Source organism: Halorussus salinisoli, from assembly GCA_005239435.1.
Taxonomy (GTDB): Archaea; Halobacteriota; Halobacteria; order Halobacteriales; family Haladaptataceae; genus Halorussus; species Halorussus salinisoli.
On the sequence record ML241305.1, the window covers coordinates 395289 to 449966 of the forward strand.

Below are 54678 nucleotides of genomic sequence, written 5' to 3' on the forward strand. Positions count from 1 at the left end.
CCCTTTTGTTTTACATTCCCTTTCCGTTTTGGCGGCCCCCCGGGGGGGGGGGGGGCCCCGCGCCCCCACGACCGCACTTTCGGGGCCACCGGTCGGTTCCGACCAGCGCGAAGGTTTACGAACGAAGGCGGGACCAACTCGGGGTATGCCACCGACCGAACCTCCCGGCCCGACTGCCGCGCCCTCGCGGAGTCCCGCACGGACCACCGATTTTTGTCCCCGCCGTCCGTAGCCTCCACCGATGCCGCCAGCGCCGCAGTACCCGTCGTTCGCCGCCGTCACCATGTTCGTCCTCGGACTGCTCATCGTCCTCGCGCGGGCCTCCCAGGCGATGTTCGAGGATTCCGAGGAGAGCGACGAGCGGGCCGACGCCGAGTCGGAGTCCCGGGTCCCCGCGACCGGCGCGGCCCGAATCGAGCGACACGCCGAGACCGGCCGGACGCGGGCCGAGCGAATCGAACGCGAGATACTCGACGGCGACGAGGCCGACGCCGACCCGTGGAGCGACGAGGCCGGCGACTCGTCGCCGTGGGGCGACGACGAGGCCGAGACCGACGCCCGGCGAGCGCGCGAGCGAGCGAGCGACGAGAGCGGGCGGGCGACGGACGAACGCGGGCGCGAGCAGGAGCAGGTAGCGGAAGGGCGTGACCGACCGACGGGTGAGCGCGAGCAGCCGACCCGCGAGCAGAACCTCGACTTCTCGACCGGGGCCTTGCTGACGAACGTCGCGCTGAGTCAGGGCGTCTTCGGCGCGGTCATCGTGGCCGCGGCGTGGCTCGCAGCGGTGCCGCTCGGCGCGCTCGGCGTCGAAGTCGGCAATCCGTGGAACGTCGGCCTCCCCGCGGTCGGAGTCGGGGTCGGCGTCGGCGTCGCGCTCTATCTCGCCAACGAACTCTCCGCGAAAGCCGCCGACACCGCGGACGTCGATTACTCCGAGGACCTCCGGGAGGCGCTCGCTCCCGACACGCTCCGAGGGTGGGCGATTTTGCTCGCGGTCGTCCTTCCCGTCATCGCCGGGTTCGAGGAGTTGCTGTTCCGGGCGGCGCTCGTCGGCGCGTTCTCGGCGGGGTTCGGTCTCTCACCGTGGCTGCTCGCGGTCTTCTCGACCGTCGCGTTCGCCATCGGCCACGGCGCACAGGGGCCCGGCGGAGTCGCCGTCACCGGTCTCCTCGGGTTCGCGCTGGCGGTCGCGTTCGTCCTCTCGGGGAGTCTGCTGGTCGTGGTGGTCGCCCACTACGTCGTCAACGCGCTGGAGTTCGTGGTCCACGAGGGGTTGGACATCGAGTGGGTCTGAAAAGAGAGCGTTTTTATTCTTTATATGTAACGACAGCTATAGATACTATGGCCGAGAACTCGACCGAGGGCGAGGAAACCGACGCCCTCTTTGGGTTCGTCGTGGGCCTGTACGCGGCCGCACTCGTGGCTCCCGCAATCGCCATCGCTGTCGCGCTCGGCGCGACGACCGACCACGGCGTGCTGTTCTTCACCTGCTCGGGACCACCGTCGTCGTGACCGGCGGCGTCGGTTGGGTCGCTCGTTGGGAGAGGCTGGCGGTCCGCCTCGGGAGTTCGCGGTGGGTATGGGCCGCCATGGGTCTCCCGTTTCTCTACTTCGCGGGCCTGTTCGGCGCTGGCGTCGTTCGCGGCGAAGACCCACCGGGCGTGGTCGCTGGTCTCGCAATCGTCGGGGCGCTCGCCGGATTTCTCACGAGCATCGGTTTCGTCGCCGCGTCCCACAACCGACACACGAAGGCGATGACAGCAGACGCCGAGGAACTCGTTCGCTTCACCGCCCCAGCACCGAACCGCGACCGGCGGGTCGTCGAGAGAGTCGTAGCCGGACTGTTCGTCGCAGGAGCTCTCGGATTCGCCGTGGGGGCCGCCATCGGTTTCGACCCGCTCCGGTGGCTGTTCCAGATGCTCGTCCCGATGGCCCCGGGCCTGTGGGGTTCGACTACCGACCGAAACGTCGTGGTTAGCGATGCCGGAGTAGTCACGGGCAATCCCGCCTACAAGCGATTCAGGCCGTGGTCGGCCTTCGAGAGCTACGACGTGACCGACGACGCCATCGTGGTGCGACGTGCGGGGTGGTCGGCGTGGGGCTTGCGGGACCTTCGCCGGGACCCCGAGGCGGTCGACGATTCGGAGGAGGTGGCCGCGGCGCTCGGGAAGTTCTTCCCGCTGCGAGCGTAGTCGCCGGACCGTGCGACGAGGAAGCAAATTACTTGTCGCACCCCCGCAACGTTTGCCACACGGAGCACACCATGGATACACTCGAAGACGTAGACGAGGTCGTCCACGAACCCAGCGACGAGTTCGTGGAGTCGACCAACGTCTACCAGTTCATGCAGGAGTACGACATCGAGGACTACGACGAACTCGTCGAGCGAACTACCTCGGAGGTGCCGGGAGTCGAGGCGTCCGGCGTCGACTGGTTCTGGGACGAGATGGTCGACTACCTCGGCATCGACTTCTACGAGGACTACGACACGGTCCGCGACGACACCGAGGGGCCGCAGTTCTCGGAGTGGTACGCGGGCGGCGAACTCAACATCGCCCACAACGTGGTGGACCGCCACGCCGCGCCCGACAACGAGACCCGCAACAAGGTCGCCTGCATCTGGGAAGGCGAAGACGGCGAGGTCCGAGAGATAACCTACCACGAACTCGCCCGCCAGTCGAACAGGGTCGCCAACGCCCTCGAAGAGCGCGGCGTCGAGGCGGGTGATTCCGTGGGACTCTACATGCCGATGGTGCCGGAGGTCATCTCCATACTCTACGGCGCGTTCAAGGTCGGCGCCATCGCCGTCCCCATCTTCTCCGGGTTCGGCGTCGACGCCACCGCGACCCGCATCGAGGACCCCGAGTGCGAGGTGCTGTTCACGGCGGACGGCTTCTACCGACGGGGAAGCGAGGTGACGCTGAAGGGCACCGCCGACGAGGCGATCGAGCAGGCGGGCCACGTCGAGCACACCATCGTCTACGACCGATTCGGAAGTAGCGAGGGTGACGGCGACATCGAGATTCCGTGGCACGACGAGCGTGACGAGTGGTGGTCCGAGGCGGTCGAGACCCAGTCGGACGACTACGACACCGAATCGATGGACTCGAACGACGAGTCGATGCTGCTGTACTCGTCGGGGACCACCGGCAAGCCCAAGGGCATCGTCCACACCCACGCCGGCGCGCTGATGCAGGCCGCCAAGGAGATCTACTTCGGCTTCGACCACAAGCCCGAAGACCGGTTCTTCTGGGTCAGCGACATCGGGTGGATGATGGGTCCGTGGACGCTCATCGGCAACCACGCGCTCGGTGGCACCGTCTTCATGTACGAGGGCGCGCCCGACCACCCCGAACCCGACCGCTTCTGGGAGATGATAGACCGCCACGGCATCTCGACGTTCGGCATCTCGCCGACCGCGATTCGCGCCCTTCGCAAGTACGGCGACGAGTGGCTGGAAGGCCACGACCTCTCGACGCTCCGCCTGCTCGGTTCGACCGGCGAACCGTGGGACCCCGAATCGTGGATGTGGTTCTACGAGAACGTCGGCGGGAGTGAGGCACCGATCATCAACATCTCCGGCGGCACCGAAATCATGGGCTGTTTCCTGATGCCGATGCCTATCCAGTCGCTCAAGCCCTGTACCCTCGGCGGGCCGGGCCTCGGCATGGACATCGACATCGTGAACTCGCAGGGCGAGTCCATCGCCGACACCCACGAACGCGGCTTCCTCGTGGCCCGCGACTCGTGTCCCTCGATGACCAAGAGCCTCTGGTCGGGCGACGAGCGCTACCTCGACGAGTACTGGTCGTCATTCGAGGACCCGCCGCTGTGGGACCACGGCGACTGGGCCCAGAAGGACGAAGACGGCTTCTGGTTCCTCCACGGCCGGGCCGACGACGCCATCAACGTGGCGGGCCGGAAAGTCGGTCCCGCCGAGGTCGAGGGCGCGCTCATCGACCACGAGGCGGTGAATCAGGCCGCCGCGGTCGGCGTCCCGGACGATACCACTGGGCAGGCCGTCGTCACCTACGTCATCCTCGAAGACGGCTTCGACGCGAGCGACGACCTCCGCGAGGACCTCCGCGAGCAGGTCGGCGACGAACTCGGCAAACCGTTCCGCCCCCGCGAGGTCCTGTTCGTCTCGGAGTTCCCCAAGACCCAGAGCGGGAAGATCATCCGACGGGCCATCGAGGCGACCTACACCGGCGAGGACCTGGGCGACATGTCCTCCATCGAGAACCCCGAGGCGCTGGACGAACTCGAAGACGCCCGGTAGCACGCAGACCGCCTCAGGCACATCCCGTTCCCACTTCGATCGTCGCGCTCGACTCGACCCGAACCTCCGTCGTACACAGGTCGTCCGGTCCCTCTATATCGAACGACTCCGACTCCCGGCCGTCCACCGCGACGAGGAGTCGGTACTCCCTGTCGTAGGCCGTCGTTCCGTCGAACGAGACCCGTTCACCGGGGGAGAGGGTGACGGTCCCCTCGAAGGTCGTCGCCGAGTCGTTCGCGGCGACGACCTCGACCCGGACGGTGTGGTTCGCGTCGTCGTGGTTCGAGACGTGGAGGTCGTCCATCGGCGGCGGGGCCCGACCGAGACCGAGGAATCCGAACGCCACGACCGCCCCGACGACCGCGAGGATTGCGAAGACCGAGAGCCAGACCGCCAGTCCCTTCCGGAACGTCGAGTCGGTCATTTCGTTCGGGTCGTCGGTCGGACAGGGTAAGTGTTCCGTCGAATCACTCGAACAGTTTCTTCTCGCGGTCTATCGACTCGATTGCGGTCACGTCCTCGGCGTCGAGTTCGAGTTCCAGCGCGGCGAGATTCTCCCGGAGGTGGTCGTCGCTGGTCGACCGCGGGATCGGGACGACGTTCTCCTTCCCCGCGAGCCACGCCAGACTGACCTGTGCGGGCGTCGCGTCGTGCTTCTCGGCGACCGTCCGTATCTCGGGGAGGTCGAACACCTCGCCCTGCGCGAGCGGGGAGTACGCCACGAGCGCGTAGTCGTGACGCCGGGCGTCCGCGAGGAGGTCGTCCTGCTGGTAGAGCGGGTGCATCTCCACCTGGTTCGCCACGAGCGGCGCGTCGAGGATCTCGCGGGTCTCGGCGACCTGTTCGGCGTCGAAGTTGCTCACGCCCACGGCGCGGACTCGACCCTCGTCGCGGAGTCGGTCGAACGCGGCCAGGGTCTCCTCGGGGTCGTAGGTGTCGATGGGTCGGTGGACGTAAAGCAAATCGACGTATCCGACGCCGAGTCGGTCGAGGCTCTCGCGCGTACTGGCGAGTACGTCGTCGTGCGCGAGGCTGTCGGCCCACACTTTCGTCGCCAGCGAGAGGTCCGCGCGTTCGACGGACGCGCGCTCGACTCCGCGCCCTACGACCGCCTCGTTCTCGTATATCTGGGCGGTGTCGAGGTGTCGATACCCCGCTTCGATGGCCGACGCGACGGTCTCGGCGTCGTCGATGCCCATCGTTCCGAGCCCGATTTTCGGCTCCAGTCGTCGCAGTTCGTCGCTCATACCGTCTCGTTCGCGCCGGGGCAGTTAGTCTAACCGAACGTCGGTCGGTCGCAGGACCCTCCGTTCCGGCGCGTCACCCGTCGCGACCGCGAAGTCGCCGGTCGAGTCGTCGTCGGGGAGCAGAACCGCCGCACCCGCCAGCAGCGGCGCGACCACGCCCGCGACGACAGTGCCCGGGTCCGCGAGCGAGGCCCGGACCGCCACCTCGTCGCCGGGTTCGAGACCCCACTCGTCTGCCGCCTCGCGCGCCGCCGCGAGGAGGTCGGCGTGCGAGAACTCGCGCCGGTCGTCGGACCCCGCGACCAGCGCGACGGTTTCGGGGTCGAGTGGCGTCTCGGGAAACGCCGGGTTCTCGCTCCACACGTCGCGCTCGAAGTGCGCGACTGCGGGGTCGTCGGGCGGACCACCGTAACCGACTCGCTGGGTCCCCGGCGAAACCTCGTAGTCGCCGATTTCGTCGTGGGGAGCGACCACGACCTGCGCCGAGGAGTGCGTCGACGAGCCGGTGGTGAGGCCGAACCGAGTGGTGGCCCCGAGCAGGACCGCCCCGAAAAAGGAGAAGACGGCTTCGGGTTCGGGGTCGTCGGCGACTGCGACCGTGGTCTCGTCGTGAACTCCCAACCGCCGCCAGAAGTTGCCGGTCTTCCACGCCGTGTTGCAGAATCGGCGGTAGTCGTAGCTCCGGTTCTCGCTCGGCGCGACGAGGGCGGGGTCGTCGCTTCGCCTGTCGCGTGTCACGAGGTCGCCGAGTACGTCCATGGTCGCGGATTCGGTGCGCGTCGGAAAAGTCGCGTCGGTTCGCCGGTTAGAGGCGTATTTTCGATGGTCACGACAACATCTACGATTGTTAAATGACTATTTCGTTGTCTGTAGTCGAGAGCGAAAATCGGTCGAGACGGTCGATTCGAGACACCTGCAAGTGTTCTACGCGGGAAGTGGCCGAACTATCGACGAGAAGGAAGTCGCGTTCCGCAACCAGGACCGACGACGAGAAGACTGACCGCGACGCTTACTCCGCCGGAACTTCGTCCTCGAACTCGATTTCGGCGCCGTCGGTCCCGCTCGACAGCCACGTACTCACGGCCACCGACCCGCCGGTCAGCAGACCGATTTTCGTCCCCTTTCCGCCGACCGCGCGGACGGCTAGCGTTGCGACCACGAACGCGACGACACCGCTCAGGAGGCTCTTTTTGAGTCCCATGTCTACGAGCACGATAGGTCGATTGAAATAGGTGTCTATCGTTTTCGGTCGTCGGGAACGCGACTCTCGAATCGAGAGCGGAAAGAAAACGGTCCGAGTTACTGCGGACTCGGACTGCCGGTGCCCGACCGGCCGACCTGCCGTTCGAGCGCCGACCCGGTGATGTTCTTCAGACGGTCCACGAGGCTGTCCTTCTCGGCTTCGCCTTCGAGGGCGACTTCCAGCACTTCGCTGATGTGGGAGACGGGGATGATTTCGATCTGCTCCTCGTACTCCGCTTCGATCATCACGTCGTCCTCGTTGGCGGCCGGGATGATGACGCGGTCCAGTCCCGCCTTCGCAGCGGCCTCTATCTTGTGGGTGACGCCGCCGACCGGCAGCACGTCGCCGCGGACCGACAGCGAACCGGTCATGGCGAGGTCCTGCGCGACCGGGATGTCTTCGAGGGCCGAGATGACGGCGGTGGCGACCGTGATGGACGCCGAATCGCCGTCTACACCCTGCTGGCCGGCCTGCACGAACTGGATGTGAACGTCTCGCTCGGTGATGTCCTCGTCGCTGAACTTCTTGATGATGGCCGAGACGTTCTGGACCGCCTCCATGGCCATCTCCTTGAGTTGGCCGGTGGCGATGACTTCGCCCGGCCCCTGCGAGGGCGTCACTTCGGCCATCACGGGCAGGACGATACCGGAGTCCTCGCCCATGACCGCCAGGCCGTTGACGCGGCCGACGACCTCGCCCTGATTGACGGTGAGTTCGTAGTCCTTGCGGCGCTCGATGTAGTCGTCGGCGACCTGCTGTTCGATGGAGCGACTCCGGCGCTTGGCCTGAAGCACGTCCTCGCGCTCGGTCTGGTCCTTGTTCGCGGCGCGAGCGATGTCGCCCGCCACGCGAACGAGTCCGCCGAGGTCACGAAGCTTGAGCGTCAGGTGGTCCTTGCGACCCGACCGACGCTGGGCTTCGAGGATAATCTCTTCGACCGCCTCCTCGTTGAAGTGGGGCAGGCGACCGTCTTTCTCGACCTCCTGGGCGATGAACCGAGTGTACTTCCGGCGCATCTCCGGGGTGTCGTCGATGGTGTCGTCCATGTACACCTCGTACCCGTACCCCTTGATGCGCGAGCGCAGGGCGGGGTGCATGTTCTCCATCGCGTCCATGTTCCCCGCGGCGATCATGATGAAGTCGCAGGGGACGGGTTCGGTCTGGACCATCGCGCCCGAAGAGCGCTCGGACTGGCCCGTGATGGAGAACTCGCCCTCCTGAATCGCGGTCATCAGCTTCTGCTGGGACCGGATGTCGAGGGTGTTTATCTCGTCCACGAACAGTACGCCCTTGTTGGCCTTGTGGATGGCCCCCGGTTCCACGCGGTCGTGGCTCGGGGTCTCCATCCCACCCGACTGGAAGGGGTCGTGGCGAACGTCGCCCAGCAGGGCACCGGCGTGGGCACCGGTGGCGTCCTCGAAGGGCGCGGTGGTCTGGTCGGCGTGGTTGACCAGCAGGTTCGGAATCATCGCGTCGTTGCCCCGCGACCCGTAGCGGAAGGCGAGGTAGATGACGCCAGCCGCGAGGATACCGAGTAGCGGCCGAGTAGCGATGAGAAGCGAATACCCCACCACGATAGCGATGATGACCCACATCAGGAACGACCGCATCTGGTTTCGCTTGCGGGCCTCCTCCTTGTGGGCCTCGATTATCTGCTCGCCCTTCCCCGCGGGGACGGTCCGAACCTTGGGTTCGTTACCGTCGTCGGGGTTGTGGTAGACGAGTACGTCCTGTAGGTCCTCTTTCGGCAGGAGTTCGCTCATCGCCTTCGCCAGCATCGACTTGCCCGTCCCGGGCGTGCCGATCATCATGACGTGGCGGCGCTGCTTGGCCGCCTTCTGGACGACGTCGCGGGCGTGGTCCTGACCGATGACCTGGTCCACCAGCCGGTCGGGAATCTCGATCTCGTCGGTGGTCTCGATCTCCAGTCCGCCGAGCAGATCAGATTCGACTGCCTCGTCGTCCTCGACGTCGGGTTCGACGTCGCTGCCGAGGTCCTCGAATCCCGAGCTATCTTGCTCGGTCGTCTGCTCCGGCGGCGGAGCGTCGTTATCGGTGTCCTTACTCATAGAACTGTCCTGTACGTACCTGAATTGAGGGCTGGAGAATTGATATACTTTCTCCCTCGATTCGCCAGCAGTGGCTACGTCGAACTAGGCCGGAGAGCGGTCGAAATCGGCGTTCGGGCCGAAAGCGACGTCTCGCCACCCTTATAAAACCTCACGTCACAACAGTAGGTATGACTCGCGGGTTCTACATCGGTCGGTTCCAACCCTATCATAACGGCCACCACAACGTGGTCCAGAGCATCGCCGAGGAGGTAGACGAGTTGGTCCTCGGCATCGGGAGTGCGGGCGACTCTCACACTCAGCACGACCCCTTCACGGCGGGCGAGCGCATCATGATGATAACCAAGTCGCTGGTCGATTCGGACCTCGTGACTTACGCGGTCCCCATCGAGGACCTGGACCGCAACTCGGTCTGGGTGAGCCACGTCCAGAGCATGAGTCCGGACTTCGACGTGGCCTACTCGAACAACCCCCTCGTCATCCAACTCTTCAGCGAGGCGGGCGTCGAGGTGCGCCAGTCCCCGATGTACAACCGCGAAGTGCTGGAGGGAACCGAGGTCCGCGACCGCATGATCGAGGGCGACGACTGGGAGAAACTGGTCCCCGACGCGGTCGTCGAAGTCGTCGAGGAGACCGGCGGTTTGGAGCGGATTCAGCGCGTGAGCGACTCGGACAGCAACGGCGAGTGAGTCCCGGACGCGTTCGATACCCGAGAGTGACGCTCAGTCTCGCTTACGCCACTCTCGACGGAGGAGTCCGTACTGGACCATGTCGCGGTGTTCGCCGTCGATAAACATGAACTTGCGGCGGCGTCCCTCCTCGGCGAATCCGAGCGATTCGAGCAAGCCGCGGGAAGCGTCGTTGAAATCGTAAGCCTCCGCACCCACGGCGGGAGTGTCGTACGCCCGGAAGGCGTAATCGACGACCATGGAGATGGCCTCTCTGCCGTAGCCTCGACCGTGGACCTCCGGAACGAGCCAGTAGGTGATTTCTGGTCGTTTCCAGTCGGCGTCCTCCACCGCCGCGGCACCAATTCGTCTCACGTCGCCTTCGTCCGGTTGGCCGGGACCGGCCTCGTCCTCGTCGAGACAGACGAGGAACCGGTCCGACGTATCGCCTTCGAGGTGTTCCTCACACTGTTCTCGGCTCATCAGCGGATTGCCCACCGGATAGCGGAGTTCGGGGTTCGCGCCCGCGCGTTGGACGAACGGCACGTCCTCCGATTCGACCGTCCGTAGCGTGACTCGCTCACCACTCTGTATGCGTGCTCCAGGCACGAGTTCAGTGTCGGCGAGACACCCAATATGCTTTCTGTAACCGGCCGGAACGAGAGTGGAAACGGCGTGCAGAGGAGGGTGTACCGTCGTCGTTCGAAGGCCCGTCACGGTCGACTCGAAAGTGCCGACCTTTTAGAACTCGCCGACCAACGTTCGACGATGATAACACTCGCCTCGGACTTCGGCACACCCTACCCGGCCGCGATGAAGGGCGTCGTGCTACAGCGAACCGACGCCAGACTGGAGGACGTGGCCCACGACTTCCCCCGGCAGGACGTGCGAACTGCGGCGTTCTGGCTCCGAGAGGTCCTGCCGTACTTCCCGCCCGCGGTCCACCTCGTCGTCGTGGACCCCGGCGTCGGCACCGACCGGGCCGCCCTCGCGGTCCGGGCGGGCGACCACGCGCTCGTGGGGCCGGACAACGGCGTCTTGCTTCCGGCGGCCCGCGAGTTGGCGGCCCGAGGCGACGCGACCGAAATCGAGGTCTTCGAGGTCGAGTACGCCGACCCCGCGAGTTCCACGTTCCACGGCCGGGACGTGTTCGCGCCCGCCGCGGCCGAAATCCACGAGGAAGGCGTGGAGGACTTCCACGAGCGCGACGACGTGACCCCCGTCGAGGAGTTCGAGGACCTCCGATTCCCCGAGCCGAAACTCGAAGACGACGTTGCGGTCGGCGAAATTCTCGTGGTGGACGGGTTCGGCAACGCCGTGACCAACCTGCCCGGCGAACTGCTCGATGGCCGCGAGACGGTCAGCGTCGGCGGCGAATCTGCACCGGTCGCGCGGGCCTACGCCGAGGTCGGACCGGGCGAGCGACTCGTCACGGTCGGGAGCCACGGCAACGTGGAGTTGGCGGTCAACCGCGGCCGCGGTGACGAGGCCTTCGGCGTCTCGGTCGGCGACGAGATTCGAATCGAGTGAGAGAACTCGGCGGTCGGTCGCCTCTCGCGCTGGTCTCGTCGGGTCCGGGCGTGCTCGGCCGTTCAGAGTTCCGTCTCCACGACGTGCCCCCATCGCTCCATCCCCTCGGTCTCGTAGAAGCCGAGCGCGTCGTCGTTGCCCTCACGAACCGCCAGCGCGACGTACTCGCAGTCGCGGTCCGCTGCCCACGACTCCACGAATTCGAGCAGTTCCGCGCCGAACCCCTCGCCGCGGTGGTCCTCGTCGACGACGAAGTCGTGAATCCACGCGTGGCGGGCGTGGTGGAGGACGCGCTGGACCGAGATTCCGGCGACGGCGACCAGTTGCCCGTCAGCGAGCAGTCCGAATAGCCGATACCCGTCTTCGTCGGCCCACGAGCGGACGAACTCCTCGTCGGCGTCGGTCCAGAGCTGGCGTAGAATCGGCAGCGCGGCGGTCCACTCGGCCTCCGTCTCCAGTTCCTCGACGCGGCTCTCGGGCATACTGGAGGTCTCGGAAAGCGGCCGGAAGGATTTTTCGCCGACGAGGCCGTCCAGCGACTACGCTCGTTCGCCGGCGTCGTCGTACCGGGACGCGACGCTGACGAGACCGAAGAGGAGCGCCAGCACGCCCGCGGTCACGACCATCCCGAACGCCGCCATCGAGACCGGCGTCATCTGGAAGGAGACGACCCCGAGCAGGTCCATCGCTACCGCTCGCTCCTGTCCGGACGCACCCACGACGGCACCGAGACCGCCCGCCACGAGGACGACTATCACGGCGACGGCGGCGAAGATGGGTCGGCTGGATATGGTCGCGTCAGTGGTCACGGCCGACGGTTAGCGCTCGTTTCGATTAGGACTATCGATACCGATTCAGTCGTTCTTTCAGGTCGCGGGCGGCCGAGGCGGCCGCCTCGTCGAAGGGTTCGTCGGCGTCCTCTCCCGCGAAGATGATGCCGCGGGTAGAGTTGACCAGTCCCGCGCCGTTCTCGGCGGTGGCGTAGGTCGCGGCGGCCTCGGCGTCGCCGCCCTGCGCGCCCACGCCGGGGACGAGGAACGGGAGGTCGGGCACGCGCTCGCGGACCGTCCGGAGTTCGTCGGGCGTGGTCGCGCCCACGACCAGACCGACGTTTTCGTTTCCGGTCGCGCTCCACTCGCTGGCGAGGTCGGCCACGCGCTCGTAGACGAGGTCGCCGTCGGCGAGTTCGAGTTCCTGCACGTCCGCGCCGCCGGGGTTCGAGGTCCGACAGAGGAGGAAACACCCCGCGTCCTCGCGGTCGAGGAACGGCGCGAGCGAGTCCCGGCCGAGGAACGGGTTGAGCGTGATGGCGTCAACCGAGTCGAGGACCGCCGCGTACTGGCGGGAGGTGTTGCCGATGTCGGCGCGCTTGGCGTCGAGCAGGACGGGGACGCCAGCGTCGCGGGCGTGTTCGACCGTCTTCTCCAGCGCGCGCCAACCGTCGGGGTCCTCGTAGAACGCGGCGTTGGGCTTGAAGACGGCGGCGTGTTCGCGGGTCGCGTCGATGATTCGGCGGTTGAACTCCCAGCGCGGCAGGTCGGCGTCCCGGACCTCGGCGGGCAGGCGGTCGGTGTCGGGGTCGAGTCCGACCGAGACGATGCTGTCTATCTCGTCGATTCGGTCGGCGAGTCGCTCGAAGAACGTCGTCATTGGTCCGGGGTTCCGGGGGCGTGGATACAAAGGCGTCGAATCTCACGCGACTCCGCGATAGAAACATAACTATACAATCTTTAAAGAAATATCTAAACGTGTTTGGGGCGTCTAAATGTGTCTACTATGTCCGAATACGTCTATTACGTCTACGTGCGTCTATTACGCCCACTTGCGGTGGGCGCGCGCGAGCAACGTGCGCGAGTGAGGGAGGAGGCGGGGGAGGCGTGAGGCCCGCGGTTGCCGTGCTGTGCGGTCGCGGTGCAGTTGCGGTACTCGTCGGCTCAGGTGGTAGCTAGCGAACTCCGTCCGTCCGGCCTATGGCGAACTCCACGTCACAACTCGACTCTACCGACCCGACGCGAACCCTCCTCGTTCGACGGTAAGAGTTCGACCGGTCGTCCCGAGGGTTCAAAAGGGATTCCGCCCAACCCCCGGTCATGAGAGCCTTCGCTCCGGGGAGCGTCACCGCCGTCTTCGCGCCGGGCGAGACGTCCGACCAATCGAAGGGCGCGAGCGTGGCCATCGCCGACGGCGTGATTGCGGACGTAACGCCCGCCGACGGCCGAGACGCCGACGAACCGGCCGTAACCGTCGAGGGCGACCCCACCGACTTCGAACCCGTGGAACTGGCCCTCCGGAAGTTGGACGTGACCGCCCGCGCGGACCTCACCGCCGAGGTTCCCATCGGGCGCGGGTTCGGCGCGAGCGGGGCCGCGACCCTCGCCACCGCCATCGCCGCGAACGCGGAGTTCGGTCTCGGCCACTCGCGCGAGGAACTCGTGGCGGTCGCCCACCGCGCGGAGGTGGAAGCCGGAACTGGTCTCGGCGACGTGTTCGTCCAGAATCGCGGCGGTCTGGTCGTCGGCGACGGGGGTGAACCCCGGTCGTTCGAGCGCGACGCGCCGATAGAGTACGTCAGTTTCGGCCCCATCGCCACCGAGGAGGCGCTGGCCGACGACGACCTGATGGCCACCATCGCGCGGGAGGGGACGGCCGCCCTCGACGCGCTCCCCGACGACCCCTCGCTGGCCGACCTGACCGGCGAAGCGTGGGCGTTCGCCGAGGCTATCGACCTGCCGACCGACGAGGTACGAGAGGCGGTCGAGGCGGTCGAATCGGCTGGGGGGACCGCCAGCATGGCGATGGTCGGCGAGACCGTGTTCGCGGTCGGCGTCGAGGGCGTCCTTCCGAATCGGACCGAGGTGTGTCCGGACGGCGCGGAACTCCGGTGAGCGATGGCGATGCGATTTCGCCGATAGGTAGCCACCGAGATTAAGGCCGTCGTCGCTCTCGTATGAATCCGTAGTACGTAATCGGGGGAGAACGTACGATGGACCAGACAACGTTCACTACCAGTTCGGTAGTACGGTCGCAACCGAACCGCTCGTCAGGCACCGACTCACCCGCTCGAATCGAGGACGGCAGGACATGAACGCGGACCTGAAACCCCTCGAGGAGCAGGTGGTAGTCATCACGGGCGCGTCGTCCGGCATCGGACTGGCGACGGCGCGGATGGCCACCGAACGCGGGGCGCGAGTGGTACTCGCGGCCCGGAGCGAGGACGCGTTACGGGAGTTGACCGAGGAGATAACGCAGTCCGGTGGGGAGGCGACGTACGTCGTCGCCGACGTGAGCGACCGCGACGACGTGCGGGAAATCGCGCGGACGGCACGGGACGCCTACGGGGGCTTCGACACGTGGGTCAACAACGCGGGTGCGTTCCTCTACGGCAAACTGGAGGACACCCCGATAGAGGACATGCGCGAGCAGTTCGACACCAACGTCTGGGGGTTGCTGTACGGGTCGCTGGAAGCCACCGACTACCTGAAAGACCACGGCGGTGCGATAATCAACGTCGGTAGCCTCGCGTCCGACCGCGCCGTTCCACTCCAGGGTAGTTACTCGGCCTCGAAGCACGCCGTGAAGGGCTTCACCGACACCCTGCGCATGGAACTGGACCGAGAGGGCGCGCCCGTGTCCGTGACGCTCGTCAAACCGGCGTCCATCGACACGCCGTATCCGAAACACGCGAAGAATCACATGGACGAGGAGGCGACGCTCCCACCGCCCATCTACTCGCCGGAGACGGTGGCGAGAGCCATCCTGCACGCCGCGGAACACCCCCAGCGCGACGTGTTCGTCGGCGGTGGTGCAAAGGGAATGTCCGCGCTCGGTTACTACGCGTCGAGCCTCGCGGACACAATCATGGAGAAGGCGTTCGTCCCGATGCAAAAGAAGGACCGTCCGCGCTCGAACGGGCAGAACAACATCGACGGGCCGACCGGAGACCTCGAAGAGCGCGGTGACTTCGACCGACACGTCTCCGAGACGAGCGCCTACACCGAGGCCTCGCAACGCCGGTCGCTGACCAGTGTCGCAGTCGCCGGTCTCGGGATGCTCGGCCTGGCGCTGTATGCTCGTTACAGGACGAGACGCGGCGAAGACGAAGCGGACGAGCGAGAGTCCGAGCGGAGGCGGACCGTTAGTTCGGTTCCGCCGTCGTCCCGATAGGAACCGCCGCCAAAGAAGAGCGGAACTCGAAAGCTACTCCGCCGCGATAACGTCGTCGATGCGGACGATCATCGTCGCGGCCTCGGTCGCGGACTCGACCGCCTCGCGCTTGACAGCGGTGGGGTCGAGGATGCCCGCTTCCACGGGGTCGCCGACTTCGCCGTCTTCGCCCTCGGCGATGATTCCGGCGCGGCCCTCGTTCGCCTCGTTTTCGGCGCGGAGATCTACCAGACCGTCTATCGGGTCCATCCCGGTGTTCTCCGCGAGCGTCCGGGGAAGCACGTCCATCGCGTCGGCGAAGGCTTCGACCGCGAGTTGCTGGCGGCCCTCGACGCCCGCGGCCTCCTCACGGACGTGGTCGGCGACGACGATTTCGGTCGCGCCTGCCCCGGCCACCACGCCGCCGGTGTCGAGCGCCGCCGTAACCACGTCGAGCGCGTCCGAGAGCGCGCGTTCGAGTTCGTCCACGACGTGTTCGGTGCCGCCGCGGACGAGCATCGTGACCGCTTCGGCGGCCGCTCCGCCCTCCACGAACGCGAGGTCCTCGTCGCCGAAGGACCGGACCCGCACCGTCTCGGCGTTCCCGAGGTCGGCGTCCTCGACGTCGGCGACCTTCGAGGTGCGACTCGCACCGGTCGCGGAGGCGATGGCGCGGGCCTCGTCGTCGTCCACGCTCTCGAACGCGAGGATGCCCGCGTTGGCGAGGTAGGCCGCAACTCTGTCCTCGATGGAGTCGGTCGAGAAGACGGCATCGACGCCCGCAGACGAGAGCGCGTCGGCGTACTCCCGGAGTTCGCGGTCCTCGGCGTCCATCGCCGCGGTCAACTGGTCGACGCTCTCGACGCTGTACTCGGCGTCGACTTCGGCCGAGCGCACGCCGAACTCCTCGTCCACGACCGCGATGGTGGCGTCTTCGATTTCTCGCGGCATGTTGGTGTGGACCGCTTCGGCGTCGCTGATGACGCCCGCCACGAGTTCGGTCGCCGACGAGGACCCACCGGTCTGGGTGTGGACCCGCACGTTGTCCCGGACGACGCCCTCCTCGCCTTCGACGTGGCGGACCGCCCGGACCACATTGTCGGCCAGCGTCTCGGTCGTGACGTCGCCTGTCCCCTTGCCGGTCATGCTGGACTCGGCGACGTGCTTCAGGAGGTCGTCGTCGAGTTCCTCGTCGAGGACGAGCGAGTCGATGGCTTCGAGGGCGATGTCGCGCGCTCGTCCGTAGCCTTCCACGATGGTCGTCGGATGCACGTCGTCGTCCAGCAGATTCTCGGCCTTCGAGAGCAGTTCGCCCGCGAGCACCGCCGCCGTGGTCGTGCCGTCGCCCACTTCGTCCTCCTGGGCCTCGGCGACCTCGACTATCATCTGGGCCGCGGGGTGTTCGATGTCCATCGTTTCGAGGATGGTCGCGCCGTCGTTGGTGATGGTCACGTCACCCGTGTCCGTCACCAGCATCTTGTCCATCCCGCGAGGCCCGAGCGTCGTGCGTACGGCCTCGCTGACCGCCTTCCCGGCCGAGATGTTCGACCGTTGGGCGTCTTCGCCGTGCGTTCGCTCCGTGTCCTCCGCGAGGATGAACATCGGTCGGCCTCCCATGCGTCGCTGTCCGGATGCTGATTCTGCCATGGTTACTCCCCATACAAAAGATGTTTAAACTTCTATATAAACTTTACCCGCGTTTCGTGCCAAGTGTTGTCGAGGATACAGGCTGCGAAAGTGTAAGACGCCATTGGTGGCACTACCTCCGGGCGAATTTCCACTTCCACAAAAAATATTGCTCTTTTAGAAAACTAAGGCCGTCTAATACCACCTACTTTTTTGTAATAGCGGTTCCCGTCTCCGAACGAGTGAGCTAAACGAATGTCAGAATATAATCGCAATCACGGCGTGGACGATATGCAGAACGACGATAGCTTGGAGGGTACTCGATAATGAGAGGTTCTAACAAAGACTGGTGGCCGAATCAACTGAGCTTGGATATCCTCGACCAGAACGCTCGCGAAGTCGGTCCGATGGGCGAGGAGTTCGACTACGCCGAGGAGTTCGAGAAACTCGACCTCGAAGAGGTGAAAGCGGACATCGAAGAGGTCATGACCACGTCGCAGGACTGGTGGCCCGCCGACTACGGCCACTACGGGCCGCTCTTCATCCGGATGGCGTGGCACAGCGCAGGCACGTACCGCACCAGCGACGGCCGCGGCGGCGCGTCCGAGGGTACGCAACGCTTCGCGCCGCTCAACAGTTGGCCCGACAACGCGAACCTCGACAAAGCGCGCCGACTGCTCTGGCCGGTCAAGCAGAAGTACGGCCGCAAGCTCTCGTGGGCGGACCTGATGATTCTGGCCGGGAACGTCGCTATAGAGTCGATGGGAGCCAAGACGTTCGGCTTCGCTGGCGGGCGCGAGGACGCCTTCGAACCCGACGAGTCCGCCTACTGGGGGCCCGAGGACGAGATGGAAGCGTCCGAGCGCTTCGACGACGACGGGAAACTCCACGAGGGGCTCGGTGCCACCGTGATGGGCCTCATCTACGTGAATCCGGAAGGCCCGGACGGGAACCCGGACCCGCTCGCGTCGGCGGAGAACATCCGAGAGTCGTTCGGCCGCATGGCGATGAACGACGAGGAGACGGTCGCGCTCATCGCCGGGGGACACACCTTCGGGAAGGTCCACGGTGCTGACTCCGGTGACAACCTCGGCCCCGAGCCCGAAGCGGCCCCCATCGAGCAGCAGGGTCTCGGCTGGGAGAACGAATACGGCTCCGGCAAGGGCTCCGACACCATCACCAGTGGCATAGAAGGCCCCTGGACCCAGGCGCCTACCCAGTGGGACACGGGCTACATCGACAACCTGCTCGACTACGAGTGGGCGGCCCAGAAGGGACCCGGCGGCGCTTGGCAGTGGACGCCGGTCGGCGAGGAGCTACACGACACCGTCCCGGACGCCCACGACCCGTCTGAGAAGCAGACCCCGATGATGCTCACGACGGACATCGCCCTGAAGCGCGACCCCGACTACCGGGAGATCGTCGAGCGGTTCCAGGACAACCCGATGGAGTTCGGGATCAACTTCGCGAAGGCCTGGTACAAGCTGACCCACCGCGACATGGGACCGCCGGAGCGGTTCCTCGGGCCGGAGGTCCCCGACGAGGAGATGCTGTGGCAGGACCCGCTCCCCGACGCCGACTACGACCCGATCGGGGACGAAGAGGCCGCCGAACTCAAAGAGGAGATTCTCGATTCGGACCTCTCCGTCTCCCAACTCGTCAAGACCGCCTGGGCGGCGGCATCGACGTACCGCGACAGCGACAAGCGCGGTGGCGTGAACGGGGCCCGTGTTCGCCTCGAACCGCAGAAGAACTGGGAAGTGAACGAGCCAGAGCAACTGGCGACCGTGCTGGAGACCCTGGAAGGGATTCAGGCGGACTTCAACGGCTCGCAGTCCGACGGGACGAAGGTCTCGCTCGCCGACCTGATCGTCCTGGGCGGTAACGCGGCCGTCGAGCAGGCGGCGGCGGACGCCGGGTACGACGTGGAGGTCCCGTTCGAACCAGGCCGCGTGGACGCCTCGCAGGAGCAGACCGACGTCGAGTCGTTCGAGGCGCTCAAGCCGAAGGCGGACGGATTCCGGAACTACATCGAGAGCGGGGTCGACCACCCGGCCGAGGAGTTGCTGGTCGACAAGGCGGAACTGCTGAACCTGACCGCTCCCGAGATGACGGTTCTGGTCGGCGGCATGCGCGCGCTGAACGCGAACTACCAGAACTCCGACCTCGGCGTCTTCACCGACCGGCCGGAGACGCTGACCAACGATTTCTTCGTGAACCTGCTCGGCATGGACACGAAGTGGGAACCGGTCTCGGAGTCCCGAGAGGTGTTCGAGGTCCGCGACCGTGAGACGGACGAACTCAAGTGGAAGGGGTCGCGCGTGGACCTCATCTTCGGCTCGCACTCCCGACTCCGAGCCCTCGCGGAAGTCTACGCCGCGGACGACGGGGAAGAGAAGTTCGTGCGTGACTTCGTGGACGCGTGGGCCAAAGTGATGAGTCTCGACCGCTTCGACCTCGAATAATCGACTTCGCGTTCGGTAGACGTATTTTGATTTCTTTCGGAATTGTTCTGTTGTCTTTGGATATTATATAGGAAGCTCTGGTGAGTAGGAATAGCAGAATCGAGAATATCTACTGAAACCCCTCCTGTGCCGGATGGTCAGACGAGCGTACGCTGGCGGTTGGTCGAGGGAATTGCTTGAAATGGCGCATCCGTCGGCCGGTTTCGGCCGGTGAATCACGTACTGCCCTGGCGGACTGAAAGGGCGAGCGCGGTTCGCGGGCCGCAGGCCCGTGGTCATCTCCGGCGGGCCACTATTCGGTGCGCGCAGGTCTGCGCGCACCGAATATCCCGCGGAGTGACCGCGAACCGTGCGAGGGCTTTCGAGGTTACAATCAATATTCCGGCAGTTGATTCCAAGGCGACCACAACTACCGTTTCGACAGTTCGTCCGAGTAGTACGAGCGAGCAACCGACAATAAAAAATAGGGTAGTTCCGAAGCCACCCACGATGCTGGAGTTGGAGCATCGCTTTCGGGTAGTGGACGTACACGCCAGGCTCAACGCCGACGCCGGAGGTGTCCAGACCCGCGGGCGGGCCATCAGTCCGGACAGGTTAGAACGGGAGATGCATCAAGCCGGAGTCGTGCGCTCGGTCGTCTTCCCCGGCGCGCGCGACGGCGGGAGTTACGTGAGCGCGAACAACGCCGTCGCCCGCCGGAGCGTGGACCGGCCGTTCCTCACGTTCGCTCGCATCAACGGGCCGCGAGACCCCGGCGAACGGGCTTCCTCGCGCCTCCGGAATCTGGCCGCGCGCCGGAAGGACCACCACACCTCGCCGGAGGACGTAGAGCAGTACGCGTACGACGACCGGTTCCACGGGTTCAAGCTCAATCCCGCCGAAGACGGGCTACCCGACGACGAGACGCTCGACCGGTTGGAGGACGTGGAGTTGCCCGTCCTCGTCCACGCCGGCGAGGAGTTCTCACCCGCCGCGGCAGAAGACACCCTGCTCTCGCGGTCGTTTCCCGTCGTTCTGGCACACTTCGGCGGCCACCCGCTAAATCGGGAACTGATGACCGACGCCGTGGACCTGCTCGAGCGCAACGACGACTGTTACCTCGACACCAGTTACGTCCGCTACCGAGACCTGCTGGAGCGAGCGGTGATGGAGCATCCCGACCGCGTGCTGTTCGGTAGCGGAGCCCCGAGTTCCCACCCGAACGTCGCGGTGATGGAGATACTGACGCTCGACGTGCCAGAGGACGCGATGCGGAAAGTCTTCGACAAGAATGCTCGGCGACTCCTCGGCGACTCGCTCCCGGGCGATTTCTGAGCCTCCCGGAGTTGCTCGCAGGGGCCTGCTCGCACTGTTCGGACGAACGCGACGCTCCGCACTCGCCGGGCAAACGCCTTAGTTGGTGGCTCTCGATTTGTCCTTCGAGGTAGGAGCGGATGTCTGACAACGGCGGGAACGAGAGAGACTCCGACGACAGTGACGACTCCGCCACCAGCGACGACCGCGCCGCGGGCGGCAGGCCAGAGGCGTCGAGCGACCAACTACCGGCAACTGGCGTTTCGCTCTCGCTAGACGCGACGCTCGAACTGCTCGCGCACTACGATCGACGAGCCATCCTGGGTTATCTGAGAGACACCTCCGACGACACCGCGACCATCGACGAACTCGTGGACCACCTCGTCGCGAAAAAGACCGAACAGACCGGCGAGCAACCAGGCCGAGACCACGTTCTGTCGACGCTCCACCACGTCCACGTCCCGAAACTGGCTGACGCGGGCGTCATCGACTACGACGCCCGGAACAAGGAAATTCGGTACTGGGGAAGCGACCGACTCGAAGAGTGGTACGACCGAATCCGGAACCAGAAGGACGGCTAGTCCGGGGCGTTCCCCGCGACGGCGTCCGGACCGTCGTATCCCGAGAACGGCAGTTGCTCGCCGTCGGTTTCCTGTCGAGCGGTGAGGGTGAGAAACGGTTCGAGCGCCTCGACGCCGTCGTCGAGTGACACCGCGACTTCGGGGTCGTCGTACTCCACTACGTCGGAGTCGGCGAGTTTGGGGAGATGCGTGTGTACGAGCGAGGCCATCGCTCGCTTCCGGTCGGTAGCGATCTCCGCGGAGACGACCGCGTCGGCGAGTTCGCCGAGACTCGCCGGACCGTCTTCTTGGAGGGTGTAGACTACACAGCGGCGATACGCGCTACCGAGCAGGTCGCACGAGCGGTCGATTTGCTCGTGGTCGGTCCACCTATCGTATCCACCTACCATCGCCTTCGTGTACCGCCACGACCCACTTAAGGGATAGTCTCGTTCCCATCCGTTTCATGGATACGCTAGATGACCATTGTGTCCGTTTTGATTCGTTGAATAAGGCGTCGAACTGACGGCATACTTAAACCATTGGATGGGGTATTGAAACTATGACGCTGATTGCGGACTACTATCTGGAGACTCCCATCCTCCGGACCGCCCTGCGAGCGGCCCCCGAGATGAGTGTCGCCATCGAACAGCAGACCTCGCGGGAGACGAAGCCGTTCGCCCTGGCCTTCTGGGCGACGGACGGCGACTTCGAGGCGTTCGAGACGGGACTGGCCGACGACCCGACAGTCGACGACGTGATGGTCCTCGCAGAACTGAAAGACCAGCGACTGTATCAGGTCGAACTGACCGACGACGCCGACGAACACATGACCTACCACTCGTGGGCGGACCTCGGGGCCGTGTTCATCTCGTCGGAGCGCGTCGGCGACGGTTGGAACACCCGCATTCGGTTTCCCGACCGGGAGAGCCTTCAGCAGTACGTCGAGTTCTGCGAGCGACACGGACTGACGTTCGACCTCCAGAAACTCTACGCCGCCGACGACTACGACGGCGGGGATTCACTCGGCCTGACCGAATGCCAATACGAGGCGCTTCGGACCGCGACCGAGCGGGGCTACTTCGAGGTCCCCCGACGGGTCGAACTGGAGGACCTCGCCGACGCGCTGGACATCTCTCGGCAGGCGGTCTCCGAGCGACTCCGGCGAGCGACCGAAACACTGGTTCGCGCGACTATCTACCGCGACTCCGAGAAACCGGACCGCGAGAAGTCCGAAAAAGACGGGTGAACTACTGCTCGGGTTCCTCCGATCGTTCTTTCTCTTCGACGTCGGTCCGCCAGTCGTATCGCTCGACCGCTCGGTCGGCCCTCGCCGAGAGACCGTAGGGGTTTCTGGCGTCGCTCCGGTCCTTGAGTCGCGCCCAGAGACCGTCCTTGGAACCGACGGCCACGTTCTGGGCCACGCGCTTGCCACTCCCCATCCATCCGGAGGGCGTCTCCTCACCGCGAATTACCTCGACAGCGTTCTCGACGGCGTCGGACACCGCGTCGCGGAACGTTCGCCGAAAGACACCGGGGCGCGGCCCGTAGTTCTTCACCATCCGGTAGGCGAGCGCGCGGTACTTCCACCCCCAGTCGCGGTCGTCGCCGTCCTCGTCGTCCTCGTCGGTCTGGGTCACACACACGTCCGACGACCACGCCACCTCGTGGTCGTTCGCGGCGAGTCGGTGAGCGCAGTCGCGCGCCCCGCCGGTCGCCAGATACTCGTCGAAGCCGTCCATCGCTTCGATGGTCTCGCGGGTGAAGGCGACGTTCCCCCCGTCGAAGTAGGTGACTTCCCTGCCGTCGATAACGCGACTCTCCTCGGATTCGGTGGTCACGCCCGCCCGAACCGACCGGTGAACCGGACCCGTTACGACGTCGGCGTCTGCGAGGCCCGTGCGGACTCCCTCAGTCCACGACGCTTCGACTTCGTAGTCCTGTCCGACCAGCGCGACTGCGTCGCCGCTGGCGGCCGAGATGCCCGCGTTCCGCGCGACGTTGAGTTTCCGGTCGGAGACTTCTATTAACACGTCCACGTCGTCGCGGTCCTGTACCATCCCGGTGGTCCCGTCGGCGGAGGGGCCGTTGACGACGACCACCTCCACGTCGCGGGCGTGAGACGCCAGTGCGTCGAGACACGACGCGAGGCGCTCGCGCCCGTTGAGCGTCGGGACCACCACGGATAGCTCCATACCCCCGAATCTTCCACCCGAGCCTTAAAAGCAGTTCGGCCTCGGTTCACTCGGTTGAGGTTTTTCCCGACGTTACTCGACGCTGGCGTTCCAGTAGGAGACCGACGCGAAGTAGTCGCCGATAATCGACTCACCGATAGCGGTGTCTACGTCCCGAATCTGGTCGGCTATCCCACCCGGAATCTTGCGGTAGAACCCGTAGGGGAGTATCCAGTCGTGTTCGGCGTCCACGAGTCGGAGGTCGGCCTCGTCGAGCAACTTCTCTACGTCGCTTCGGGAGTAGAGGTGCGACCCCATCGGGAGCAACCAGTTGTAGGCACTCCGGGTGCTTCTGGCGTTGAACGTGTCGAAGACGACCTGTTCCTTGGCGACCCGGCGCATCTCCGAGAGGAAGGTCGCTGGCGTGTCCGCGAGGTGGAAAAACCGCATGGCGAACACGGTGTCGAAGTAGTCGTCGGGGAACGGAAGCCGTCCGGCGTCCCCGCGCATGAACTCCAGATGGTCCGCGACTCCGGCGTCCTGGGCTTTCTGACGACCCTGCTGGAGCATCGCCGCCGAGATGTCGAGTCCGACGATGTCGGCACCGCGCTCGGCCAGCATGACCGTGAATCGGCCGGTTCCGCAGGCTATCTCCAGAACCTTCTGGTCCTCCAGCGGGCCGATGGCGTCGAGGACGGCCTGCTTCTCGCGGCGGTCGATGAGCCGTCCGCCCCGGGAGAATCGCTTCTCTTCGTACTCCTCGGCGACTTCGTCCGTCTGGTACCACTCCGCTCCTTTCACGCTTCTCGTTTCCTTGTAGTCCGCGGGGGGACTAAAACGGTATTGGAAGCGTCTCGGGACTGACCTCTCGTAGTGGTTCGAAATCGGCTCCTCTCAGCATCTCGGGACGAACCTCTTTGCACGTCGAGGTCGTACCTCGTCGGGGAAGACATGACGACCTGCAAGGGATGCGGACGGCATCTCGACGCCGAGAGTCTCGTTCGCCACGAGCGAGGTCGATTCGTCGTCGTCCACTGTCCGGACTGCAAGTGTCTGCTCGGCCGGTACAACCGCCACGGCGACGACCCCCAGACCGACCGATTGGGAGAGCAGTAGCTACTCGCCGCTGGTGACGACGCGGTCCGGCCGGATTCGAACGACGACTCGCGGGCCGGACTCCTCGCCGTGGTTGGGGTACTCCTCGACGCCCATGTAGCGGCGCGCGAGTTCGTCGATGTGTTCGACCGCGCCGTCCTCGGTCACTTCGACCACCTCGCCGCGGACCGAGACGTACCGATAGGGGTCGTCGGGGTCCATCACGCAGACGCCGACCTTCGGGTCGCGCTCGACGTTGCGCACCTTCTGGCGACCGCGCGCGGTGTTGACCAGCAGATGGTCCTCGTCGTCGCGGTCGATCCAGACCGGCGTCACCTGCGGAGTGCCGTCGTCCATCAGGGTGGCGAAGTTGGCGAACGTCTCGCGCTCGAACAGGTCGTGGAACTCCCCGGGAATCGATTCCATATCCGGGATTGGTCCTCGGCGGACGTAACTTTTGGCTGACCGCGGCCGGGAGAAGTGAATTTAAGGTGAGATAATACATCCTTAAGGAGTATTGAGTGTACTGATGTGCATATAGCCAAGCTTTACCCGTGAGTTGCAGGGTGACATAGGTATGAGCGCGACTACGGACGAGCCGCCCGTCACCGAACCGTTATCAGACGATTTCCGCGACCGCCTGCGCGAACTTCCCCCGAGCGCCAAACTCGTCGCGAAGGTTCTGGAGACCGACTCCCCGCTCTCGCAGGGCCAACTCGCGGAGGAGTCGCTGCTTCCCGACCGTACGGTCCGGTACGCGCTGAACCGCCTCGAAGACGAAGACCTCGTGAACTCGCGGTACAGTTTCCAGGACGCCCGCAAGCAAGTCTACTTCCTCAACCGCTGACTGCGGTCGTCTCGGCTACTACTCTGCCGCAGAACCGACTACGCTTTTTTCGTCGGCGCGCGACGCTTCCGGCATGGAACTTCGTCAGGTCTCGGTGCCGACCGAGACGCTCGCACCGACGGGAGCGACCAACGCCTACGTTCTCGGGCGAGGGGACGCGCTCCTCGTGGACCCCGCGGGCCGGACCGACGAACTCGACGCCGCGGTCGAATCGCGCGACGTCGGCCACGTCCTCGTCACGCACGCCCATCCCGACCACGTAGGCGCGGTCGCCCACTACGCGGACGCCTGCGACGCGACCGTCTGGGCACGGGCGGGCCGCGAGGAGCGATTCGAGCGAGCGACGGGTATCGCGCCCGACCGGACGTTCCGGGAGGGAACCGCCATCGCCGGCGCGACGGTTCTCGAAACGCCGGGCCACGCCCCCGACCACGTCGCGCTCGCGGCCGACGGGACGATGTTGACCGGTGACCTCGTGGTATCGGCGGGGAGCGTGGTCGTCGGCGCGGACGAGGGCGACGTGCGGGCGTACCTGACCTCGCTCCGGCGACTCTACGCCCGGAATCCCGACCGGCTCTGTCCCGGCCACGGTCCCACCATCGACGACCCCCGGACCGAAATCGAGCGCCTGCTTCGCCACCGACTCGACCGCGAGGCGAAGATTCTGGACGCGGTCCACGACGGCGCGACCGCGCTGGACGAAATCCTCGACGCCGCCTACGAGAAGGACCTCTCGGGCGTCCGCGAACTCGCCCGAAGCACGACCGCCGCGCACCTCGACAAACTGGCCGTCGAGGGGAAAGTCGAGTGGGACGGCGACCGAGCGCGCCCGACCTGACGGGTGCGCTCGGTGAAACGAACCACCGGCAAACGCTCGGTGACGCAACCGGCGTGGGTGGTCTGAAAGGGGCCGCCCGGTCGCGTTCTACGTGGTCGTCTCAGCAGGCAGACTCCGACCCTAGCAGATAGTCGACTGTCTCAGCAACCCCCGTCGACACGATAAACACCCTTTTGCCCGCGAGGACCAACCCCAACACGTGCAGAGCCTCGAAGCGGAGTTAGAGCGCGCCCGCGAACTCGACACCGCCGACCTCGCGGACGCCATCGAGTCCATCGGCTTCGAGTGTACCCGGTGCGGCGCGTGCTGTAAAGCCGAGGCCGACGACCCCCACACCGCGACCGTCTTCCCCGACGAGGTGCGGGACCTCCAAGCCGCGACCGAGTACGACTGGCGAGACGTGGCTCGGCCGATGCCCTACGGTCTCGACGACGGCGAGAGTGCCGACACTGACGACGCCGAGGATGACGCCGAGACCGACGAATCCGAGTCCGAGACCGAACCAACGGGCGAGACGTTCGAGTGGGCGCTCCAGACCGACGCCTGCGGTGACTGCGCGTTCTACGAGGAGGCCGACGACGGGACCGGGGCCTGCTCGGTCCACGGCGACCGGCCGCTCATCTGCGAGACCTACCCCTTCTCCGTCGCGCTCGGCGGCACGAGCCAGCCGATGGGCGAAGCCGTAGACGAGGCGGGGATGGTCCGCGCCCACGAGTGCGAGGGGTTGGGCAGAGATATCTCTCGTGAGGACGCCGAGGAACTCGCGGCGGCGCTCAAGGAGCGAGCGGTCCGGGAACTGGCGGAGGCCATCGCGGTCCGCGACGAGTACGCGCCCGCCGACCCCGACGAAGGCGTCGTGGTCCACGACTCCGAGGGCGCGAAGCGCCCGGACGGGTCCGCCTACGAGGGTTGACCGCGGCGAGTCGGACCGCACGCAGGACCGCCGCGACGACGCCCACGGCGAATTGACGGGTTTTCGGTCGGGAGTGCGACACGCGAAGGGTTCGTCCCGTTCTCGTATTTGAACGTCCGGGTGCAGGGTAAATTCGACTCCGGAGTTCCGGTTAGTGCGGGCCGATTTCGATTTCTACGGCCAGAAGAATTGATGTTGATTCTTTAGCATACCTATTTCTTGGTATGGGAAACGATATTATTTCCAAAAGACGCCAGCGACCACTCCGAACCGCTTCTCGGAGACACCACCAAAAAGTCACACGGAAAAGAGTCGCGCTAGAAGTCCTCTTCGATGATTTCGCCGACCGCGAAGTTGGACTTGACTTCCGTGATTTCGACCTTTACGCGCTCGCCGATTTCGGCGTCGGGGACGATGATGACGTAGCCTCGCTCGACGCGAGCGATGCCGTCGCCCTGCTTGCCGATGTCTTCGACCTCGACGTAGCGGATCTCGCCCTCCTCGACGGGGGGTTGCGGTTCCGACGGCGCGCTGCTACTCTTGGACTGCGACTGCGACTCGGACTGCGTCGAGGAGTCGGAGTCGTCGGAGATAAGCGCGACGCGATAGGTCTCGCCGGGTTCGACCGACCCGGTCTCGATTTCTCTGCGCGGTACTTCGACGACGTACTTGTCGTCTTCGATAGTCACATCAGCACTGAACAGACACAGCAGTTTGTCAGAGATCTCCAAGGCTATATGCCTCCGTTTAGACCCAAGTGGTCAGCGCGTAAAGAGTTTTACTCAACGACCGTTTCCTGCGCTCGGTGGGCCGCGCGCCAGCGGCGCGCGGCCTCCCTCGCTGGCAAAAGGTCGATCAAAATCCGGCGTCACCCCCTCAGAAGCGCCGCAGGCGCTTCGTCGAGGGTTCCTTGGACCGCTCGCTCGGTCACTGCGTTCCCTCGCTCGCGGCGGATTACGGTATCAGCAGGAATCGGTGGTCCGCTCGGTCGGTCGCTCCGCTCCCGCACTCGCTGTGGACCGCCACCGCGACAGCACCGCTACCGCATCGCCATCGCACCGCCACCGCATCGCCACTGCACCGCTACCGCAGAGCAAAAGCTCTCAGTCCGCGCCTTCCGCTCCTTCCGGGCGTTCCGCGGTCGTGAACTCGGTCAGTTCCACGCCGACGTCGGCGTCGAGGTCTGCGGGCGACTCGTAGGGTCGGTTGACGACGATGTTTCCGGCGCGTTGCTTGCCGAGGCCCGGAATCGCGGTTAGTTCGTCCATCGTGGCGCTGTTCACGTCCAGCGGGTAGACTACACCCGTCACCGAGCGATAGCCGTGGTCCACGACCGCCACGTCCACCGTTCGGCCGAGTTCGCGCTCGCCCGGAATCCCGACGAGGAGCGGGTAGGTGCCGAGTTGTCGGCCGAACGTCTTGCCGTCTTGGTGGTATTCGAGGTGGACGTCCGGCAGAATCGTGCCCGGCGGTGCGAGTCGCTGGAGCATCGGATTGTCGATAGTCTCCCGGACCTCGGTCTTGTACTGCTTGAACAGTTTCTTGTGGTCGTTGGCGATGTCCGCGCCCACGTCGCTCATCTCGGTGCCGTCGAACGCCATGACCTGCCGGATGTTGACCCGGCGGAGCATCAGGCCCTCGTCGTACACCCGGTTCAGGAACTCCTTGTTGTGCTCGAACGTCTCCCGGCGCTCGCCCTTCAGACCGTGGAGCAGGTTGATGCCGGGCAGGAGTTTGGGGAGACGGTTGGCGGCCGATTTGCCGTGGGTCGGAGCGTCCGCAGGGTCCTCGCCGGGTCGCCAGCCAGCCTCCTCGTTTACGATTTCGACCGCCTCGAAACACTCCTCGGCGGTCACGTTGAGGTTGTTCTCCTCCTGCACGAGGGGGTCGGCGGATTCGAGACCGAAGGCCGCGGTGTCGCCCGGCGTGTTGTGTTCGGCGATGACGCGGATGCCCTCGCGGGCCAACTCGGGCCACTCCACCACCGTGATGGGGTTCATGTTGTCGAGGTGGAGCGTTTCGAGGTCGGGCGCGACCTCTCGGATGCCTCCGTAGAGGTCGCGGAGCGCGTCGGGATTCGGCTTCTCGCCGTCGCCGCCGTAAGCGAGGATGTCGGCCTGCCGCCCGAGTCGGAAGTGTCGCGCGCCGCGCTCGTAGAGACCCTCGACCTCACTGACGACCGACTCCGGTCGTCGGAAGGAGGGGTTTCCGTACAGCGGTTCCGTACAGAACGAACACCTGTACGGGCACCCCCGCGAGGTCTCCATCTCGCAGATGAGATACTCGGGGTGGTTGGGATGCTGTTCGACCACGAACGCCCCCTTCGCGGCCCACCGGTCTATCTCCTCGTTGTCGCGCATCCGGTTGTCGAACCCCTCCATCCCGCTCCGGAGGAGGTCGTAGGCCGCCGCCTCCACGTCTCCCTTCGCCACGAAGTCGAAGTCCAGATCGTCGCGTTCGGTCTCGGTCGCGCCCGCGTTCTCGTCGCCGACGCCGAACTTGACCGGGCCGCCCATCAGACTCGTTCCGTCGGCGGTCCACGCCATCTTCCGCACTTCGTCGGGTTCGGCCGGAGTACCGCCGACGTACTTGCCGGGGACGGTCATCCCGCCGATGTAGACGAACAGGTCTGCGTCCTCCACGTCGCGCCACTTGTGCGAATCGTCGCGGAGTTCGTCGATGGTGTGGTAAGTCACGTTCTCGTCGGGGACGCCCGCGTCCACGATGGCACCGGCGGTGTACCGTGGATACGTCGAGATGTACGGCGGCACGCCGAAGTGGGCCGGTTCGTCGACGTACCCGTCCACGAGGGTCACGTCGAGGTCCGCGAGGTCGGTCATGTAGAGCAGTTGCTTCTCGATGGGTAAAACGATGACTACACGGAGTAGAAGCCGACGTGGAGTAGACGCCGTGTACTACCTGTTCACTCGCAGAGAAGTAACCCGAGAGCGCTCGTCCCTGCCCGTGGCACAGCGAGTCTACCGAATGGCGGAAATTCGTCCTCGTTGGCGGCCGAAACGCGATTTCAGACCGTCGTTGTACGCGACCTAAGCCGACAGTCCGGACCGTTCGCCGACTTCGAACGGAGGCTGACACGACGCCGTTTCTCCCGTGGAGCCACATCTGTTAGAACTGCGAGAGTAAGCGCCGTGGAACAATGTCCGGTTCGGTCCAAGGAACGGGCAACGATTCGCATGTCCGAACGAGACTCCTCCACCGGCGGTATCGAGCGACGCGGCGTCCTCGCGGCACTGGCGACCGGACTCGGCGGCGTCGGCCTCGCGCGCAGTTCACTCGCCCGAGAAATCGGCGTCGAGGCGCTTGACGCGACCCGATTCGTCGTCGAGCAGGGCGACCGTTGCATCCCGATAACGCCGCTCTCCGACGACGAGACCGCCGAAGCGTTCTACGACTACCGGACGCCCTACACCTCCCCGTCGGGCGCGGCTTACAGTTCCTACGGTACGACCGACCTCCAGCGCCCGGAGACGAGCATCTGCTTCCTCTACGACGGGCCGGAGGGCCTGAGTCTGGTCCTCGTCCACGATAAACTGAACGACGGAACCTCGGGCGGCGCGGTCACCTTCGACCTCGCGTTCGAGAACCCCGACCGAGGGTCGTGGGTCGTCGGCGACGACGATTACGACGCCCCGAGCAACTACGACAGCTTCAGCCAGACTGGCGATGGGTGGAAAGTTGACTGGACGTGGACCGACCGCCGGTCCGACGGCGGGGTCTACAAACCGCTCGGTGACGACTTCGCGGTGACGATTCGGCCCGCTTTCAACGAGGCCGCGGCGCTGTACGGCGACCCCTACGAGGGCGAAATCACCGACTGGCAACTCCTCTCGGGCGACCGCGACGACCCCGAGCGGTTCTCGCTGGCGATGGACGAACCGCTCACGATTCGCGTGGGAAGTTGTGGCGGTACGACTACGACGACCACGACCGACCGCGAGACGACGGAAGAGGAGACCACGACCGAGCGAGACGACCGGCAGTCGGGCCCGATTTCGGCGGACGTGGAAATCGTCCCCGGCAAAGTGAACCCCAGGAGTCACGGCCGTCTGCCGGTCGTGGTCCACTCGACCGACCAGTTCGACGCCACGACGCTCGCGCCCGGAAGCGTCGCGTTCGGGCCGGAGGGCGGGACGAAGCGAGCGAGTCCGGTCGAGCGAATCGGGACCGACGCCGACGGCGACGGTCGCACGGACCTGAAACTCCACTTCTGGATGGACGCGACGGGCATCGACTGGAACACCGACCGAGTGCGACTGACCGGAGAGACCGAGAACGGTCGGCAGGTCGAGGGGTCGGCCGCGGTTCGGGTCGTACCGAACGGCGACGACGAAAACGAGGACGAACGCGAAGACGAAGACGCCGAGGAGGAGGCCGAGCGAGAAGAGAACGAAGACGACGACGCCGAGGAGACTGGCGACGCCGAGAAGGACGACGAAGACGACAGCGAAGACGAGCGAGAAGACGAAGCCGAGGAGGACGAAAAGGAGGGGGAGAGCGAGAAGGAAGAAGAGGAAGAGAAGGAGGAGGACGAAAAGGAGGAGGACGACGAGGACGAACACCCCGGTCGCGGTGACGAGAACGGACGCGGCAGGGGTCGGAGGAGGGAGAACGGAGAGGGCCGAGGCTACGGGAACGGAAAGGGCCGGGGGAGGGGTCGAGGGGAGGAGAAGGAACGCGACGAGGACGACTAGTCGTGAGTCGGCGTTTGCGTATTCCGGAGATGTGATAGCGTCTGCTCGAGTCTCCGACTTCCGATACGAAAGCGAGGGCGAAAGGAATTCGGAAGCTAGCGTCTCCGTGAGCCACGGCGTACCGCAACCGCACAGCACGGCACCGCGACCGCGGGCCCCACCCCTCCCAACCTCCTCGTTCGCTCTGCTCCCGACGACCTCGCGCGAATCGGCGCGACCCGAAGCAGTCGCGCCAGCGCGCGTCGGGGTGGAGAGGTCACCGAGTCGGAACGCTCGAGACGGTCGGCCGGGCCAAGTTTCGGGGGAGTCACCGGCCGCCGCCGTAACGCAGAATCGCCGAAGCCCTCCCGTTTATGGTCACGCGGGCGTTAAATTCGACTATGCCCGCGACGCTCGAAGTGAAGTGTACGAACGACGAGTGCGAGCTGGACATGTTCGAGATGCATTACACCTACGACATGCCCGACGACGTGGGAGTCTCGGACTTCCAGTGCCCGTACTGCACTCGAACCGACACGCTCCGGGAAATCGAGCTATGACCCTGCGCGACATCAGTCGGTCGGTCGGAAGCGCCGTCCTCCAGCGCATCGGCCGGGCCGCGAGTAAGGTCCAGGAGTCCAAACCGCTCCCCGTGGACCTGCTGGAGAGCGACGACGCCTACCTCGTGGTGTTCGACGCGCCGGGCGCGACCGGAAGCGACGTTCAGGTCCGGTACGCCGAGGGCGCGGTCCACGTCCGCATCGACCGCTTCCGCGACTTCTACGAGGACTTCGAGATGCTGTTTCCCGGCCGCGGCCTCTCGCTCGACGGACAGGCCGACCTCCCGGCCGACGCCGTAGTCGATGCCGAGGAGGCGTCTGCGACCCTGACCGAACACGGCACGCTCCGGGTTCGAGTACCGAAACGGACCGAGAAAACAGACGAGTCCAGGACCGAATCGCCGCAAGTTTAGGGCGACTCGTCCGACGGACTCGCGCTCGTCGGTCGCTCGTCCCCGCACCGTTCGACCGTCACCCGCCAGTCGGGTAACTGGTCGGGAATCGTTCGCAGGTCCCGTTCTCCGGTAATCTCCTCCCTCTCGGCGAACGCCGTCAACAGAAGGTCTCGCAGTTCGCGTTCGAAGTCCCGGTCGTCTGGACTTTCGCCCACGTCAGTTCGATCCAATACACCCATATTATTTTAGATTTTTCCGTGTCGGACGACGAACGTGTCGGGTGCTCCATCGACGACCACGCTACTCTATCGCCATCCCCTCCACGATGGCGAACGTCTCGTCGCCGTCGAAGCGAGTCGGGTCGAACTCCGGCAGGGGAGTCTCGCCGAGAACCGCCTCGGCGACCGCCTCGCCGAGTGCCGGAGCGCGCATGAATCCGTGGCCCTGCCACCCGGCCGCGACGAAGAGGCCGTCGCGCAACTCGCCGAGAAGCGGGTCGCGGTCGGGCGTCGCCACGCAGAGCCCCGCCCACGCCTCCCGGACCGCGCCGAACTCGCCGACGCGGTGGGCGAGTCGCTCGCGGGTCACGTCGCAGAACTCCCGGTCGGCTTCGCGCGCCCAGTCGTCGGGGTCGCTCTCGACCTCCTCGGTGCCGTCGCCCGCCAGCAGTCCCTCCGGATGCGGTCGGAGATAGTACCCGCCGGTCGCGTCGTAGCACATCGGCACGTCGGCCCGTCGCTCGCCGTCGAACCCCACGGTCACCGCCTGCACCCGGTAGGGCTTGAGCGAGACGGGAATTCCGGCGATAGCGAGCAGGCGCTTGGTGTGGGCGCCCGCGGCGACCACGATTGCGTCGAAGGTCTCGGACTCGATTTCGTCGCCTACGGCTTCGACCCGGAGGTCGTCGGCGTCGATTCGCACCTCGACGCCAGTCCGGACCGTCGCGCCCTCCTCGCTGGCCTTCCCGGCGAGCAGGTCGGCGTAGCTTCCGGGGTCGGTTCGTCCGGCGTTCTCCGCGACTGCCGCCACGCCCACGTCGCTCCAGTCGACCGCGGGGAATCGCTCCCGGAGGTCCGCGGGGTCGGCGAACGACACGTCTCGGCCCTGTTCGGCCATTCGAGGGACCTGCTCGCGGATGGCCGCCGTGCGCTCGTCGTCTCGCTCGCGGGCGAACCAGACGTACGGCGTCTCGCGGAACTCGAAGTCGCCCTCGCCCGAGAACTCGCGGAAGCGCTCGATGGCCCGACTCCCGACCCGGGCGTCCTCCGGTGCGGCGAAGGCGTCGTAGAGGACGCCCGCCGCCCGGCCCGTGCTTCCGCCGCCGATTCCGTCTTTCTCGTAGACGACGACCTCCGCACCCTGCCGCGCGAGGTCGTAGGCCGCGGTGACGCCGACCGCGCCGCCGCCGACGACTGCGACCCTCGGTTCGGTCGCGTCGGGTTCTGGCTCGGGAACGTCCGTCATCTGTGCCCCCGCGGCCAGAGGGAGTCGAGGTTCTGTTCGGCTAGCCACTCCACGAGCGCCGCGAGGTCGTCTCCGGCGTGGTCGAACAGTTTCTCGCCGACCTCCCGCGATCCCTCGGTTGGCGACCCGACTGCGCCGCTCTCCGTGAAGTCGATGGCGTCGAAGCCGACCGGAGCGCCACGGACGGATTTGCCCCACGAGTCGCCGCCGCGCTCCTCGGCGTCTTCGAGAGCGGCCTCCCGCACGAGGTCGCCCGCGACGGCGAGCATCACACTGGTCTCCACCTCGTCGGCGTGGCCCAGCGAGGTGTCGAGTTCCTCCTCGACGAGGGCGTCGAGGTTCGACCACCAGTTCCACGGCGTGGCGAAGGCGACCCTCTCGTCCCGCAGATTCCGGGCGGCACGCCGGAGGGCGTCGGAGTTCCCGCCGTGACCGTTGACGACGACCGCCTTCCGGACGCCGTGTTCGGTCACGCTGGCCACGACGTCGGCGACGTAAGCCTCGAACGTCCCGGGGTCGGTCCAGAGCGTCCCGTCGAACTGGCGGTGGTGGGCGCTGACCCCGACCGGAATCGGTGGGAGGAGGACCGCGTCCGAGCGGTCGGCCACCGTCTCGGCGACCGCGCGGGCCGCGAGGAGGTCGGTCCCGAGGGGAAGCGCAGGACCGTGTTGTTCGACGCTGCCGGTCGGCAGGACCGCGACCTCGGCATCCGAGAAGGCCTCGGCGGCCGTGGTCGTGGTGTGTTCGTGGAGGTACGTACGACTCATGACCGGGGGAAGGGCGACCGGGCACTTAGAGATGTGCCCGACGGAAAACGAGACGGTGAAGGCGACCCACCGAAACGTCCGAACCTACTCCGGCGCGACGACTTCGTTTCGGAGCGTTCCGACGCCCTCGTAGGTGATTTCGACCTCGTCGCCCGGTTCGACGAGTCCCGGATTCGCCGGACTACCGAACGCGATTACGTCGCCCGGACGGAGGGTGAACCGCTCGGAGAGGAAGGAGACGACCTCGCGGGGACCGAACAGCATCAGTTCCGTGTTCGCCTCCTGTCGGCGTTCACCGGCGACGTCGGTCCGCACGTCGATGGCAGTCGGGTCCACGTCGGTCTCTATCCACGGCCCGAGCGGTGCCGACCCGTCGAACGCCTTCCGGGCCGTCCGACCCTGTTGGTCGAGCGCGTCCACGTCGTTCAATATCGTGTATCCGCGGACGACCTCGGACACCTCGTCGGGTGCGACGTTCCGACAGCGCTCACCGACGACCGCCGCCAGTTCCCCCGCGTAGGTGAGTTCGTCGGTGAACGTCGGGTACGGAATCGGCTCTCCGTGGGCCAGCAACGACGCCGGCGGCTTGACGAAGAAGTCCGGTTCGTCCGGGCGAGCGTAGTCCATCTGGTCGAGCGTCTCGGCGTAGTTGCGGCCGACGCAGTACAGCGCGGACGGTTCACACGGCGGGAGTAGTCTCCCGTCTCGGCCGACTTCGTAGGTGCCGTCGTCGGCGTAGACGAAACCGTCCTCGTACTCGCCACCGACAGGTCCGTCCGTGGTCAACAGGCGGGCGAATCGCATACCTCGCCTTCGAAATCGCCCGGGAAAGGAGTATCGACCCGAGCCGAATCGCGACAACGCCGATACGCGCTATCCGACGAACTCCTCGATGCCGCGGGCGGGGTAGCCGACCACCAGGTCGGCTCCGACTTCCTTGAGTCGGGCGACTTGTTCGCCGATTTCGGCGGGCGTTCCGACCAGTGCGTAGTCCCGGGTTGCGGCCGAGAGGACCTCACGCGCCCGACCGGTCGCGGCGCGGTCGGTCTCTGCTCCGTCGGGGAGCGCGCTCGCGACGGGACCTCTACGGGCGGCGTAGCCGCCGACCGCGTCCAGCACCTCGTCGTCGTCGTCGGTGAGGACGGTGGGTGCGTACACCGCGAGTTCGCCGTCGAATCCGGCGGCCCTGAGCGACCGCAGGTCTCGCTCGGTGGTTCGAGAGAGGAGTTCGAACTGGGTCGCCCCGGTCGCCAGCGCGAGTCGCTCGACGCCCTCGGTGCCGACCCACGCGGTGGAGTCGCGCTCGACCGCGGCCCGGAGTCGAGGTGCGACCGCTTTCCGGCGCTCCTCGTCGGTGAGATAGGCGGCGTGTCCGGCGACCGCGACCCGATTTACGCCCTCGGGAATCCGGTCGTAGTTGGCGTCGTCGCCGAGGGGGTCGAACCCGTCGGCCCTGACGGGCGTGGTCAGGCGAACCTCCTTCTCCCGTGCGATTCCGGCCAACGTCGCTTCGTCGGGGAGGTGTTCGCGCCCTTCGTAGTCGATGGCGACCGTCTCGAAGGGGAGTTCGACCGCGCGCGACACGTCGCACTCTGCGGGCTTGAGCGCCGCGGCATCCAGTCCAGTCTCGATGATAGTCTTTCCAGTCGTCAGCATCTGCGAACACCTTCAGTAATAGTCACTCGTGCTACTCGTCTACTGCCCGTGCGGAACGCGATCCATCGTCTGTGCGACCATGTAGCCACCTGTACCTGCGGGACGGTGAAAAACGTATCGGCACGCACGATTCTTACCATCCCGCCCGAGTTCGCGCTCGAAAACGGTTCTCCCTCTCGAAGCCGTCACTCACACCTCGTCCCGGTCGGTGTAGGTCCAGCGCTCGGTGATCTGTCCGTCCTCGTCGAACCGGTGGAAGTCGGCGAAGCCGAACGACACTTCCTCGCCGTCCTGGACGCCGGTGAACTCGCCTCGAACCGCGACGGTGTCGCCGTCGGCGGTGACGTCGTGAATCTCGTGGTTGCCCTCTTCGAGCGGCCGGTCTTCGAGGTAGAACTCGCGGAACTCCGCCATTCCGGAGAGGTTCGACTGGCCGGGGCGCTCGTAGGTCACGTCGGCGGCGAACAGCGAGAACACCGACTCGTAGTCCTCGGCGTCGATGTAATCGTAGTACGTCCGAACGTTCTCCGGGTTCGCAGTGTCCATAGGTGAACCATCGACGCCCGGTTTGTAGTTCCTTTCGGAGCGACGGGGTGGCACCGAACGAAAGAAAGACCTACCCGGCGCGCGAGCGTCTCACCATGGAATACGACACGCCGCTGTTCTTCCACGTGATGCAGTACGCCGCGGAGGCCGACCGAGACGTAGTGGACATGGTGAGCGGGAACCCCGACTGGGGGTCGCCCGACGCCGTCAGCGAGGGACTCCACGAGTACGCCGACCTCGGCGGTAGGGACTTCCAGTACCCGCCGAGCGAGGGTCTCCGGGGACTCCGCGAGGAGATCGCCGAGCGTCGGAACGTAGACCAGTCCCAGGTCGTCGTGACCAACGGCGGCGGCGAAGCTAACTACCTCGCCATGGCTCGCGCGCTGGAGCGCGAACGCGGGTCGGAGTTCGTCCTCACCGACCCCGTGTACCCCTACTATCCGGGCAAGACGACGATGCTCGGCGCGACCGCTCGGTACGTCGCCACCGCCGAAGACGGCTCTCTCGACCCTGCAGAGGTGCGCGAAGCTGCCAGCGAGGAGACTGCGGCAATCGTGGTCAACACGCCGAACAACCCCACTGGCGCGGTCTACGACGAGGAGACGATGCGCGAACTCGTGGCAATCGCCGAGGAGTACGACGCCCTGCTGGTGAGCGACGAGGTGTACGACCACTTCGACTTCTCCGGGACGTTCACTTCGGCGCTGTCGTTCGACTCGGACCACCGCGTCGTCACCAACTCCTACTCGAAGACGTTCGCCATCACCGGCTTTCGCGTGGGGTACGCCGTCTTCCCCGAGTCGCTGGTGGACGTGGCCAAGACCCGCCACATGCTGACCAACGTCGCCACTACCCGACCCGGCCAGTACGCGGTCCTCCACGCCCTGCGGAACACCGACCCGGCCTACTACGAGGCGAACCGCGAACTCCTCCGCGAGCGCGTCGAGACGTTCACCTCGGCGCTGGACGCCGCGGGTGCCGACTACTCCTCGCCCGACGGCGCGTTCTACGTGATGGCCCGCTTCCCCGGGTTCCCCGGCACGCTGGAGAACGTCGAGCGACTCGTCGACGAGGCGGGCGTCGCGGGCATGCCGGGCGAGGCGTTCGGCGAGTCCCGCGACGACTGGCTCCGGTTCGCGCTGGTGAGTCCCCGAGTCGAGGAGGCCGCCGACAGACTCGCGGATTACTTCGCGTAGGCGTGGCTCTCGGTCGTCGGATTGGCTCAGCCGCTTCCGGGTAGTCGGACTGGCGGTCCTCGACCCCGACGTTCGAGCGACCGCACGAAACGTCCGGACGGGATTGGCCCCGTCCTCGTATTTGAACCTTCGTGTCGGCGAAGTGGTCGTACCGACGGTCGTTCGGACCGTCGAATCCGACAAGACGTTAATAGCCTCAGGTACGTACTGGCGACCGAACCGTGACCGACGTGCTACTGCTCGGTGGTGCGTTCATCGCCTGCTTCGTCGCGTACAACATCGGGGGTGCGACTACCGGCCCGGCGTTCGGCCCCGCAGTCGGTTCCGGAGCCGTCACCAAGGTCACCGCCGCGGGCCTGATGGCGCTGTTTTTCTTCGCTGGCGCGTGGACGATCGGCCGACGGGTCGTCGATACTCTCGGCCGAGAACTGGTCCGCGACCCGACGCTGTTCACGCTCCCGGTCAGCATCGTCGTCCTGTTTTTCATCGGCGGTGCGCTACTGGTCGGTAACGTCTCCGGCGCTCCGGCCTCTACGTCCACGACTGCGGTCGGCGCGATTGCGGGATTGGGGCTCACAACGGGGGAGTTGAACTGGGCGGTAGTCGGCGAGACTCTGGCGTGGTGGCTCCTCTCGCCCGTCGTTGGATTCTGGGCGTCCGTCATGATCGGCCGGTACGTCTACCCGCGTCTCGACCGAAGTCGAGTCCGAACTCGTCGAACGGGTCGGCGAAATCGACGAGGAACTCGCGGCGGAACTCGAAGAGCGACTCGACCGGGAGGCGAGTTCGAGTTGAGTCACCCTGGTTCCGAACAACTAAGCCCCCGGGACGACCGCTACCGCATAACGAATGGCCGACACCAGAGACGAACTCGCCGGGGTAGTGGACCTCTTCGGCGGACTCGCCCGCGACGAACTCGAACAGGCCCTGGTCGAACTCGCGTTCAAGCAGGGCAAGCAGGTCGAACGCGAGGCGTTCACGGCCGAAATCGAGCGTGCGGTCGAAGCGTACTATCTCGTGGAAACCGAGTACGAAACCGGGGACGACGAGGGCGACGACTCGGAGGACGGGACCGAAACCGTTCTCGTCGCCGGACCCGCGGCCTTCCCCACGGTGCCCGAGAACGGCGAGGACCTGCCACACATCCTCGACGTGCCCGACAGGGAGTTGGACCGCGAGGGACTCGGCGAGGCGGTCGCCGAGCGCCTGCACGAGGAGAGTCGAACGGTCGCGGCCGCGGGCGACGCCGAACGCGCCGAGGAGTTGCTGGACGTGAGCTACGACCTCGAAGCGTGGGCACCCGTCGAAACCGACGACGTTCGCGAGACGCTCGACCGGGCGTTCGAGTAGCGGAGCGGTTCGAGTGGCGAGGAGAATCGACTCGGACGCCGACCGAACTCCCCGTCGACCGGGAGGACCTCCCGTCAGCGGCGAACCGAGGACGGGCAAATTAAGACGCCGGGGTACGACGTTCGGGGTATGGAGTTGGGTCGCGTGGCCGACCACGTCCCGCGGGACGTTCCGGACGAGGACCACGACGCGGCGGTGTTGGCCCCGGTGGTGGAGCGGGAGGGCGACCACTACCTCCTGTTCACCAAGCGGGCCGACCACCTCGGCGAACACGCCGGACAGATGAGTTTTCCGGGCGGCGGCCGCGAACCGAGCGACGCCGACCTCCGGGCGACCGCGCTCCGCGAGGCCGAGGAGGAGATCGGACTCCGCGCCGACGAGGCCGACGTGGTGGGCCGACTCGACGACATCCGGACCACGAGCAGGTACGCGGTCACGCCCTACGTCGCCACCGTCCCCGACCGAACGTACACGCCCGACGAGCGCGAAGTCGCCGAAATCGCGGTGCTTCCGGTCACGGAACTGCTGGACCTGGACAACTACGAGAGCGAGCGCCGAGAACACCCCCAGTACGGCGAGGCCATCGTCCACTTCTTCCACGTCGGCGGCTACACGGTGTGGGGCGCGACGGCCCGGATTCTGGTCCAACTGCTGGAGTTGACGACCGACTGGCGCGCGCCGGAGACCGTCGATAGAGTGGTAGACCCCGACGCCGACGTTCGGCAAGAAAATTGATTGTTCGAGGTGCATTATTGATTCTTTCAGCAATACACTCGTGTTTCTACCGATTACACAGTTATCTAAGAGACGGAGAAATGCGGCTTCGAGGCGAGCGTGTCGTGGTCCCCGATGGAGAACTGATTTGGTTCGAAAGCCACCGCCCGGAGGTTAGTTCGGCCTGCCATCGCTTCGCCGAACGATGGGTCGTCGCAGAATCGCCGAAAGACGTCTCGTAGAAAAGTTCCAGACTGGAGCGGGTCACGGACTCACGGCTATTCCGCGGTCGAATCGGACCGAAGGAGTACGGACCGACCGGCTTACCGCGCCTGCGCTCGGTCTATCCACGACGAGATGCGCTTGTCCGAGAGACCGGTCTCCTCGGCGAGTTGCTCGGCGTCGGCCTTCGCCAGTTCGGTCACGTCGGCGACGCCCGCGTCGCGGAGTCGCTCGGCGTAGGCCGGACCGATGCCCTTCACGTCTTCGAGGGGTTCGCCCTCTCCGACGGGTTCGTCGGCGGCCGCGTCTGGTTCCTCGCTCTCGCTCTCCTCGGGCGTCGGTTCGGGTTCGTCGCCCGCGCTCTGGGAAGGTTCGGCCGCGTCCATCGACGGCTGGACCGCCTCCGCGGGTTCTGTCGCGTCGTCGCGCTGGCCCTCGACGCTCTCGGCTTCCGGAGCGGTCGTCACGTCCTCGGTACTGATACCCGTCTCGGCCTCGGACTCGTCGTCGGTCGCCTCGGCTTCTTCGATGTCCGCTTCGACTTCTCCGGCTTCCTCGGTACTCTCTTCGACTTCCCCGGTACTCGCCTCGGCTTCCGCCGCCGTTTCGGCGTCGGCGGTTTCGGCAGTCGGTTCGTCGGTCGCACTGCGTTCCGCTCCGTCGGGTTCCTCGCGCTCCGCCGCAGTCTCGTCGGGTTCCTCGGCCTCGCTGGACTCCTCCGTGCCGGTGTCGACGCCTTCGACGGCGCTCTCGACTTCCGAATCCGGTTCGACCGACTCGTCGGGTTCGCGCTCGATGGTGACGCCGGACTCGCTCCGACGGACCTGCGAGCGGTCGTCCTCGAGACCAAGCAACGACTTCAGCTTCGTGAGCAGTCCCATTTGCGCGACAGTAGACGGCCGTGGTACTTAAAGCCGTGCCCGAAGCGCCTCGTTCATCGCGTCCACGGGCGCGTCCCGACCTGTCCACCGCTCGAACGCTTCGACTCCCTGATACAGAAGCATCCACGCGCCGTCGATGGTCGTCGCGCCGCGCTCGCGGGCGTCCCGGAGGAGGCGAGTGTCGAGCGGCCGATACACCGCGTCGAGTACCGCGAGGTCGGCGTGGAGCGCGTCGGACGGGACCGGTGAGCGGTCCTCCTCCATCCCGACACTGGTGGCGTTGATTACCACGTCGGCGTCCGAAACGCGCGTTCCGAGCGAGTCGAGCCCCCCCGAAGTGACGCGCTCGGAGACGTCCGGCGTCTCGCGTCCGACGTCGGCGACGAGTCGCTCGGCGCGCTCGACCGTCCGGTTGGCGACGTGAACCGCCGCGCCCGCGTCGGCGAGCGCGAACGCGGCCGCGCGGGCCGCACCGCCTGCGCCGACGACCACGGCGTCCCGTTCGGCCAGCGTCACGTCGTGGTGGGCGAACGACCGGCGCACGCCCGCGGCGTCGGTGTTGTGCCCGGTCGGTGCGTCGTCTGCCGCGTCGCCGTCCGGGAAGTCGATGGTGTTGACCGCGCCGATGCGGGCCGCGAGGTCGTCGGCTTCGACGTGGGGTAGCGCCGCCTCCTTGAACGGAATCGTGACGTTCAGGCCCGCGACGCCGAGCGCCCGCGCACCGTCGATCGCCGCGCCGAGGTCGTCGGGGGCCGGCTCGAAGGTGACGTACCGCGCGTCCATTCCGAGTTCGTCGTATGCGGCCTCGTGCATCGGTGGTGACAGCGAGTGGCCCACGGGGTTGCCGAGGAGTCCGAACACGTCCATGTCCGGCGCAAAGTCGGCGACTGGGTTAACTACTGGGTTCCGCGACCGTGTGACCGGTTCTCAGAAGATATAATTATCCAAGTACTTATTTCGCTTCTCTGATTCGGACGCCAATAGAGAACAGATGATACCGCTCCAAACGTTAGCAGATTCGTTCGCTTCGGTCGATACGCTCTATCTCTTGGGGGGCATCCTCCTGCTGTATCTCGGTGCGGAGTTGCTGGTCGACAGCGCCTCGTCGCTGGCAGTCGGCTACGGCATCGCGCCCGCGACCGTCGGCGTCACCGTCGTCGCGTTCTCGACGACTGCACCCGAACTGTTCGTCAGTTTCGTGGGCGGCATCGGCATCTCCGGCGACATCGGACTGGGCAACATCATCGGGTCGAACATCGCCAACATCGGGTTGGTCCTCGGCGCGTCGGCGCTCGTCCAACCGCTGTCGGTCGACTCGAAGGTGCTCTGGCGACACGGCCCGTTCATGCTCGCGGCCGCGGTCCTGCTCGTCGTCCTCGGGAGCGACGGGACGCTCGGCCAGATGGACGGCGTGGGGATGCTCGCCCTGCTGGCCGTCTTCACCGGGTACATGCTCTACCAGTCCCGGACTGCCGACGAGGAGGCCGTCCCCGAGGAGATGCAAGTCGAGGTGGACGCGGAATCAGTCAGCGCCCGACAAGTTGCGGTGCTGGCGGGCGCCGGGGCCTGTCTGCTCGGAGGCTCGGCCGGTCTCGTACAGGGCGGCACCGGCCTCCTCCGGTCGTTCGGCTTCGGCGACCTCTTCATCGGCATCACCATCATCGCGTTCGGCACGTCGCTGCCCGAACTGGCGACCTCGCTCGTGAGTTCGCTCCGCGACGAGGCCGAGTTCAGCATCGGAAACGTCGTCGGGTCGAACATCTACAACGTCCTCGCGGTCATCGGCCTGCTCGCGGTGGTCAATCCCCTGTCGGTGGGCGCGAACGTCCAGTCGTTCCACTTCCCGATAATGATTGCCTTCACCATCGGCGCGATGGCGCTGATGGCCGTCGACCGCCGCATCTCGCGGCCGAGCGGCGTCGCGCTCGTCGGAGCGTACGGCGGCTTCGTCTATCTTCTGCTCCCCTAAGGCGTAACGCAAGACCTACTTTTCGCGGTGAGCTATGCACGGACAGAATGTTGGGTCGTTTACGTCATCCGCTCTCCGCAGTCGGTGCGACGACGGCGCTCACGCTCCCGTGGGTCTTCGTCTGGGCGACGGGGAGCACGCACGCTCTGAGTCACCTCCAGACGGTCGCCATCACCGGGCTCGCGGTGCTCGGCGCCTCCTTCATGCTCGCGTGGGCAGCCGAGACGGCCGAGAAGGACGTGCCGCGCGCGTTCGCGATCGCCGTGCTGGCGGTCCTCGCCGTCGCCCCCGAGTACGCGGTGGACGCGCTCTACGCGTGGACGGCCGGCGCCAACGTCGGCACCGAGCGCGGCATGGAGGCCGCGAACCTCGCGGTCGCGAACATGACCGGCGCGAACCGCATCCTCATCGGGCTCGGCTGGTCGGGCATCGCGCTGTTCACGGTGTATCGCGCCGGGAGCGCGGCGGACCCCGCAGTGGTCGAGCAGCCCGGGTTCCTGAGGAACAAGATCCAGATAGACCGCGACCTCGCGACCGAAATCGCGTTCCTGCTCGCCGCGACCGCCTACGCCTTCTTCGTGCCGCTCGGCGGCGGCATCGGCATGATAGATACCGTCTTCCTCGTCGGTCTGTACGCGATCTACATCGGCATCATCATCCGGGGCGACGTCGAGGAACACGACGAGCAGGTCGGCGTTCCGGCGTACTTCCAGAACTACCCCAGACTGCCCCGCGTCGCCAGCGTCCTCTTGTTGTTCGGCTACTCCGGTGGGATGATCTACACCGCGGTCCACCCGTTCGCGCACGGACTGGAGAGCCTCGGCCTCCAGTTCGGCATCCCGCCGTTCTTCATGATCCAGTGGATCGCGCCGCTGGCCTCCGAGTCGCCCGAACTCATCGTGGTCGCGTACCTCGTCAACAAGGCACGCTCGACCGCCGGGTTCAACGCGCTCATCTCCTCGAAGCTCAACCAGTGGACGCTCCTCATCGGGACGCTCGCGGTGGTCTACAGCATCGCGGCGGGGGCCGTCGGGTCGCTCCCCTTCGACGAGAAGCAGGCGGCCGAGATATGGATTACCGCGGCCCAGAGCTTCTTCGCCCTCGGCGTGCTGGCGAACTTCGAGATCAGCGTCCGGGAAGCGGTCGTGCTCCTGGTCCTCTTCGTCTCGCAGGTCGTCGCCGAGTTCTGGGTCATCCAGACGATGGGCGAAGCGCAGGCAGGCGAGTTGAGCATGCTCATCCTCTACGCCTACACCGCGGTCTACGTGGTTCTCGGTGTCATCCTGTTCGTCGCGCGGCGCGACGAACTTCGGGGCATCTTCGACCGCACGGCCACGAACGCCCGCAACGCCCTTCCGGGACAGTCCGAACCGGTCGAACACGCCGACTAACTCCCATTCGACGCGCTTTTCTTTCGGTCCCGTCGTAGTTTCTGGCGTGATTGCCATCGTCGTCAGCAGAGCCGACTCGGCCTCCGAACACATCGGCGACCACCTGCTGGACCTCGCCGAGTGGGAGACCCGCGAGGACGAGACGCGGCCCGACGAAGCGGGCGGTGGAACGGTGTACTACCGCCAGAACTTCGAACTCCGCGAGTTCGACGCCCTCCACCTCGAAATCGAGGACGCCGGTGCCGCGTTTTCGGACCCCGACCTGCTCGTGTTCGCCTCCCGCCACTCCGGCGACACGGGCGAGTTGTTGACGGCCCACTTCACGGGGAACTTCGGCCCGGCCGAGTACGGCGGCGTCGAGGGCGGCCTCGCGGAAGCGTGCCCGAACGCTCACGCGCGCCTACTCGAAGGATTCGAGGAGTACGCGCCCGAGTCGTACGAAGTCGGCATGGAGTGTACACACCACGGTCCCTCGGAGGTGGGCGTCCCCTCGCTGTTCGCGGAGTTGGGGAGCGACGAAGCCCAGTGGGACGACCCCGATGCCGCGCGCGCAGTCGCGCAGGCCATCCTCGACCTGGCGGGAGTCGAACCCCACCGCGAGCGACAGATCGTGGGCTTCGGCGGAGGCCACTACGTCCCGCGGTTCACCCGCATCGAGCGCGAGACCGACTGGGCGGTCGGTCACATCGCGGCCGACTGGGTGCTGGACGCGATGGGGTCGCCCGACGAGAACCGCGAGGTCGTTCGTCGCGCCTTCGAGGAGAGTCGCGCAGAGCGTGCGGTCGTCGAAGGCGACTGTCCGGAATTGAAACGGGTCGTCGCGGATTTGGGGTACGACGTGGTGAGCGAGACGTGGACGCACGAGACCACCGACGTTCCGCTCGAACTGGTCGCCGACCTCGAAGCCGACCTCTCGCCGGTCGCCGAGGGCCTGCGCTTCGGCGACTTAGCGCCGGGTTACGAGGGCGACTACGAACGCACCGACCTACCGGCCGACCTGCTCGCGGAGGCGCAGGGCATCGACGCCGAGGCCGCGCGCGAGGCGGTCGAGTCTCACGCGGTCGCGTTCGAGACCGAACAGAGCGGAACCCAAGCGGCGGGCCGGGCCGCGGTTCGGGAACCCGCCGACCGCGAGGCGCTGGTGGACGCCCTGGCGGACGTTCTCCGGACCAAGTACGATTCCGTCGCGCGCGAGGACGGCGAGGTCGTGGCCCGTGAAACCGCGTTCGACCCAGAGAAGGCCAGAACGTTGGGTATTCAGGAGGGGCCGGCGTTCGGCAAACTCTCGGCGGGCCAGTCGGTCACGGTAGACGGCGAGGAAATCGCCCCGGAAACTGTTCGGTCCGAACGAATTCGCCGATTTTCGACCTGAATTCGGCTTAGCAACGTGCTAAATGTCACCTAACGTCATACGTGCGTCCGACATAGAGGGGAAAGATAATTACGCTCCGTTCTCAAGCCAACTTCAGCATGGACTCGTTAGTGGAAGACGCCATCGAGGAAGCCGAGGGGGGACAGGATTCCCGACAGCCCAGTTCGGGGGCTGGGTCGCAGACGCAAGCCGCGAACGCGTCGGGGACGATGACCGACGAGGAACTCAAGGACGTTCTCCAGGACCTCCAGACCGACATCACCGTCGTCGGTTGTGGCGGAGCCGGTGGCAACACGGTAAACCGGATGGCCGAAGAGGGCATCCACGGCGCGAAGTTGGTCGCCGCCAACACCGACGTACAGCACCTCGTGGAGATCGAGGCCGACACCAAGATTCTGATGGGCGAGCAGAAGACCCAGGGCCGCGGTGCCGGCTCGCTCCCCCAGGTCGGCGAAGAGGCCGCCATCGAGAGCCAAGAGGAGATCTACGACGCGATTCAGGGCTCGGACATGGTGTTCGTCACCGCCGGACTCGGCGGTGGTACCGGCACCGGTTCGGCCCCGGTCGTCGCCAAGGCCGCCCGCGAGTCGGGCGCGCTGACCATCTCCATCGTGACGACGCCGTTCACCGCCGAAGGCGAGGTCCGGCGCACGAACGCCGAGGCCGGTCTGGAGCGACTCCGCGACGTGAGCGACACCGTCATCGTCGTGCCGAACGACCGCCTGCTCGACTCCGTGGGGAAACTCCCCGTCCGGCAGGCGTTCAAGGTCGCCGACGAAGTACTGATGCGCTCGGTGAAGGGGATTACCGAACTCATCACCAAGCCCGGTCTCGTGAATCTGGACTTCGCCGACGTTCGCACCGTCATGGAGAAGGGTGGCGTGGCGATGATCGGACTCGGCGAGAGCGACTCGGACGCCAAAGCGCAGGACTCGGTGAAGTCCGCGCTCCGGTCGCCACTGCTCGACGTGGACATCTCGGGCGCGAACTCCGCGCTGGTCAACGTCACGGGTGGCAACGACATGTCCATCGAGGAGGCCGAGGGCGTCGTCGAGGAGATATACGACCGCATCGACCCCGACGCTCGCATCATCTGGGGGACCTCCATCGACGAGGAACTCGACGGCGAGATGCGCACGATGATAGTCGTCACCGGCGTCGAGTCCCCGCAGATTTACGGCCGCAACGAGGCCCAGCAGGCCAAGGCCAACAAGCGGCTTCAGGACATCGACTACGTGGAGTAGTCCGACGCGTTCGCACGATTTCCGGAGCAGATAGGGGCCGCCCTGCCCCGTTCTCCCCTCGCTCGGAGTCTCGGGAGCGACTACTGTAGCGGCGACTCGGAACCGTTTTCGCTTCTGTCGTGCCGTCGTATCGCGGCCGGCCCGCCGGTTGCGCTCTAACCGAACGAGCTACGGAACGCGCTCTACCGAGCAGACCACCGTCGAGCGTGCGGGCTTTCGAGACCATCGTCGTCGCAGAATCTACCGTTACTCCGAAGGGGCCGACCGGGACCCCCAAACGCAGGTCGGAGACCGCACCGACGACTCGTCGCGACTATAGCAATAGATAGAAAAAGGACGGCCTCTTAGCTCCGGTAACATGGACGTCAAGCTCGACCTCTCGTCGTACGTGCGGGTGTTGAAACTCGCCAGCACGCCCTCGTGGGAGGAGTTCTCGAAAATCTCGAAGATCGCCGGTGCCGGAATCATCCTCGTGGGCCTGCTCGGCTTTATCATCTTCGCCATCATGAGTTTCCTCCCAGCGTAGGTGACCCAGAATGGCAATGTACGCAGTCAAGACGACCGCGAGTCAGGAGCGCACCGTTGCGGACATGATAATCAACCGGGAAGAGCCGGAGATTCACGCCGCGCTCGCGCCCGACTCGCTGACGAGTTACGTGATGGTCGAAGCCGACAACGACGCCGTCATCAGTCGCGTCCTCGAAGAGATTCCGCACGCTCGGAGCATGGTGCCCGGCGCGAGCGACATCTCCGAGGTGGAACACTTCCTGTCGCCCACGCCCGACGTGGAGGGCATCGCCGAAGGCGACATCGTGGAGCTCATCGCCGGGCCGTTCAAGGGCGAGAAGGCGCAGGTCCAGCGGATCGACGAGGGCAAGGACCAGGTGACGGTGGAACTGTACGAGGCGACGGTTCCGATTCCCGTGACGGTCCGCGGCGACCAGATTCGAGTGCTGGACAGCGAAGAGCGGTAACGTCGTCGTCACTGTTTTTCGTCACTGTTCGAGTTGTGCCACGATGTACTGGGGCCACATAGTACCGTCCAGCATCGAAACGGTGAGTTCGGATAGTTCGTCGAAGCTAGCTACTGCTTGAACCAATCAAACCGCGACCGCACAGCACCGCGACCGCACACCACAACTGCGACCGCAGACCACGACCGCGACTGCGACCGCCGACTTTCTCGACCTCCTTCCCTCCTCGATTTCCTTACCTCCTCGACCTCTCCAGCGCACGCTGATGGCGCGGCGCACAGGTGCGCCGCGCCGACCACCGAGGGAATCAAATATACATCTTTAGTAATTGAATGTATTTCCTAAGCAATCGAATACCTATCTCTATCAGCTCCGGCCTCGTCAGCGACCGGCCGAATCCTCGGCGACCGAACTCACACGTCTTCGAGCGACCGGCCCTACAACTCCTCCAGCGACCGAAGTTTCTGCTCGACCACCGCTGGTGCGGCGCTCGGGCCGTCTCGGACCCGGTGGTCCGGAATCAGCAGGGGAGCGGGGTTCTGGTCCAGCGCGGTCCGGACCACGTTCAGGTCGTCCTCGTCGGTGTGGTCGATGCCGCTGGTCATCCGCGCCAACGTCTCGACGTTGACCTGCTCTCCGTAGGGAATCCCGCGGACGCGCTCCAACACGCTGCGCTGGTCGGTCGGCACCGTGAGGGCGACTTCCACGTCCTCGAAGTCGTCGTCCTCGACGCCGTCCAGGTAGTCGAAGATGCGGTCGAGCAGGTCGTGGTCCTCCCGGGCCTCCTCGTCGGGCGTGTCCGGGAACGAGACGCTGAGGACGCGTCCGCTCGCCACTCCGAGTTGAACGTAACGGCCCAGATACGGTGATTCGCGCGCGAAGATGCCAGCGTCGTCGGCGTCGCCCGTGTCGTTCATGTCCGGCGCTTCGGGCGGTTCGGACTTGAAGATTCCGCGGGCGACCGACTCCGCGGCGCAAGTCTTATGTACAATTCCGTCCGTTAATGCACAATGATGAACGAAAGCGAGGAACTCGCGCCCGCGGTAGCGTCCATCCTCCGGTCGGCGGAGGCCCGCGGCGACCCCCGGAACGGGACGCTCTCGGTCGACGCCCGGTCGCTCCCCGCCGCCCTGTCTCGGGCCGAGGCCGACGGGCGCGTCCCGGTCATCGCAGAGGTGAAGCCGACGAGTCCGACGACCGAGGGAACGCGAGCGGCCGACCCCGTGGAACTGGCCGAGCGCATGGTCGAAGGCGGCGCGGCCGCGCTCTCGGTGCTGACCGAACCCGACCACTTCGAGGGCTCTCCGGAGAACCTCCGGCGGGTCCGCGAGGCCGTGGACGTGCCGGTACTCCGGAAGGACTTTCTCCTGCGCGAGGCCCAACTCGACACCGTAGAGGCCGACGCCGTGCTGCTCATCGCCCGGTTCGTCGGCGACGACCTGCCGGACCTCGTCGCGGCCGCGAAAGAACGGGGCTTCCAACCACTCGTGGAGGCCCACGACGCCGCGGAGGTAGAGCAGGCGGTCGAGGCGGGCGCGGAGCTAATCGGCGTGAACAACCGCGACTTGGCGAAGTTGGAGGTCGACCTCGAAACCTTCGAGAGGGTCGCACCGTCCGCTCCGGAAGACGTAACCCTCATTGCCGAGAGCGGCATTTCGACGCCCGACGACGCCCGACGAATGCGCGAGGCGGGGGCCGACGGTCTCCTCGTCGGGTCGGCGATAATGGACGGGATTCCGGAGTCGGACTCCGGAAGTCGAGGGGCGGAGTCCCTCGGAATCGTGACGGAGAACACACGGAGATTGACACGAACATGAGTAGCGAATCCAAGTTCGGCGACTACGGCGGCCAGTACGTCCCCGAGGCGTTGATGCCCGCCATCGAGGAACTGACGGACGCGTATCAGCGTTACGTACTGGACAACGAGGACGGCTTTATGGACGAGTTCCGCGAGCGTCTGCGCGAGTTCGGCGGCCGACCCACGCCGCTCCAGCGCGCGGACCGCCTGAGCGAGCGCTACGACCGCGAGGTCTACCTCAAGCGCGAGGACCTGCTCCACGGCGGGGCGCACAAACTCAACAACGCCCTCGGACAGGTACTGCTGGCCAAATACATGGGCAAAGACCGCATCGTCGCCGAGACCGGCGCGGGTCAGCACGGCACCGCGACCGCGATGGCGGCGGCCCACCTCGACGTGGACTGCGAGATCTACATGGGCCGGACCGACATCAACCGCCAGCGACCCAACGTGTTCCGGATGCGACTTCACGACGCCGCGGTCAACCCGGTGGACATCGGGTCGGGCACGCTCAAGGAGGCCATCAACGAGACGATGCGCGACTGGGCGACCAACGTCGAGGACACCCACTACGTCATCGGTTCCGTCGTGGGTCCCCATCCCTTCCCCAAGATGGTCCGAGACTTCCAAGCGGTCATCAGCGAGGAGGCCCGCGAGCAGGTGCGTGACCACGCGGGGCGACTCCCCGACAGCGTGGTCGCCTGCGCGGGCGGCGGATCGAACACGATGGGCGCGTTCCACGAGTTCGTCGGCGACGACGATGTGGACCTCGTCGCGGTGGAGGCCGGCGGGTCCGGTCTCACCATCGACGAGGAGGAAGGTCTCGCGCCGCACTCGGCGTCGCTCTCGGTCGGCGACGAGGGCGTCCTCCACGGCGCGCGCACCAAACTCCTCCAGAACCCGGACGGCCAGATTCTCGAGTCCCACAGCGTGAGCGCCGGACTCGACTACTCGGGGGTCGGCCCGGAACTCGCCTACCTCGTGGACGACGGGCGCGTGACCCCCGTCAACGTCGGCGACGACGCCGCCCTCGAAGCGTTCCACCGACTCTCGACGTTGGAGGGCATCATCCCCGCGCTCGAATCGAGTCACGCGCTGGCGTATCTGGAGGAGGCCGCGCTCGGCGAACAGGCCGACGACCTCGGCGACCTCGTGGTCGTCAACGTCTCGGGTCGCGGCGACAAGGACCTCGACACGGTAATCGAGGAGAGCGACAGGCGGAATCTCGACGCGGCCCCATCGATGGAGGTGTTCGAGAATGGGGAGTGAGAGCGAAATCGAGGCGGCCTTCGCCGACGACCCCGCGCTGGTCTCGTACGTCGCGGCCGGGGACCCCGACGCGGAGGCCACGAAGGAGTACGTCCGGGCGCTGGTCCGCGGCGGGACCGACGTGGTGGAACTCGGCCTGCCGTTCTCGGAACCCATCGCCGAGGGACCGACCATCCAGCAGGCCATTCGCCGGGCGCTCGACGCCGGCATGACTCCCGACCGCTACTTCGACCTCGTGGCGGAGTTGCGCGAGGACGTGGACGTGCCCCTCGTCTGCATGACCTACTACAACCTCATCTACCAGTACGGGGACGGCGAGGCGCGGAGCGCCTCGAACGGGAACGGTGAAACCGCTGGCGGCGAGGAAGGTCCGGAACCCTTCGTGGTGGCCGCCGCGGAGGCGGGACTCTCGGGCATCATCGTCCCGGACCTGCCGGTGGACGAGAGCGACCCCCTCAAGGAAGCGTGCGACGCGCACGGACTCGACCTGATATTCATCGTCGCGCCCACGACGACCGACGAGCGCCTCGGTCGGATGCTGGACCGAGCGTCCGGGTTCGTCTACGTCCAGGGCCGACTCGGCACCACGGGCGCGCGCTCGGACGTGAGCAGCGAGACCCACGTCAGCCTCGGTCGCTTGGACGAGACCGACCTCCCGAAGGCGGTCGGATTCGGCATCAGCGAGCGCGAACACGCCCGGGAAATCGTCGCCGGCGGTGCGGACGGCATCATCGTCGGGAGCGCGTTCGTCGATATCGTGGCCTCCCAGGAGGACGTTCCCGACCGACTCGAAGCCAAAGCCCGCGAACTCAAGGCGGGCGCGCTCGACGGCGCGGGCGAAGTACCGGAACCGGAAGGCAAATAACGAACCCTTGCTACAGATTCACATATTATGGACGTAGGAACTGCGGCACGACTCGACCGAATCGGCACAGACGGAAACTACGTAATCGTCCCGATGGACCACGGCATCACCCTCGGCGCGGTGAACGGCCTCGTGGACATCGAATCGACCATCGACGCCGTGACTCGCGGCGGCGCGGACGCAGTCCTCACCCAGAAGGGCATCGCGCCGCGCGTCCACGAGAACAAGAACGACGCGGGCTACGTGGTCCACCTCAACGCGTCTACCTCCATCGGACCGGACAACAACGACAAGCGCATGACCGGCACCGTCAAGGAAGCGGTCCGGGCGGGCGCGGACGCGGTGTCGGTCCACGTCAACGTCGGAAGCAAGTACGAGCGCGAGCAGATGGAGGACCTCGCCAGAGTCACCGAGACGGCCGACGAGTACGGCGTGCCCGTGTTGGCGATGGCCTACGCCCGCGGGCCGGGCGTGGACGAACACGACGCCGAGAGTCTGGGCCACGCGGTCCGGTTCGCCGAGGAAGTCGGCTCCGACGTGGTGAAGACGGCCTACAGCGGCGACGCCGAGAGCTTCGAGCGCGTGGTCGAATCGACCCGACTCCCGGTCGTCATCGCCGGCGGGGAACCGGAGGGCGACCAAGCGACCCTCGAAGCCGTCCGCGGCGCGATGGACGCCGGGGCCGCCGGGGTCTCGATGGGCCGGTCCGTCTTCCAGCACGACGACCCCGAGGCCATCACGCAAGCAGTCTCGGGAGTCGTTCACGACGGTCGCTCGGCCGAGGACGCCCTCCGTGACGCTGGCCTCGCGGTCGAAGTCTGAGTTACGCGCGCTGGTTTCGAGCAACGTTATTGCGTGTTTAGCATAGGAAATTGTTTCTCTAGGGGACGGATTCGGTTAGTGCAGCGACTTCTGTGGCGCGCGCTGGCGCGGCGTTCACGAGCGCCGTGCCAACCGTGTGTGAGGGACGAGAACCGCAGTGGCGGTACCGGGCGGTTGCGGTATTCCTTCACACGAGCCCGTAGCTAGCTTCCAACGAGCCTTCCCGTTTCGCTCTCCCTCCCTCGATACGGCCCCAAACCGATAACAGAACCAATAAACGGTCCCCGGCAATTTTTTCGTCTATGCAGAGAGCGCCGCAGGACTTCGGGCGGGTCCTCTCGTCGATGTGTACGGAACCCCATCCCGACGCCCGCGAGGCCGCCGCGCGGTACCTCGCCGACAACCCCGGCGACCCGACTACCTACCCCGCAGTCGCCGAGATGGAGCGCGAGGCGGTCGAGACACTCGGCGAGATGACCGGTCTCGCCGACCCGCAGGGCTACGTCGCCAGCGGCGGGACCGAGGCGAACCTACAGGCGGTCAGGGCCGCGCGAAACCTCTCGGAGTCGGCCGACCCGAACGTGGTCGCGCCCGAGAGCGCCCACTTCAGTTTCCAGAAGGCCGCCGACGTGCTGGACGTGGAGTTGCGCTTCGCCGCGACCGACGACGAGCGACGGGGCGACCTCGCCGAGGTCCGCCGACTCGCCGACGAGGACACCGCCCTGGTGGTCGGCGTGGCCGGGACCACCGAGTACGGGCGCGTAGACCCGATTCCGGCCCTCGCGGACGTGGCCGCCGACGTGGACGCGCTGCTCCACGTCGACGCGGCGTGGGGCGGGTTCGTCCTCCCGTTCACCGACCGGGAGTGGAACTTCGACCACGCGCCCGTGGACACCATGGCCATCGACCCGCACAAGATGGGCCAAGCGCCGGTCCCCGCCGGAGGGTTCCTCGTGCGCGACGAAGCCGTCCTGGACGCGCTCGCCGTGGACACACCGTACCTCGAATCCACCTCGCAGGCGACCCTGACGGGCACTCGGAGCGGCGCGGGCGTGGCGGGCGCGCACGCCGCGATGGAGGCGTTGTGGCCCGAGGGTTATCGCCGAAATTTCGAGCGGGGGCAGGCCAACGCCGAGTGGGTCGCCGACGCGCTCGAATCCCGGGGGTACTCGGTCGTAGACCCCGTTCTCCCCCTCGTGGCCGCCGACGTCCCGCGCGGAGAGATCGAGGCGTTGCAGGCCGACGGCTGGCGGGTCTCGCCCACCGCGGCCGGAGAGCTACGGGTGGTCTGCATGCCTCACGTCACCCGCGAGATGCTCGAATCGTTCGTGGCAGACCTCGACGCGGTCTGAGCGACTCCCCCTTTTCGGGTCGCTCCGTCGTCTCTCAGGACTCGGCCGATTCGGTGTCGCCTCCGGAGTCCGACCCGGTTCCAGACTCCGGTCCAGCACCGGACTCCGGGTCGCTCTCGGCGTCCGAACTCGTCCGCACGTCGCGTTCGGTTTCGCCGCCGATTCGTTCGACCGCCGCGCCCAGCGCGTT

The 54678-nt window shown here is 66.1% G+C and carries 58 protein-coding genes and 2 pseudogenes (1 of these 60 cut by a window edge); 34 read left to right on the top strand and 26 right to left on the bottom strand.

Annotated elements, in window-relative coordinates:
* Positions 1 to 241 precede the first annotated feature (241 nt).
* The 4 genes from E2484_RS02050 to E2484_RS02060 all read left to right on the top strand — a co-directional run bounded on the left by E2484_RS02050 (position 242) and on the right by E2484_RS02060 (position 4279).
* Positions 242 to 1294, top strand: coding sequence for a CPBP family intramembrane glutamic endopeptidase (locus tag E2484_RS02050; RefSeq protein ID WP_321111567.1), 1053 nt, complete (start codon positions 242 to 244; stop codon positions 1292 to 1294).
* 47 nt (positions 1295 to 1341) lie between these two features.
* Positions 1342 to 1512 carry a hypothetical protein gene (locus tag E2484_RS24655; RefSeq protein WP_170977206.1) on the top strand — a complete coding sequence of 57 codons (171 nt, stop codon included), beginning with the start codon at positions 1342 to 1344 and terminating at the stop codon, positions 1510 to 1512.
* On the top strand, positions 1509 to 2192 hold the full coding sequence (locus E2484_RS02055) for a hypothetical protein (RefSeq protein ID WP_137283559.1): 684 nt from the start codon (positions 1509 to 1511) through the stop codon (positions 2190 to 2192). The genes E2484_RS24655 and E2484_RS02055 overlap by 4 nt, the downstream gene beginning before the upstream one ends.
* A 71-nt stretch (positions 2193 to 2263) precedes the next feature.
* Positions 2264 to 4279, top strand: a complete 2016-nt coding sequence (locus tag E2484_RS02060) for an AMP-binding protein (RefSeq protein ID WP_137283560.1) — start codon at positions 2264 to 2266, stop codon at positions 4277 to 4279.
* Between the two features lie 13 nt (positions 4280 to 4292).
* Here E2484_RS02060 and E2484_RS02065 read toward each other — a convergent pair whose 3' ends face one another.
* The 5 genes from E2484_RS02065 to lonB all read right to left on the bottom strand — a co-directional run bounded on the left by E2484_RS02065 (position 4293) and on the right by lonB (position 8838).
* On the bottom strand, positions 4293 to 4703 hold the full coding sequence (locus E2484_RS02065; protein ID WP_137283561.1) for a hypothetical protein: 411 nt from the start codon (positions 4701 to 4703) through the stop codon (positions 4293 to 4295).
* A 43-nt stretch (positions 4704 to 4746) separates the two neighbouring features.
* Positions 4747 to 5526, bottom strand: coding sequence for an aldo/keto reductase (locus tag E2484_RS02070; protein ID WP_137283562.1), 780 nt, complete (start codon positions 5524 to 5526; stop codon positions 4747 to 4749).
* 24 nt (positions 5527 to 5550) lie between these two features.
* Positions 5551 to 6285, bottom strand: coding sequence for an AMP-binding protein (locus E2484_RS02075; RefSeq protein WP_137283563.1), 735 nt, complete (start codon positions 6283 to 6285; stop codon positions 5551 to 5553).
* Between the two features lie 250 nt (positions 6286 to 6535).
* Positions 6536 to 6727 carry a hypothetical protein gene (locus E2484_RS02080; RefSeq protein ID WP_137283564.1) on the bottom strand — a complete coding sequence of 64 codons (192 nt, stop codon included), beginning with the start codon at positions 6725 to 6727 and terminating at the stop codon, positions 6536 to 6538.
* A gap of 98 nt (positions 6728 to 6825) precedes the next feature.
* Positions 6826 to 8838 (bottom strand): ATP-dependent protease LonB, encoded by a 2013-nt coding sequence (gene lonB / locus E2484_RS02085; protein WP_137283565.1) that lies wholly within the window; start codon positions 8836 to 8838, stop codon positions 6826 to 6828.
* A 170-nt stretch (positions 8839 to 9008) separates the two neighbouring features.
* On the opposite strand from lonB, the gene E2484_RS02090 reads away from it, so the two are divergent.
* Positions 9009 to 9527, top strand: coding sequence for a nicotinamide-nucleotide adenylyltransferase (locus tag E2484_RS02090; protein ID WP_137283566.1), 519 nt, complete (start codon positions 9009 to 9011; stop codon positions 9525 to 9527).
* A gap of 33 nt (positions 9528 to 9560) precedes the next feature.
* Here E2484_RS02090 and E2484_RS02095 read toward each other — a convergent pair whose 3' ends face one another.
* Positions 9561 to 10115, bottom strand: coding sequence for a GNAT family N-acetyltransferase (locus E2484_RS02095; protein ID WP_137283567.1), 555 nt, complete (start codon positions 10113 to 10115; stop codon positions 9561 to 9563).
* Between the two features lie 159 nt (positions 10116 to 10274).
* Between E2484_RS02095 and E2484_RS02100 the strand changes: the two genes are divergently transcribed.
* A complete protein-coding gene (locus E2484_RS02100; protein WP_137283568.1) occupies positions 10275 to 11036 on the top strand; it encodes an SAM hydrolase/SAM-dependent halogenase family protein in 762 nt (253 codons plus the stop codon).
* A gap of 62 nt (positions 11037 to 11098) precedes the next feature.
* Here E2484_RS02100 and E2484_RS02105 read toward each other — a convergent pair whose 3' ends face one another.
* The 3 genes from E2484_RS02105 to pyrF are packed head-to-tail and all read right to left on the bottom strand — an operon-like array spanning position 11099 to position 12686.
* The gene (locus tag E2484_RS02105) at positions 11099 to 11518 is read right to left on the bottom strand and encodes a GNAT family N-acetyltransferase (protein ID WP_137283569.1); all 420 of its coding nucleotides are present in this window, start codon (positions 11516 to 11518) and stop codon (positions 11099 to 11101) included.
* Positions 11519 to 11575: 57 nt separating this feature from the next.
* On the bottom strand, positions 11576 to 11845 hold the full coding sequence (locus tag E2484_RS02110) for a DUF7520 family protein (protein WP_137283570.1): 270 nt from the start codon (positions 11843 to 11845) through the stop codon (positions 11576 to 11578).
* Positions 11846 to 11876: 31 nt separating this feature from the next.
* Positions 11877 to 12686, bottom strand: a complete 810-nt coding sequence (gene pyrF, locus E2484_RS02115) for an orotidine-5'-phosphate decarboxylase (protein WP_137283571.1) — start codon at positions 12684 to 12686, stop codon at positions 11877 to 11879.
* A 440-nt stretch (positions 12687 to 13126) separates the two neighbouring features.
* On the opposite strand from pyrF, the gene E2484_RS02120 reads away from it, so the two are divergent.
* Both E2484_RS02120 and E2484_RS02125 read left to right on the top strand, forming a co-directional pair.
* Positions 13127 to 13921: a GHMP family kinase ATP-binding protein gene (locus tag E2484_RS02120; protein ID WP_137283572.1), complete on the top strand. Its 795-nt coding sequence runs from the start codon at positions 13127 to 13129 to the stop codon at positions 13919 to 13921.
* A 196-nt stretch (positions 13922 to 14117) separates the two neighbouring features.
* Complete coding sequence (locus E2484_RS02125) at positions 14118 to 15200, top strand: SDR family oxidoreductase (RefSeq protein WP_137283573.1); 1083 nt, start codon at positions 14118 to 14120, stop codon at positions 15198 to 15200.
* Positions 15201 to 15233: 33 nt separating this feature from the next.
* Here E2484_RS02125 and thsA read toward each other — a convergent pair whose 3' ends face one another.
* Positions 15234 to 16796, bottom strand: coding sequence for a thermosome subunit alpha (gene thsA / locus E2484_RS02130; protein WP_137284041.1), 1563 nt, complete (start codon positions 16794 to 16796; stop codon positions 15234 to 15236).
* 335 nt (positions 16797 to 17131) lie between these two features.
* On the opposite strand from thsA, the gene katG reads away from it, so the two are divergent.
* The 3 genes from katG (at position 17132) to E2484_RS02145 (ending at position 21144) form a co-directional block, all read left to right on the top strand.
* Positions 17132 to 19270 carry a catalase/peroxidase HPI gene (katG, locus tag E2484_RS02135; RefSeq protein ID WP_137283574.1) on the top strand — a complete coding sequence of 713 codons (2139 nt, stop codon included), beginning with the start codon at positions 17132 to 17134 and terminating at the stop codon, positions 19268 to 19270.
* 489 nt (positions 19271 to 19759) lie between these two features.
* The gene (locus E2484_RS02140) at positions 19760 to 20584 is read left to right on the top strand and encodes an amidohydrolase family protein (protein ID WP_137283575.1); all 825 of its coding nucleotides are present in this window, start codon (positions 19760 to 19762) and stop codon (positions 20582 to 20584) included.
* Positions 20585 to 20703: 119 nt separating this feature from the next.
* Positions 20704 to 21144: a DUF7344 domain-containing protein gene (locus tag E2484_RS02145; RefSeq protein ID WP_137283576.1), complete on the top strand. Its 441-nt coding sequence runs from the start codon at positions 20704 to 20706 to the stop codon at positions 21142 to 21144.
* On the opposite strand, the gene E2484_RS02150 is transcribed toward E2484_RS02145, so the two are convergent.
* Positions 21141 to 21533, bottom strand: a complete 393-nt coding sequence (locus E2484_RS02150; RefSeq protein WP_137283577.1) for a DUF7344 domain-containing protein — start codon at positions 21531 to 21533, stop codon at positions 21141 to 21143. The two genes, E2484_RS02145 and E2484_RS02150, sit on opposite strands and share 4 nt — an antisense overlap.
* A 152-nt stretch (positions 21534 to 21685) precedes the next feature.
* Here E2484_RS02150 and E2484_RS02155 point away from each other — a divergent pair, with 152 nt between their 5' ends.
* Entirely contained in the window at positions 21686 to 22372 is a 687-nt protein-coding gene (locus tag E2484_RS02155) for a helix-turn-helix domain-containing protein (RefSeq protein ID WP_137283578.1), read from the top strand.
* 1 nt (position 22373) lies between these two features.
* On the opposite strand, the gene E2484_RS02160 is transcribed toward E2484_RS02155, so the two are convergent.
* Both E2484_RS02160 and E2484_RS02165 read right to left on the bottom strand, forming a co-directional pair.
* Positions 22374 to 23318: a glycosyltransferase family 2 protein gene (locus E2484_RS02160; RefSeq protein WP_137283579.1), complete on the bottom strand. Its 945-nt coding sequence runs from the start codon at positions 23316 to 23318 to the stop codon at positions 22374 to 22376.
* Positions 23319 to 23390: 72 nt separating this feature from the next.
* Positions 23391 to 24098 carry a class I SAM-dependent methyltransferase gene (locus E2484_RS02165; protein ID WP_137283580.1) on the bottom strand — a complete coding sequence of 236 codons (708 nt, stop codon included), beginning with the start codon at positions 24096 to 24098 and terminating at the stop codon, positions 23391 to 23393.
* A gap of 150 nt (positions 24099 to 24248) precedes the next feature.
* On the opposite strand from E2484_RS02165, the gene E2484_RS24660 reads away from it, so the two are divergent.
* Positions 24249 to 24413, top strand: a complete 165-nt coding sequence (locus E2484_RS24660; RefSeq protein ID WP_170977207.1) for a hypothetical protein — start codon at positions 24249 to 24251, stop codon at positions 24411 to 24413.
* Here E2484_RS24660 and E2484_RS02170 read toward each other — a convergent pair whose 3' ends face one another.
* Entirely contained in the window at positions 24414 to 24818 is a 405-nt protein-coding gene (locus E2484_RS02170; protein ID WP_137283581.1) for a PPOX class F420-dependent oxidoreductase, read from the bottom strand.
* 151 nt (positions 24819 to 24969) lie between these two features.
* On the opposite strand from E2484_RS02170, the gene E2484_RS02175 reads away from it, so the two are divergent.
* The 3 genes from E2484_RS02175 (at position 24970) to E2484_RS02185 (ending at position 26990) form a co-directional block, all read left to right on the top strand.
* A complete protein-coding gene (locus E2484_RS02175) occupies positions 24970 to 25239 on the top strand; it encodes a helix-turn-helix domain-containing protein (protein ID WP_137283582.1) in 270 nt (89 codons plus the stop codon).
* 73 nt (positions 25240 to 25312) lie between these two features.
* Positions 25313 to 26077, top strand: a complete 765-nt coding sequence (locus E2484_RS02180) for an MBL fold metallo-hydrolase (RefSeq protein ID WP_137283583.1) — start codon at positions 25313 to 25315, stop codon at positions 26075 to 26077.
* Positions 26078 to 26276: 199 nt separating this feature from the next.
* Positions 26277 to 26990: a YkgJ family cysteine cluster protein gene (locus tag E2484_RS02185; protein ID WP_137283584.1), complete on the top strand. Its 714-nt coding sequence runs from the start codon at positions 26277 to 26279 to the stop codon at positions 26988 to 26990.
* 317 nt (positions 26991 to 27307) lie between these two features.
* Here E2484_RS02185 and E2484_RS02190 read toward each other — a convergent pair whose 3' ends face one another.
* Positions 27308 to 27721 carry a TRAM domain-containing protein gene (locus E2484_RS02190; protein WP_137283585.1) on the bottom strand — a complete coding sequence of 138 codons (414 nt, stop codon included), beginning with the start codon at positions 27719 to 27721 and terminating at the stop codon, positions 27308 to 27310.
* 372 nt (positions 27722 to 28093) lie between these two features.
* The gene (locus E2484_RS02195; RefSeq protein ID WP_137283586.1) at positions 28094 to 29830 is read right to left on the bottom strand and encodes a radical SAM protein; all 1737 of its coding nucleotides are present in this window, start codon (positions 29828 to 29830) and stop codon (positions 28094 to 28096) included.
* A gap of 354 nt (positions 29831 to 30184) precedes the next feature.
* On the opposite strand from E2484_RS02195, the gene E2484_RS02200 reads away from it, so the two are divergent.
* From E2484_RS02200 to E2484_RS02205, 3 genes and pseudogenes are all read left to right on the top strand, one after another.
* Complete coding sequence (locus E2484_RS02200; RefSeq protein ID WP_137283587.1) at positions 30185 to 31702, top strand: hypothetical protein; 1518 nt, start codon at positions 30185 to 30187, stop codon at positions 31700 to 31702.
* 380 nt (positions 31703 to 32082) lie between these two features.
* Positions 32083 to 32241: a DUF7559 family protein gene (locus E2484_RS24665; protein WP_170977208.1), complete on the top strand. Its 159-nt coding sequence runs from the start codon at positions 32083 to 32085 to the stop codon at positions 32239 to 32241.
* Positions 32238 to 32627 (top strand): annotated as a pseudogene (locus E2484_RS02205) (Hsp20/alpha crystallin family protein); the annotation flags it as partial. The gene E2484_RS24665 and the pseudogene E2484_RS02205, both read left to right, overlap by 4 nt.
* A 23-nt stretch (positions 32628 to 32650) precedes the next feature.
* Here the strand turns inward: E2484_RS02205 and E2484_RS02210 are convergent.
* The 6 genes from E2484_RS02210 to E2484_RS02235 all read right to left on the bottom strand — a co-directional run bounded on the left by E2484_RS02210 (position 32651) and on the right by E2484_RS02235 (position 37069).
* Entirely contained in the window at positions 32651 to 32851 is a 201-nt protein-coding gene (locus tag E2484_RS02210; RefSeq protein WP_137283589.1) for a hypothetical protein, read from the bottom strand.
* An 85-nt stretch (positions 32852 to 32936) separates the two neighbouring features.
* Positions 32937 to 34100: an NAD(P)/FAD-dependent oxidoreductase gene (locus tag E2484_RS02215; RefSeq protein ID WP_137283590.1), complete on the bottom strand. Its 1164-nt coding sequence runs from the start codon at positions 34098 to 34100 to the stop codon at positions 32937 to 32939.
* Complete coding sequence (locus E2484_RS02220; protein WP_137283591.1) at positions 34097 to 34867, bottom strand: creatininase family protein; 771 nt, start codon at positions 34865 to 34867, stop codon at positions 34097 to 34099. The genes E2484_RS02215 and E2484_RS02220 overlap by 4 nt, the downstream gene beginning before the upstream one ends.
* Before the next feature lie 84 nt (positions 34868 to 34951).
* Entirely contained in the window at positions 34952 to 35671 is a 720-nt protein-coding gene (locus E2484_RS02225; protein ID WP_137283592.1) for a fumarylacetoacetate hydrolase family protein, read from the bottom strand.
* A 69-nt stretch (positions 35672 to 35740) separates the two neighbouring features.
* Entirely contained in the window at positions 35741 to 36523 is a 783-nt protein-coding gene (locus E2484_RS02230) for a DUF7388 family protein (protein ID WP_137283593.1), read from the bottom strand.
* A 189-nt stretch (positions 36524 to 36712) separates the two neighbouring features.
* On the bottom strand, positions 36713 to 37069 hold the full coding sequence (locus E2484_RS02235) for a nuclear transport factor 2 family protein (RefSeq protein ID WP_137283594.1): 357 nt from the start codon (positions 37067 to 37069) through the stop codon (positions 36713 to 36715).
* Between the two features lie 95 nt (positions 37070 to 37164).
* Between E2484_RS02235 and E2484_RS02240 the strand changes: the two genes are divergently transcribed.
* From E2484_RS02240 to E2484_RS02255, 4 genes and pseudogenes are all read left to right on the top strand, one after another.
* Complete coding sequence (locus E2484_RS02240) at positions 37165 to 38265, top strand: pyridoxal phosphate-dependent aminotransferase (protein WP_137283595.1); 1101 nt, start codon at positions 37165 to 37167, stop codon at positions 38263 to 38265.
* A 221-nt stretch (positions 38266 to 38486) separates the two neighbouring features.
* Positions 38487 to 38990 (top strand): annotated as a pseudogene (locus tag E2484_RS02245) (anion permease); the annotation flags it as partial.
* A 124-nt stretch (positions 38991 to 39114) separates the two neighbouring features.
* Positions 39115 to 39615 (top strand): DUF7109 family protein, encoded by a 501-nt coding sequence (locus tag E2484_RS02250; RefSeq protein WP_137283596.1) that lies wholly within the window; start codon positions 39115 to 39117, stop codon positions 39613 to 39615.
* A gap of 129 nt (positions 39616 to 39744) precedes the next feature.
* The gene (locus tag E2484_RS02255) at positions 39745 to 40350 is read left to right on the top strand and encodes an NUDIX hydrolase (protein ID WP_137283597.1); all 606 of its coding nucleotides are present in this window, start codon (positions 39745 to 39747) and stop codon (positions 40348 to 40350) included.
* Positions 40351 to 40652: 302 nt separating this feature from the next.
* On the opposite strand, the gene E2484_RS02260 is transcribed toward E2484_RS02255, so the two are convergent.
* Entirely contained in the window at positions 40653 to 41432 is a 780-nt protein-coding gene (locus E2484_RS02260; RefSeq protein WP_137283598.1) for a helix-hairpin-helix domain-containing protein, read from the bottom strand.
* 27 nt (positions 41433 to 41459) lie between these two features.
* The gene (locus E2484_RS02265; protein ID WP_137283599.1) at positions 41460 to 42299 is read right to left on the bottom strand and encodes a shikimate dehydrogenase; all 840 of its coding nucleotides are present in this window, start codon (positions 42297 to 42299) and stop codon (positions 41460 to 41462) included.
* A 124-nt stretch (positions 42300 to 42423) separates the two neighbouring features.
* Between E2484_RS02265 and E2484_RS02270 the strand changes: the two genes are divergently transcribed.
* From E2484_RS02270 to E2484_RS02295, 6 genes are all read left to right on the top strand, one after another.
* The gene (locus tag E2484_RS02270) at positions 42424 to 43401 is read left to right on the top strand and encodes a calcium/sodium antiporter (protein ID WP_137283600.1); all 978 of its coding nucleotides are present in this window, start codon (positions 42424 to 42426) and stop codon (positions 43399 to 43401) included.
* Positions 43402 to 43448: 47 nt separating this feature from the next.
* Complete coding sequence (locus E2484_RS02275) at positions 43449 to 44792, top strand: sodium:calcium antiporter (protein WP_137283601.1); 1344 nt, start codon at positions 43449 to 43451, stop codon at positions 44790 to 44792.
* A 46-nt stretch (positions 44793 to 44838) separates the two neighbouring features.
* Positions 44839 to 46164: a D-aminoacyl-tRNA deacylase gene (locus tag E2484_RS02280; RefSeq protein WP_137283602.1), complete on the top strand. Its 1326-nt coding sequence runs from the start codon at positions 44839 to 44841 to the stop codon at positions 46162 to 46164.
* Positions 46165 to 46262: 98 nt separating this feature from the next.
* Positions 46263 to 47408, top strand: a complete 1146-nt coding sequence (ftsZ, locus tag E2484_RS02285) for a cell division protein FtsZ (protein ID WP_137283603.1) — start codon at positions 46263 to 46265, stop codon at positions 47406 to 47408.
* A 358-nt stretch (positions 47409 to 47766) separates the two neighbouring features.
* Entirely contained in the window at positions 47767 to 47934 is a 168-nt protein-coding gene (locus E2484_RS02290; RefSeq protein WP_135851823.1) for a protein translocase SEC61 complex subunit gamma, read from the top strand.
* Between the two features lie 10 nt (positions 47935 to 47944).
* The gene (locus tag E2484_RS02295; protein ID WP_135851822.1) at positions 47945 to 48382 is read left to right on the top strand and encodes a transcription elongation factor Spt5; all 438 of its coding nucleotides are present in this window, start codon (positions 47945 to 47947) and stop codon (positions 48380 to 48382) included.
* Between the two features lie 437 nt (positions 48383 to 48819).
* Here the strand turns inward: E2484_RS02295 and E2484_RS02300 are convergent, their stop codons facing one another.
* Positions 48820 to 49299, bottom strand: coding sequence for an MGMT family protein (locus E2484_RS02300; protein ID WP_137283604.1), 480 nt, complete (start codon positions 49297 to 49299; stop codon positions 48820 to 48822).
* Between the two features lie 96 nt (positions 49300 to 49395).
* Between E2484_RS02300 and trpC the strand changes: the two genes are divergently transcribed.
* The 5 genes from trpC (at position 49396) to mfnA (ending at position 54488) form a co-directional block, all read left to right on the top strand.
* Complete coding sequence (gene trpC, locus E2484_RS02305) at positions 49396 to 50199, top strand: indole-3-glycerol phosphate synthase (RefSeq protein ID WP_137284042.1); 804 nt, start codon at positions 49396 to 49398, stop codon at positions 50197 to 50199.
* The gene (gene trpB, locus E2484_RS02310) at positions 50196 to 51449 is read left to right on the top strand and encodes a tryptophan synthase subunit beta (RefSeq protein WP_137283605.1); all 1254 of its coding nucleotides are present in this window, start codon (positions 50196 to 50198) and stop codon (positions 51447 to 51449) included. The genes trpC and trpB overlap by 4 nt, the downstream gene beginning before the upstream one ends.
* Positions 51439 to 52314, top strand: a complete 876-nt coding sequence (gene trpA / locus E2484_RS02315) for a tryptophan synthase subunit alpha (RefSeq protein ID WP_137283606.1) — start codon at positions 51439 to 51441, stop codon at positions 52312 to 52314. The genes trpB and trpA overlap by 11 nt, the downstream gene beginning before the upstream one ends.
* A gap of 27 nt (positions 52315 to 52341) precedes the next feature.
* On the top strand, positions 52342 to 53136 hold the full coding sequence (locus tag E2484_RS02320; RefSeq protein ID WP_137283607.1) for a 2-amino-3,7-dideoxy-D-threo-hept-6-ulosonate synthase: 795 nt from the start codon (positions 52342 to 52344) through the stop codon (positions 53134 to 53136).
* A gap of 302 nt (positions 53137 to 53438) precedes the next feature.
* Entirely contained in the window at positions 53439 to 54488 is a 1050-nt protein-coding gene (gene mfnA / locus E2484_RS02325) for a tyrosine decarboxylase MfnA (protein ID WP_137283608.1), read from the top strand.
* Between the two features lie 34 nt (positions 54489 to 54522).
* Here mfnA and E2484_RS24670 read toward each other — a convergent pair whose 3' ends face one another.
* On the bottom strand, positions 54523 to 54678 hold the 3' portion of the coding sequence (locus tag E2484_RS24670; protein WP_321111599.1) for an HVO_2922 family protein. 564 nt of this gene lie beyond the right edge of the window; the window shows 156 of its 720 coding nt (coding positions 565–720); its start codon lies off the right edge, out of view; its stop codon occupies positions 54523 to 54525.

Excerpts from the sequence above, each read along its gene's own strand:
- E2484_RS02050 (WP_321111567.1), top strand. The coding sequence starts at position 242 with ATGCCGCCAGCGCCGCAGTACCCGTCGTTCGCCGCCGTCACCATGTTC.
- E2484_RS24655 (WP_170977206.1), top strand. The coding sequence starts at position 1,342 with ATGGCCGAGAACTCGACCGAGGGCGAGGAAACCGACGCCCTCTTTGGG.
- E2484_RS02060 (WP_137283560.1), top strand. The coding sequence starts at position 2,264 with ATGGATACACTCGAAGACGTAGACGAGGTCGTCCACGAACCCAGCGAC.
- E2484_RS02065 (WP_137283561.1), bottom strand. The coding sequence starts at position 4,703 with ATGACCGACTCGACGTTCCGGAAGGGACTGGCGGTCTGGCTCTCGGTC.
- E2484_RS02070 (WP_137283562.1), bottom strand. The coding sequence starts at position 5,526 with ATGAGCGACGAACTGCGACGACTGGAGCCGAAAATCGGGCTCGGAACG.
- E2484_RS02075 (WP_137283563.1), bottom strand. The coding sequence starts at position 6,285 with ATGGACGTACTCGGCGACCTCGTGACACGCGACAGGCGAAGCGACGAC.
- E2484_RS02080 (WP_137283564.1), bottom strand. The coding sequence starts at position 6,727 with ATGGGACTCAAAAAGAGCCTCCTGAGCGGTGTCGTCGCGTTCGTGGTC.
- lonB (WP_137283565.1), bottom strand. The coding sequence starts at position 8,838 with ATGAGTAAGGACACCGATAACGACGCTCCGCCGCCGGAGCAGACGACC.
- E2484_RS02090 (WP_137283566.1), top strand. The coding sequence starts at position 9,009 with ATGACTCGCGGGTTCTACATCGGTCGGTTCCAACCCTATCATAACGGC.
- E2484_RS02100 (WP_137283568.1), top strand. The coding sequence starts at position 10,275 with ATGATAACACTCGCCTCGGACTTCGGCACACCCTACCCGGCCGCGATG.
- E2484_RS02105 (WP_137283569.1), bottom strand. The coding sequence starts at position 11,518 with ATGCCCGAGAGCCGCGTCGAGGAACTGGAGACGGAGGCCGAGTGGACC.
- pyrF (WP_137283571.1), bottom strand. The coding sequence starts at position 12,686 with ATGACGACGTTCTTCGAGCGACTCGCCGACCGAATCGACGAGATAGAC.
- E2484_RS02120 (WP_137283572.1), top strand. The coding sequence starts at position 13,127 with ATGAGAGCCTTCGCTCCGGGGAGCGTCACCGCCGTCTTCGCGCCGGGC.
- E2484_RS02125 (WP_137283573.1), top strand. The coding sequence starts at position 14,118 with ATGAACGCGGACCTGAAACCCCTCGAGGAGCAGGTGGTAGTCATCACG.
- thsA (WP_137284041.1), bottom strand. The coding sequence starts at position 16,796 with ATGGGAGGCCGACCGATGTTCATCCTCGCGGAGGACACGGAGCGAACG.
- katG (WP_137283574.1), top strand. The coding sequence starts at position 17,132 with ATGAGAGGTTCTAACAAAGACTGGTGGCCGAATCAACTGAGCTTGGAT.
- E2484_RS02140 (WP_137283575.1), top strand. The coding sequence starts at position 19,760 with ATGCTGGAGTTGGAGCATCGCTTTCGGGTAGTGGACGTACACGCCAGG.
- E2484_RS02145 (WP_137283576.1), top strand. The coding sequence starts at position 20,704 with ATGTCTGACAACGGCGGGAACGAGAGAGACTCCGACGACAGTGACGAC.
- E2484_RS02150 (WP_137283577.1), bottom strand. The coding sequence starts at position 21,533 with ATGGTAGGTGGATACGATAGGTGGACCGACCACGAGCAAATCGACCGC.
- E2484_RS02155 (WP_137283578.1), top strand. The coding sequence starts at position 21,686 with ATGACGCTGATTGCGGACTACTATCTGGAGACTCCCATCCTCCGGACC.
- E2484_RS02160 (WP_137283579.1), bottom strand. The coding sequence starts at position 23,318 with ATGGAGCTATCCGTGGTGGTCCCGACGCTCAACGGGCGCGAGCGCCTC.
- E2484_RS24660 (WP_170977207.1), top strand. The coding sequence starts at position 24,249 with ATGACGACCTGCAAGGGATGCGGACGGCATCTCGACGCCGAGAGTCTC.
- E2484_RS02170 (WP_137283581.1), bottom strand. The coding sequence starts at position 24,818 with ATGGAATCGATTCCCGGGGAGTTCCACGACCTGTTCGAGCGCGAGACG.
- E2484_RS02175 (WP_137283582.1), top strand. The coding sequence starts at position 24,970 with ATGAGCGCGACTACGGACGAGCCGCCCGTCACCGAACCGTTATCAGAC.
- E2484_RS02180 (WP_137283583.1), top strand. The coding sequence starts at position 25,313 with ATGGAACTTCGTCAGGTCTCGGTGCCGACCGAGACGCTCGCACCGACG.
- E2484_RS02195 (WP_137283586.1), bottom strand. The coding sequence starts at position 29,830 with ATGACCGACCTCGCGGACCTCGACGTGACCCTCGTGGACGGGTACGTC.
- E2484_RS02200 (WP_137283587.1), top strand. The coding sequence starts at position 30,185 with ATGTCCGAACGAGACTCCTCCACCGGCGGTATCGAGCGACGCGGCGTC.
- E2484_RS24665 (WP_170977208.1), top strand. The coding sequence starts at position 32,083 with ATGCCCGCGACGCTCGAAGTGAAGTGTACGAACGACGAGTGCGAGCTG.
- E2484_RS02215 (WP_137283590.1), bottom strand. The coding sequence starts at position 34,100 with ATGACGGACGTTCCCGAGCCAGAACCCGACGCGACCGAACCGAGGGTC.
- E2484_RS02220 (WP_137283591.1), bottom strand. The coding sequence starts at position 34,867 with ATGAGTCGTACGTACCTCCACGAACACACCACGACCACGGCCGCCGAG.
- E2484_RS02225 (WP_137283592.1), bottom strand. The coding sequence starts at position 35,671 with ATGCGATTCGCCCGCCTGTTGACCACGGACGGACCTGTCGGTGGCGAG.
- E2484_RS02230 (WP_137283593.1), bottom strand. The coding sequence starts at position 36,523 with ATGCTGACGACTGGAAAGACTATCATCGAGACTGGACTGGATGCCGCG.
- E2484_RS02235 (WP_137283594.1), bottom strand. The coding sequence starts at position 37,069 with ATGGACACTGCGAACCCGGAGAACGTTCGGACGTACTACGATTACATC.
- E2484_RS02240 (WP_137283595.1), top strand. The coding sequence starts at position 37,165 with ATGGAATACGACACGCCGCTGTTCTTCCACGTGATGCAGTACGCCGCG.
- E2484_RS02250 (WP_137283596.1), top strand. The coding sequence starts at position 39,115 with ATGGCCGACACCAGAGACGAACTCGCCGGGGTAGTGGACCTCTTCGGC.
- E2484_RS02255 (WP_137283597.1), top strand. The coding sequence starts at position 39,745 with ATGGAGTTGGGTCGCGTGGCCGACCACGTCCCGCGGGACGTTCCGGAC.
- E2484_RS02260 (WP_137283598.1), bottom strand. The coding sequence starts at position 41,432 with ATGGGACTGCTCACGAAGCTGAAGTCGTTGCTTGGTCTCGAGGACGAC.
- E2484_RS02265 (WP_137283599.1), bottom strand. The coding sequence starts at position 42,299 with ATGGACGTGTTCGGACTCCTCGGCAACCCCGTGGGCCACTCGCTGTCA.
- E2484_RS02270 (WP_137283600.1), top strand. The coding sequence starts at position 42,424 with ATGATACCGCTCCAAACGTTAGCAGATTCGTTCGCTTCGGTCGATACG.
- E2484_RS02275 (WP_137283601.1), top strand. The coding sequence starts at position 43,449 with ATGTTGGGTCGTTTACGTCATCCGCTCTCCGCAGTCGGTGCGACGACG.
- ftsZ (WP_137283603.1), top strand. The coding sequence starts at position 46,263 with ATGGACTCGTTAGTGGAAGACGCCATCGAGGAAGCCGAGGGGGGACAG.
- E2484_RS02290 (WP_135851823.1), top strand. The coding sequence starts at position 47,767 with ATGGACGTCAAGCTCGACCTCTCGTCGTACGTGCGGGTGTTGAAACTC.
- E2484_RS02295 (WP_135851822.1), top strand. The coding sequence starts at position 47,945 with ATGGCAATGTACGCAGTCAAGACGACCGCGAGTCAGGAGCGCACCGTT.
- E2484_RS02300 (WP_137283604.1), bottom strand. The coding sequence starts at position 49,299 with ATGAACGACACGGGCGACGCCGACGACGCTGGCATCTTCGCGCGCGAA.
- trpC (WP_137284042.1), top strand. The coding sequence starts at position 49,396 with ATGAACGAAAGCGAGGAACTCGCGCCCGCGGTAGCGTCCATCCTCCGG.
- trpB (WP_137283605.1), top strand. The coding sequence starts at position 50,196 with ATGAGTAGCGAATCCAAGTTCGGCGACTACGGCGGCCAGTACGTCCCC.
- trpA (WP_137283606.1), top strand. The coding sequence starts at position 51,439 with ATGGGGAGTGAGAGCGAAATCGAGGCGGCCTTCGCCGACGACCCCGCG.
- E2484_RS02320 (WP_137283607.1), top strand. The coding sequence starts at position 52,342 with ATGGACGTAGGAACTGCGGCACGACTCGACCGAATCGGCACAGACGGA.
- mfnA (WP_137283608.1), top strand. The coding sequence starts at position 53,439 with ATGCAGAGAGCGCCGCAGGACTTCGGGCGGGTCCTCTCGTCGATGTGT.